51 protein-coding genes (1 of these 51 running past the window's edge) are annotated in these 57,671 nt (G+C 62.4%); 20 read left to right on the top strand and 31 right to left on the bottom strand.

Annotated features, from left to right (window positions below):
• On the top strand, positions 1-357 hold the final stretch of the coding sequence (dgcA, locus tag EOA16_RS28465) for an N-acetyl-D-Glu racemase DgcA (RefSeq protein ID WP_127261115.1). 627 nt of this gene lie to the left of the window's left edge; the window shows 357 of its 984 coding nt (coding positions 628-984); its start codon lies off the left edge, out of view; the stop codon is at positions 355-357.
• On the opposite strand, the gene EOA16_RS28460 is transcribed toward dgcA, so the two are convergent.
• Complete coding sequence (locus tag EOA16_RS28460; protein ID WP_127261114.1) at positions 328-1,542, bottom strand: MFS transporter; 1,215 nt, start codon at positions 1,540-1,542, stop codon at positions 328-330. The genes dgcA and EOA16_RS28460 overlap by 30 nt on opposite strands.
• Before the next feature lie 124 nt (positions 1,543-1,666).
• A complete protein-coding gene (locus tag EOA16_RS28455; protein WP_127261113.1) occupies positions 1,667-2,482 on the bottom strand; it encodes a UDP-2,3-diacylglucosamine diphosphatase in 816 nt (271 codons plus the stop codon).
• Between the two features lie 119 nt (positions 2,483-2,601).
• Between EOA16_RS28455 and EOA16_RS28450 the strand changes: the two genes are divergently transcribed.
• The 3 genes from EOA16_RS28450 to EOA16_RS28440 all read left to right on the top strand — a co-directional run bounded on the left by EOA16_RS28450 (position 2,602) and on the right by EOA16_RS28440 (position 7,188).
• A complete protein-coding gene (locus EOA16_RS28450; RefSeq protein WP_127261112.1) occupies positions 2,602-3,381 on the top strand; it encodes an SDR family oxidoreductase in 780 nt (259 codons plus the stop codon).
• A gap of 177 nt (positions 3,382-3,558) precedes the next feature.
• Complete coding sequence (locus EOA16_RS28445; protein ID WP_127261111.1) at positions 3,559-5,883, top strand: NADP-dependent malic enzyme; 2,325 nt, start codon at positions 3,559-3,561, stop codon at positions 5,881-5,883.
• A gap of 90 nt (positions 5,884-5,973) precedes the next feature.
• Positions 5,974-7,188: a DUF2865 domain-containing protein gene (locus tag EOA16_RS28440; RefSeq protein WP_127261110.1), complete on the top strand. Its 1,215-nt coding sequence runs from the start codon at positions 5,974-5,976 to the stop codon at positions 7,186-7,188.
• On the opposite strand, the gene gltX is transcribed toward EOA16_RS28440, so the two are convergent.
• The 6 genes from gltX to EOA16_RS28410 all read right to left on the bottom strand — a co-directional run bounded on the left by gltX (position 7,106) and on the right by EOA16_RS28410 (position 15,213).
• Positions 7,106-8,479: a glutamate--tRNA ligase gene (gene gltX / locus EOA16_RS28435; RefSeq protein ID WP_127261109.1), complete on the bottom strand. Its 1,374-nt coding sequence runs from the start codon at positions 8,477-8,479 to the stop codon at positions 7,106-7,108. The genes EOA16_RS28440 and gltX overlap by 83 nt on opposite strands.
• 185 nt (positions 8,480-8,664) lie before the next feature.
• Positions 8,665-9,831 carry a hypothetical protein gene (locus EOA16_RS28430; RefSeq protein WP_127261108.1) on the bottom strand — a complete coding sequence of 389 codons (1,167 nt, stop codon included), beginning with the start codon at positions 9,829-9,831 and terminating at the stop codon, positions 8,665-8,667.
• A gap of 261 nt (positions 9,832-10,092) precedes the next feature.
• Positions 10,093-11,898: an ABC transporter ATP-binding protein gene (locus EOA16_RS28425; protein WP_127261107.1), complete on the bottom strand. Its 1,806-nt coding sequence runs from the start codon at positions 11,896-11,898 to the stop codon at positions 10,093-10,095.
• Positions 11,899-12,277: 379 nt separating this feature from the next.
• Positions 12,278-12,688, bottom strand: coding sequence for a GNAT family N-acetyltransferase (locus tag EOA16_RS28420; protein WP_127261106.1), 411 nt, complete (start codon positions 12,686-12,688; stop codon positions 12,278-12,280).
• A 37-nt stretch (positions 12,689-12,725) separates the two neighbouring features.
• On the bottom strand, positions 12,726-14,432 hold the full coding sequence (locus EOA16_RS28415; protein WP_127261105.1) for an NAD+ synthase: 1,707 nt from the start codon (positions 14,430-14,432) through the stop codon (positions 12,726-12,728).
• A gap of 64 nt (positions 14,433-14,496) precedes the next feature.
• The gene (locus EOA16_RS28410; protein WP_127261104.1) at positions 14,497-15,213 is read right to left on the bottom strand and encodes a DNA-3-methyladenine glycosylase I; all 717 of its coding nucleotides are present in this window, start codon (positions 15,211-15,213) and stop codon (positions 14,497-14,499) included.
• A 93-nt stretch (positions 15,214-15,306) separates the two neighbouring features.
• On the opposite strand from EOA16_RS28410, the gene EOA16_RS28405 reads away from it, so the two are divergent.
• Both EOA16_RS28405 and EOA16_RS28400 read left to right on the top strand, forming a co-directional pair.
• Complete coding sequence (locus EOA16_RS28405; protein ID WP_127261103.1) at positions 15,307-15,870, top strand: DUF1003 domain-containing protein; 564 nt, start codon at positions 15,307-15,309, stop codon at positions 15,868-15,870.
• On the top strand, positions 15,867-16,454 hold the full coding sequence (locus tag EOA16_RS28400; protein WP_127261102.1) for a DedA family protein: 588 nt from the start codon (positions 15,867-15,869) through the stop codon (positions 16,452-16,454). Before EOA16_RS28405 ends, EOA16_RS28400 begins: the two co-directional genes overlap by 4 nt.
• A 3-nt stretch (positions 16,455-16,457) precedes the next feature.
• Here EOA16_RS28400 and EOA16_RS28395 read toward each other — a convergent pair whose 3' ends face one another.
• From EOA16_RS28395 to EOA16_RS28385, 3 genes are all read right to left on the bottom strand, one after another.
• On the bottom strand, positions 16,458-17,045 hold the full coding sequence (locus EOA16_RS28395; protein WP_127261101.1) for a hemerythrin domain-containing protein: 588 nt from the start codon (positions 17,043-17,045) through the stop codon (positions 16,458-16,460).
• A gap of 40 nt (positions 17,046-17,085) precedes the next feature.
• Entirely contained in the window at positions 17,086-17,445 is a 360-nt protein-coding gene (locus EOA16_RS28390; protein WP_127261100.1) for a diacylglycerol kinase, read from the bottom strand.
• Positions 17,446-17,526: 81 nt separating this feature from the next.
• A complete protein-coding gene (locus EOA16_RS28385) occupies positions 17,527-17,943 on the bottom strand; it encodes a GFA family protein (protein WP_127261135.1) in 417 nt (138 codons plus the stop codon).
• 409 nt (positions 17,944-18,352) lie between these two features.
• Here EOA16_RS28385 and EOA16_RS28380 point away from each other — a divergent pair, with 409 nt between their 5' ends.
• Complete coding sequence (locus EOA16_RS28380; protein WP_127261099.1) at positions 18,353-19,423, top strand: GGDEF domain-containing protein; 1,071 nt, start codon at positions 18,353-18,355, stop codon at positions 19,421-19,423.
• 120 nt (positions 19,424-19,543) lie between these two features.
• On the opposite strand, the gene EOA16_RS28375 is transcribed toward EOA16_RS28380, so the two are convergent.
• The 3 genes from EOA16_RS28375 to EOA16_RS28365 form a co-directional block, all read right to left on the bottom strand.
• Positions 19,544-20,917, bottom strand: coding sequence for a 3-deoxy-7-phosphoheptulonate synthase class II (locus tag EOA16_RS28375; protein WP_127261134.1), 1,374 nt, complete (start codon positions 20,915-20,917; stop codon positions 19,544-19,546).
• 134 nt (positions 20,918-21,051) lie between these two features.
• On the bottom strand, positions 21,052-24,549 hold the full coding sequence (gene mfd / locus EOA16_RS28370) for a transcription-repair coupling factor (protein ID WP_127261098.1): 3,498 nt from the start codon (positions 24,547-24,549) through the stop codon (positions 21,052-21,054).
• A gap of 27 nt (positions 24,550-24,576) precedes the next feature.
• Positions 24,577-24,864, bottom strand: a complete 288-nt coding sequence (locus tag EOA16_RS28365) for a succinate dehydrogenase assembly factor 2 (RefSeq protein ID WP_127261097.1) — start codon at positions 24,862-24,864, stop codon at positions 24,577-24,579.
• Positions 24,865-24,956: 92 nt separating this feature from the next.
• Between EOA16_RS28365 and recG the strand changes: the two genes are divergently transcribed.
• Positions 24,957-27,065, top strand: coding sequence for an ATP-dependent DNA helicase RecG (gene recG, locus EOA16_RS28360; protein ID WP_127261096.1), 2,109 nt, complete (start codon positions 24,957-24,959; stop codon positions 27,063-27,065).
• On the opposite strand, the gene EOA16_RS28355 is transcribed toward recG, so the two are convergent.
• Both EOA16_RS28355 and EOA16_RS28350 read right to left on the bottom strand, forming a co-directional pair.
• Complete coding sequence (locus tag EOA16_RS28355; protein ID WP_127261095.1) at positions 27,017-27,772, bottom strand: DUF502 domain-containing protein; 756 nt, start codon at positions 27,770-27,772, stop codon at positions 27,017-27,019. The genes recG and EOA16_RS28355 overlap by 49 nt on opposite strands.
• Positions 27,773-27,847: 75 nt before the next feature.
• Positions 27,848-28,147, bottom strand: coding sequence for a HigA family addiction module antitoxin (locus tag EOA16_RS28350; RefSeq protein ID WP_127261094.1), 300 nt, complete (start codon positions 28,145-28,147; stop codon positions 27,848-27,850).
• Positions 28,148-28,367: 220 nt separating this feature from the next.
• On the opposite strand from EOA16_RS28350, the gene EOA16_RS28345 reads away from it, so the two are divergent.
• Positions 28,368-28,655 carry a GIY-YIG nuclease family protein gene (locus EOA16_RS28345; protein ID WP_127261093.1) on the top strand — a complete coding sequence of 96 codons (288 nt, stop codon included), beginning with the start codon at positions 28,368-28,370 and terminating at the stop codon, positions 28,653-28,655.
• A gap of 127 nt (positions 28,656-28,782) precedes the next feature.
• On the opposite strand, the gene glmS is transcribed toward EOA16_RS28345, so the two are convergent.
• From glmS to EOA16_RS28325, 4 genes are all read right to left on the bottom strand, one after another.
• A complete protein-coding gene (gene glmS / locus EOA16_RS28340; protein WP_127261092.1) occupies positions 28,783-30,606 on the bottom strand; it encodes a glutamine--fructose-6-phosphate transaminase (isomerizing) in 1,824 nt (607 codons plus the stop codon).
• Between the two features lie 174 nt (positions 30,607-30,780).
• Positions 30,781-32,139: a bifunctional UDP-N-acetylglucosamine diphosphorylase/glucosamine-1-phosphate N-acetyltransferase GlmU gene (gene glmU / locus EOA16_RS28335; RefSeq protein ID WP_127261091.1), complete on the bottom strand. Its 1,359-nt coding sequence runs from the start codon at positions 32,137-32,139 to the stop codon at positions 30,781-30,783.
• Positions 32,140-32,271: 132 nt separating this feature from the next.
• Entirely contained in the window at positions 32,272-32,709 is a 438-nt protein-coding gene (locus EOA16_RS28330) for a nuclear transport factor 2 family protein (protein WP_127261090.1), read from the bottom strand.
• Between the two features lie 81 nt (positions 32,710-32,790).
• Positions 32,791-33,537, bottom strand: coding sequence for a cytochrome c biogenesis CcdA family protein (locus EOA16_RS28325; protein ID WP_127261089.1), 747 nt, complete (start codon positions 33,535-33,537; stop codon positions 32,791-32,793).
• A 186-nt stretch (positions 33,538-33,723) separates the two neighbouring features.
• Between EOA16_RS28325 and EOA16_RS28320 the strand changes: the two genes are divergently transcribed.
• From EOA16_RS28320 to EOA16_RS32945, 9 genes are all read left to right on the top strand, one after another.
• Positions 33,724-34,101, top strand: a complete 378-nt coding sequence (locus EOA16_RS28320; protein WP_127261088.1) for a hypothetical protein — start codon at positions 33,724-33,726, stop codon at positions 34,099-34,101.
• 359 nt (positions 34,102-34,460) lie between these two features.
• Positions 34,461-37,097: a type I DNA topoisomerase gene (gene topA / locus EOA16_RS28315; protein ID WP_127261087.1), complete on the top strand. Its 2,637-nt coding sequence runs from the start codon at positions 34,461-34,463 to the stop codon at positions 37,095-37,097.
• A gap of 6 nt (positions 37,098-37,103) precedes the next feature.
• On the top strand, positions 37,104-39,410 hold the full coding sequence (gene rnr, locus EOA16_RS28310; RefSeq protein ID WP_127261086.1) for a ribonuclease R: 2,307 nt from the start codon (positions 37,104-37,106) through the stop codon (positions 39,408-39,410).
• A complete protein-coding gene (locus EOA16_RS28305; RefSeq protein ID WP_127261085.1) occupies positions 39,410-39,856 on the top strand; it encodes a DUF983 domain-containing protein in 447 nt (148 codons plus the stop codon). Before rnr ends, EOA16_RS28305 begins: the two co-directional genes overlap by 1 nt.
• Positions 39,857-39,942: 86 nt before the next feature.
• Entirely contained in the window at positions 39,943-40,683 is a 741-nt protein-coding gene (locus EOA16_RS28300) for an NUDIX hydrolase (protein ID WP_127261084.1), read from the top strand.
• 75 nt (positions 40,684-40,758) lie between these two features.
• Positions 40,759-41,937 (top strand): MFS transporter, encoded by a 1,179-nt coding sequence (locus EOA16_RS28295; RefSeq protein WP_127261083.1) that lies wholly within the window; start codon positions 40,759-40,761, stop codon positions 41,935-41,937.
• A gap of 111 nt (positions 41,938-42,048) precedes the next feature.
• The gene (locus EOA16_RS28290; protein WP_024503577.1) at positions 42,049-42,507 is read left to right on the top strand and encodes a hypothetical protein; all 459 of its coding nucleotides are present in this window, start codon (positions 42,049-42,051) and stop codon (positions 42,505-42,507) included.
• Positions 42,508-42,660: 153 nt separating this feature from the next.
• Positions 42,661-42,828: a 50S ribosomal protein L33 gene (rpmG, locus tag EOA16_RS28285; RefSeq protein WP_006201775.1), complete on the top strand. Its 168-nt coding sequence runs from the start codon at positions 42,661-42,663 to the stop codon at positions 42,826-42,828.
• Positions 42,829-43,421: 593 nt separating this feature from the next.
• Positions 43,422-43,631 carry a hypothetical protein gene (locus tag EOA16_RS32945; protein WP_127261081.1) on the top strand — a complete coding sequence of 70 codons (210 nt, stop codon included), beginning with the start codon at positions 43,422-43,424 and terminating at the stop codon, positions 43,629-43,631.
• A gap of 316 nt (positions 43,632-43,947) precedes the next feature.
• On the opposite strand, the gene ugpC is transcribed toward EOA16_RS32945, so the two are convergent.
• From ugpC to EOA16_RS28225, 9 genes are all read right to left on the bottom strand, one after another.
• Positions 43,948-45,015, bottom strand: a complete 1,068-nt coding sequence (gene ugpC, locus EOA16_RS28270) for a sn-glycerol-3-phosphate ABC transporter ATP-binding protein UgpC (protein WP_127261080.1) — start codon at positions 45,013-45,015, stop codon at positions 43,948-43,950.
• A 4-nt stretch (positions 45,016-45,019) separates the two neighbouring features.
• Complete coding sequence (locus tag EOA16_RS28265) at positions 45,020-45,868, bottom strand: carbohydrate ABC transporter permease (protein ID WP_027036797.1); 849 nt, start codon at positions 45,866-45,868, stop codon at positions 45,020-45,022.
• Entirely contained in the window at positions 45,868-46,791 is a 924-nt protein-coding gene (locus EOA16_RS28260; RefSeq protein ID WP_127261079.1) for a sugar ABC transporter permease, read from the bottom strand. Before EOA16_RS28260 ends, EOA16_RS28265 begins: the two co-directional genes overlap by 1 nt.
• A 180-nt stretch (positions 46,792-46,971) precedes the next feature.
• Positions 46,972-48,249, bottom strand: coding sequence for a sugar ABC transporter substrate-binding protein (locus EOA16_RS28255; protein WP_127261078.1), 1,278 nt, complete (start codon positions 48,247-48,249; stop codon positions 46,972-46,974).
• A 29-nt stretch (positions 48,250-48,278) separates the two neighbouring features.
• A complete protein-coding gene (locus EOA16_RS28250; protein ID WP_127261077.1) occupies positions 48,279-49,466 on the bottom strand; it encodes a PLP-dependent transferase in 1,188 nt (395 codons plus the stop codon).
• Complete coding sequence (locus tag EOA16_RS28245) at positions 49,463-50,197, bottom strand: FadR/GntR family transcriptional regulator (protein ID WP_127261076.1); 735 nt, start codon at positions 50,195-50,197, stop codon at positions 49,463-49,465. Before EOA16_RS28245 ends, EOA16_RS28250 begins: the two co-directional genes overlap by 4 nt.
• 137 nt (positions 50,198-50,334) lie before the next feature.
• A complete protein-coding gene (locus tag EOA16_RS28240) occupies positions 50,335-51,807 on the bottom strand; it encodes an FAD-dependent monooxygenase (protein WP_127261075.1) in 1,473 nt (490 codons plus the stop codon).
• A gap of 543 nt (positions 51,808-52,350) precedes the next feature.
• On the bottom strand, positions 52,351-53,724 hold the full coding sequence (locus tag EOA16_RS28230; protein ID WP_023810534.1) for a PleD family two-component system response regulator: 1,374 nt from the start codon (positions 53,722-53,724) through the stop codon (positions 52,351-52,353).
• Positions 53,725-53,757: 33 nt separating this feature from the next.
• Positions 53,758-54,114 (bottom strand): response regulator, encoded by a 357-nt coding sequence (locus EOA16_RS28225; RefSeq protein ID WP_281035958.1) that lies wholly within the window; start codon positions 54,112-54,114, stop codon positions 53,758-53,760.
• Between the two features lie 261 nt (positions 54,115-54,375).
• On the opposite strand from EOA16_RS28225, the gene EOA16_RS28220 reads away from it, so the two are divergent.
• Positions 54,376-54,675, top strand: coding sequence for a DUF3572 domain-containing protein (locus EOA16_RS28220; protein WP_127261073.1), 300 nt, complete (start codon positions 54,376-54,378; stop codon positions 54,673-54,675).
• Complete coding sequence (locus tag EOA16_RS28215) at positions 54,672-55,325, top strand: hypothetical protein (RefSeq protein ID WP_127261072.1); 654 nt, start codon at positions 54,672-54,674, stop codon at positions 55,323-55,325. The genes EOA16_RS28220 and EOA16_RS28215 overlap by 4 nt, the downstream gene beginning before the upstream one ends.
• A gap of 18 nt (positions 55,326-55,343) precedes the next feature.
• Here the strand turns inward: EOA16_RS28215 and EOA16_RS28210 are convergent, their stop codons facing one another.
• Positions 55,344-56,867: a hypothetical protein gene (locus EOA16_RS28210; RefSeq protein WP_127261071.1), complete on the bottom strand. Its 1,524-nt coding sequence runs from the start codon at positions 56,865-56,867 to the stop codon at positions 55,344-55,346.
• A 107-nt stretch (positions 56,868-56,974) separates the two neighbouring features.
• Positions 56,975-57,550 carry a GNAT family N-acetyltransferase gene (locus EOA16_RS28205; RefSeq protein WP_127261070.1) on the bottom strand — a complete coding sequence of 192 codons (576 nt, stop codon included), beginning with the start codon at positions 57,548-57,550 and terminating at the stop codon, positions 56,975-56,977.
• Positions 57,551-57,671 lie beyond the last annotated feature (121 nt).

Genomic DNA, 57,671 nt, shown 5'->3' with positions numbered 1-57,671 from the left:
GAGATCTTGCGCCATATCGCGCATCCCGTGCCGATCTGCGCCGATGAAAGCGTGCACGAGGCGAAAAATCTCGAAGTACTTGTCGGCCTCTACGATGCTGTCAACATCAAGCTCGACAAGTCGGGCGGCCTGACGGCGGCCTTGGTGCTGCGCGATCGCGCCCGCGAACTCGGTTTCGGCGTGATGGTCGGCTGCATGGTCGGTACGTCGTTGGCGATGGCGCCAGCGGTGCTGCTTGCTCAGGATGCCGATTTCGTCGACCTCGACGGTCCGCTGCTGCTCGCCCGCGACCGTGTGCCTGGTCTCGTCTACCGGGGATCGCTGGTATCACCGCCCGATGTGGCGCTGTGGGGCTGAGCGCGCTGCAAGGCCGATCAGCACGAGGCCGACGATAGCGATCGGAATCATCACAAGGAACCCATCGACGCCGAGACGGTCATAGAGCGGGCCGGAAGCAAGCGTAACGGCGGCCATGAAGAAGCCGTTGAAGAAATAGGCGATGCCTTGCGCAGCACCGGTGCGCTCTTCGGAGACGGTCTCGGCGATCATTTTCTGCAGGCCGATCAGCACCAGTGCGACAGACACCGAATGCAGCGACTGCACGGCGAAGAAGCCCGGAATGCCAAGACCGAGCGGCCATACCAGTGGAAAGATGATCCAGCGAACTATCGAACCGATGCCAGCGATCACCATCACTTTGACGACGGACACGGAGGCGAAAATGCGATTGAAAAACAAAAACATGCCGACTTCGCACACCACGCCCCAGGCCCACAGCAGGCCGACGACGGAATCGCTGATGCCGATCGATTTCCAGTAGATGGAGACGAAGCCGTAGAGAAAGGCGTGGCTGGCGGTAATGATGCCGACGCCTAAGGTGAAGTAGAGGAAATAGGCATTGAACAGGCTAGGCGCGGCGTGCTGGATTTCTGCGGCCGACAGCGGCGAGGCCTTGCGCGGCCGCCCCATTCGCGGCGCAAACAGGGCTGCGACAAGCGCTGCGGCAAGCGCCACGAATATGATTATCGGCACAGCTTTGGCTCCGGCCGCCGCCAGGATGAAGCCGCCCACAACATTGGCGCAGAAATAAGAGATCGAGCCCCATTTGCGCATAGCGGTGTAATTCGAGCCGAAGCGGCGCACCCCGGACAACGCTAGCGAATCGGCCATTGGCGAATGCGGTGTCCAGACGATCGTCAAAAGCAGAGATACGGCCAGCACGATCGCGTAAGTCGCTGGCAGGAAATAGCCGGCCGAAATGGCCATCGTTGCCGCGACCAGCGCGATATAGACGTTGGCGCGATCCTTCGCCCGGTCGGCATATGCCGTTAGCATAGGCGTCGACACGACGCGCAAGAACATCGGTGCGGCAAGGATCACGGCGATCTGTTCGGCGCCGAAGCCCTTCGCCTGCAGCCAGAGCGGAAAATAGGGCAGATGCGTGCCTTGCGACACGAATAGCGTCGCGAAGATCAGGCTCATGCGCAGTTCGAAATGGCGCGGCTTGACGAGTTGTTCGGGCGACAGCGGCGGCAGGGACATGAATCGATCCAATCACGTTGCGCTCGGCCGGACGGCAACGCGTATCGATCCCTTAACATGGACGAAAACCGGACGAAACCGGTTGGACTAATTGATTGATTCCGAAGCGCGAAAAGACTTCGGACTATGCCGCGTGCCCTACCCGGTCCTCTATGAGCAGCGGGATAAAGGGCTCGTCCGGCGCTTCGGGCAGCACCTGCGCCCAGGTCAGGATTTCCATGCGGCCGTCAAAGTGCTCGACCACAGCCGTGCAGCTTTCCACCCAGTCGCCGGTGTTGATGTATTGGACATCGCCGAAATTCTCGATGACGGCATGATGGATGTGACCGCAGATGACGCCATCGACATGCGAGCGGCGCGCCTCGTCCGCAAGCATGGTCTGGAACGAGCCGATGAAGTTCACCGCCTTCTTGACGTTGTGCTTGGCCCAGGACGAAAACGACCAATACGGCAGGCCGAGCAACTGGCGCAGCCGCGTCACCACGCGGTTGACCAGCATGGCCGCGTCATAGGCGTGGTCGCCGAGATAGGCGAGCCAGCGCGCATTGTGGACGACGGTATCGAACTGGTCGCCATGGATGACGAGCAGCCGCTTGCCGTCGGCAGTCTCGTGGATGGCGCGATCGGCAACGACGATGCCGCCGAAATGCACGCCCTGGAACTGGCGGGCGAATTCATCATGGTTGCCGGCGATGTAGGTGATGTTGGCGCCCTTGCGCGCCTTGCGCAGCAACTTCTGCACGACGTCATTGTGGCTTTGCGGCCAGTGCCAGCTCCGCCGCAGCCGCCAGCCGTCGACGATGTCACCCACCAGATAGATGATATCGGCATCGTGATGTCGAAGGAAGTCGATCAGGAATTCGGCCTTGGCCGCCTTCGAGCCCAGATGGACGTCGGAGATGAACATGCTGCGGAAAGTGCGGGGCTCTTGGCCGGACATCGCGATTTCACCCTTGCTTTCGCGCAGGCTATGCCCCGATTCATGCAACAACCGTATGACGGTTGCGATTGGTCCAGCCGAAGGACTAGCTTGCCGGCCAAATCACAGGAGAAATCGTCATGGATCTCGGTATCCGCGGAAAGAAGGCCATCGTCTGCGCTTCGAGCAAGGGACTTGGGCGCGGTTGCGCCATGGCGCTGGCGGAAGCCGGCTGCGATATCGTCGTCAACGGCCGCAACGCGGAGCTGGTGGCGAAAACCGCTGCGGAGTTGCGCGAGCGATATGGCGTCACGGTGACGGAAGTCGTCGGCGACGTCTCGAAGCCGGAGGTGCAGAAGGCGCTGCTCGCGGCTTGCCCCGAGCCGGACATCCTCGTCAACAACAATGGCGGCCCGCCGCTTCGCGATTTCCGCACGCTTGACCGCGAAAAGATCCTCGAAGGCGTTACCCAGAACATGGTGACGCCGATCGAGCTGGTCCAGGCTGTCCTCGACGGCATGGCGGCACGCGGCTTCGGCCGTATCGTCAACATCACCTCGCTGTCGGTCTATGTGCCCATTCCCGGCCTCGACCTGTCGTCCGGCGCGCGCGCCGGCCTGACCTCGTTCCTTGCCGGCGTGGCGCGCACGGTGATCGACCGCAACGTCACCATCAACAGTCTTTTGCCGGGCAAGCTCGACACCGACCGTCTGCGCGGCCCGCATGAAGCCGGCACCGTCGAAAGCCCTGAGGCCGCAGCCGCGCGCAAGACACGCATCAGTGCCGATGTTCCGGCCAAGCGGCTCGGCACGCCGGAGGAATTCGGCCAGATCTGCGCCTTCCTGTGCTCGGTCCATGCCGGATATCTGACCGGGCAGAACATACCGGTCGACGGTGGTCTCTACGTCAGCGCTTTTTGATCGACGCACCCGCCAAACGGCAGGAGCCATCTGCTATAAAATCGGCGTAAGCTTTTGATAAATCATGACTTTCGACGCGCCGCCGGGTAACGCTGCCGGCGCGTCAATTAGCGTCGCGAAAAACCACGGCTGCATGCTAAAAGGGAATCTCCAGCCAGATTTCGAGGGAGCGGCCGCATGGAAGGCGAGAGCAAAAAGACGGCACGTTCGGACCTCGACGAAGCCGCCCTCTACTTCCACAAGCACCCAAGGCCGGGAAAACTCGAGATCCAGGCGACCAAGCCGCTCGGCAATCAGCGCGACCTTGCGCTCGCCTATTCGCCGGGTGTCGCCGCCCCTTGCCTGGAAATCCGCGACGATCCGGCGACCGCCGCCGACTACACCGCGCGCGCCAATCTGGTCGGTGTCGTCACCAACGGATCGGCCGTGCTCGGCCTCGGCAATATCGGCCCGCTGGCCTCCAAACCGGTCATGGAAGGCAAGGCCGTCCTGTTCAAGAAGTTCGCCGGTATCGACGTCTTCGACATCGAGATCGACGCGCCCGGCATCGAGCGCATGGTCGAGACGATCTCGGCGCTGGAGCCGACCTTCGGCGGCATCAACCTCGAGGACATCAAGGCGCCGGAGTGCTTCGAGGTCGAGGAGCAGTTGAAGGCCCGCATGGGCATACCGGTGTTCCACGACGATCAGCACGGCACCGCCATCATCGTCGCCGCCGCCGTGCTCAATGGGTTGGAATTCGCCGGCAAGACCATATCGGACATAAAGATCGTCACTTCCGGCGCCGGCGCTGCCGCCCTTGCCTGCCTCAACCTGCTGGTCTCGCTCGGCGCGCGGGTCGAAAACATCTGGGTCACCGACCGTTTCGGCGTCGCCTACAAGGGCCGCACCGACGAGATGGATCGCTGGAAAGACCCTTATGTGAAGGACACCGAGGCGCGCACGCTGGCCGACGTCATCTCAGGCGCCGACGTCTTCCTCGGCCTCTCGGCGGCAGGCGTGCTGAAGCCGGAACTGCTCCAGCACATGGCGCCAAAACCGCTGATCCTGGCACTGGCCAACCCCAACCCGGAAATCATGCCGGAAATAGCGCGTGCGGCGCGTCCCGATGCGATGATCTGCACCGGCCGTTCCGATTTTCCCAATCAGGTCAACAATGTACTGTGTTTTCCTTACATCTTTCGCGGTGCGCTCGACTGCGGCGCCAGCGCCATCAATGAGGAGATGAAGATGGCGGCGGTGCGGGCAATCGCAGCGCTGGCACGCGAAGAGCCATCCGATGTCGCGGCTCGCGCCTATTCCGGCGAGACGCCGATCTTCGGACCGGAGTTCCTGATCCCCTCGCCCTTCGATCCGCGCCTCATCCTGCGAATCGCACCGGCGGTCGCCAAGGCAGCCTGCGACACCGGGGTCGCGACGCGGCCGATCACCGACTTCGCCGCCTATATCGACAAGCTCAACCGCTTTGTCTTCCGCTCCGGCCTGGTGATGAAGCCGGTGTTCTCATCCGCCAAGGCATCGAGCGCCAAGCGCGTTATCTATGCCGATGGCGAGGACGAACGCGTGCTGCGCGCCGCACAGGTCGTGCTCGAGGAAGGCATTGCCGAGCCGATCCTGATCGGCCGCCCGCACGTCATCGAAGTGCGCTTGAAGCGCTACGGGCTGCGTATCAAGCCCGGGGTCGATTTCAGGCTGATCAACCCGGAAGACGATCCGCGCTACCGCCACTATGTCGACCTTTTGATCGAACTCGCCGGCCGGCGTGGCGTGACGACGGAGGCCGCGCGCACCATGGTGCGCACCGACAACACGGTGATCGCGGCCCTGGCGCTCAAGCGCGGCGATGCGGATGCCATGGTCTGCGGCCTCGAAGGCCGCTTCGAGCGGCATCTGCGCAACGTCACCTTGATCATCGGCCCGCGCTCCGGCGTCAAGGACCACGACCTGTCAACGCTCTCGATGCTGATCTCGCAGCGCGGCATCATCTTCCTGACCGACACGCACGTCTCCGTCGACCCGACGGCCGAGGAGATCGCCGAGATGACGGTGCTGGCGGCGGAAGAAATCCAGCGCTTCGGCATAGAGCCGAAGGCAGCACTGCTGTCGCACTCGGATTTCGGCTCGCGCGATTCGCCGAGTGCGCTGAAGATGCGGCAAGCAGCGGCGATCCTGGCGCGCATCGCGCCTGACCTTGAATGCGATGGCGAGATGCATGCGGACTCGGCGTTATCAGAGCATCTGCGTCAGCGCGTCTATCCGCATTCGCGGCTGAAGGGCGAGGCCAATCTGCTGGTGTTCCCCAACCTCGATTCGGCCAACATCACGCTGACCGCGCTCAGGACCATGATGGACGCGCTGCATGTTGGGCCGATCCTGCTCGGCACCGACATGCCGGCGCATATATTGACGCCGTCGGTGACCTCGCGCGGCGTCGTCAACATGACGGCGCTTGCCGTGGTCGAAGCCGCCCACAAGGCACAAGCGGTCGTCAATCTGGGCTGAACACGGATTTCGCGGTAAACTGCGATTAACCGCGAACACGGTAGCCTTGCGGGCCAACGGGCGGGATTTGGGCAGGCGGAGTTTGGGCGGATGGCAAGCGGAGGGTGGAAGCAGGCGCATGCTGCCGTGCTGCTCGGCCTCCTGTTGTCCGCAACCTGGGGAGTAGCCGAACCACAGGCTGCTTCGCGCGTCTGCCGCCAGTTGGAAGCCGATCTTGCCGCGTCCTCGCGCGGCGGCGGTGGCGGTCCGACGCTCGTCCGGAAGTACGATTCCGCAATTGCCAGGCAACATGAGCAGATTTCGAAAGCGCGCAGTCAGGCGAGCCGGGCCGGGTGCGGTTTTTCGCTGTTTGGCCGCAACCTCAATCAATGCGCCGGGCTCAACGCCACGATCGACCGCATGAATGCCAATCTCGACGCCTTGCAAAACAAGCGCGAGCGGCTGGCTGGCGGTGGCTCTCGCCGCGATCGCGGACGCATCCTGGCGGCGCTCGACGCCAATGGCTGCCGCGACGACACCGTTGCGCCTCGGCGTGCGCCTTTGCAGGAAGCGAACCGCGACGGCGGCAGCGCAAACCTGTTCGATCAGCTTTTTGGCGGCAACAGCCAGCAACTCGATATGCTTGATGAGCCCAACCAGCCCGGCGATCCCGGCGAGGAGCGCAATGTCCGTCGTGTGCTCAACCAGCCCGGCCTACCGGATTTTCCGAGCGTCGGCGGCGAATTCCACACGTCTTGTGTGCGCACCTGCGACGGCTACTTCTTCCCGATGTCGAACTCAGCCTCGGCAGGCGATTTCGAACGCGACCAGAAGAATTGCGAATCGAGCTGCCCCGGCACCGAGATGCAGGTTTTCTATTCGCGCGGCATGGGCGACGATACGGCCTCAATGACGTCATCTGTCACCGGCCGGCCCTACAGCGAATTGCCGACCGCCTATCTCTACAAGCAGCCCGACATGTCGCGGCCACCGGCCTGCGGCTGCAATGCCGCTGCGCAGGGCTTCCAGATCATTGCGGGCAACCCGCCGAATCCGGAGCAATCGCAGCCCGAGACAGACGCGTCACCATTCATTCCAGTCCCGGTTGCAAAACCTGATCCGGGCGCCGATCCCGAAACGCTGGCCAATCTGGAAGGTGGGCTCGACCGTGAGGCGATCAAGCGGCTTTCCGCCAAGCCGGTGACGTCGCCGATATCAGCCTTGCCGCCGGAACAGCGCAAGGTCAGGGTCGTCGGGCCAACGTTCCTTCCCGACCCATCAGCGGCAATAGATCTGCAAGCTCCGGCCCCGAAGGCAGTCCGGTAAGGGCTGTCCTGAGCGGCATGAACAACGCCTTGCCCTTGCGGCCGGTCGCTTCCCTGATCTTGCCCGTCCAGTCCTTCCAGATCGTCGCGCTCCAGGGTTCCTCCGGCAGCAGGTCGAAGGCCTGCTGAAGGAAATCGCGGTCGTCATCGGAAAATTCCGGCCTCTCCTGCGGTCCTTCGCGCAGGATGCGCCACCAGTCGACCGCATCGGCCAGCCTGTCGAGATTGCCGCGCACCGCCAGCCAGAACGGTTCGGCCTGCTCGCCGGAGACGCCGAGCACGATCAGACGGTCTTGTGCCTCGGTGAACGGCATGTGGTGTAGCAGCGACCGGTTGAGCACGAACAGCTCGTCGGGATCGAACTTGGCCGCGGATTTCGATGTCGCCGCCGGATCGAAGCGTTCGGCGAGTTCGCCCATCGTCGGCATCGCCGCGACATTCTCCGAAGTGCCGACCAGCACGGCCAGCGAGGCCACTGCCATAGGCTCGATGCCGTCCTCGCGCAGGCTTTCGATGGAGAGCGCGCCGGTGCGCTTCGACAAGCCTTCGCCCGATGCGGTGGTCAGGAGATTATGGTGGCCGAACACCGGCGGCTCGGCAGCCAGCGCCTGGAACAAGGCGATCTGCACGCCGGTGTTGGTGACATGGTCGTCGCCGCGGATGACATGGCTGACGCCCATCTCGATGTCGTCGACCACGGAAGGCAGCGTATAGAGATAGGTGCCGTCCTCGCGCACCAGGACCGGGTCGGAAAGCGAGGCCAGATCGACGGTTTCCTCACCGCGCACCAGGTCGTTCCAGTGGATTTCGGTGCGTTCCGGCTGTTGTGGATCGCCTGAGAAATTGGGGAGGAGAAAACGCCAGTGCGGCCGGCGGCCATCGGCCTGGTGTTCGGCGATCTGCTCGTGCGTCAGGGTCAATGCCTCCCGGCCATAGACCGGCGGCAGGCCGCGCGTGCGCCGCACCTTGCGCCTGAGATCGAGTTCTTCCGGCGTTTCGTAGCAGGCATAGAGAACGCCTGCCGCCTTCAGCCTCTCGACCGCCGCATCATAGATTTCGAAGCGCCGCGACTGGTACTCGGTGGCGTCGGGAAAAATGCCCAACCAATGCAGGTCGTACAGGATGGCGTCGGAAAACTCCTGCTTCGAGCGCGCAATATCGGTGTCGTCGAAGCGCTGGATGAAGCGGCCCTTGTTGTTCATGGCGAACAGCCAGTTGAACAGAGCAGTGCGCGCATTGCCGATATGGATGCGGCCGGTCGGCGAAGGGGCGAAACGAACGGTAACTGTCATGAGCGGGGCGTACCGGATGCTTTTACGATTGACAAGACGCGCCCCCGCGCTGCCCGGCAGACATAGAACATGGCGGCTGGAATGAAAAGACCGGGCGGTGGACGCCTCAGGAAGCGCGCAGTCCGCAGGTGGCCTTTGTAACCGAGCGCAGCCAGCCGCTGCGGCCGACGATCGTTTGAAGGCAATCAGCGACCGAAATCATCGGAACTGAGGCGGGTCCAGCGGTCGCCCACCAATCCACCGATAAAGATGTCGCCGGAGCGGACCGCTTCCGTGACCTCGGCGATCCGCGAGCGGAGCCCGGCATAGCGGAAGAAGACATTCTTGTAGCCAAAGAGTTGAGATATGAATCTGGTCTGCGTCTGTCCGGTGATGCCCACGCAGCCCATCTCCCATGCGGCGGCGACAAGCGCATCCAGCGTCGCGCCCCAGTGCGATCCGAATGCCTGGATTTGCAACAGGTTCGCCATGTCGCCGGCTTGACCATAGAAGGCATAACAACCGAGCATTTTGCCCGTTTCGTCGTAGGTCCCGCCGAAATGAAGGGGACCGTCGGCCCGCTTCTCGGCCGCCAGCGCAAGCAGCCGTGGCAGTTCCCCATCCTTCCAACTCGGCCGAAGAGCGTAACCCGACAGGAGGGTCGGCAGCTTCTCGGCAAATTGCACGGCATCGATCGGCTCACGGTGGGTGCGATGCGACGATGAATGCTGGATGGGGAGCTCGAACCTTCTTTTCGCAAGACCATCGAATGCTCGCGCAAAGGGGTCGAGTACAAGGTGAGGCAGGCCGGGCCATTTACGGTGCAGTGAGGCGGCGGCCATTCCCGCCGGCCGGAAAACATATGTCCATCCCAGACACTGCACCGGCAGGAGTTGATACTTCATCGGGCGCGCGAAGGCCAAGGATGTCCGGTTGGCCGAATCGGTCAGTTGCAGATCGAATTCGCCTTGATGCAAGGCACGCAGCAATTGCGGTCCGGCCGAGCCGTCATCGGTGCCGGGGTCGGCCATGAGCGGCCCGATGATCGCCGCATTCAATGGCGCTCCATTGAGCTCGTAGCGGGCTTTCAAAACGCCTAGGAACCCGCCCAGACGGCCCTGCCGGTTGATCTGGACAAGAGCGTTGCTTTCACCGGACTGGCCGGCAGGGTCGAGATAAATCTCTCTCATATACGCGGCCGTCTCGGCGATCGCTCGGTCGAGGAGGTGACGGCGCCGCCGGCGAAACTTCGTCAGGAAGAGTGCGGCGACGCGCTCAAGATCTTCGGCAGCGAGCGGCCGAACCGAGCCATGCTGAGATTCCAGCACTGCCGGCGCAGCCAACTTTTCCTCGGCATTTGCAGAAAGATGCATCGTGAAGAACGTCCGTAGGTTGCTCCCATCGGATATATATCAACCAATGGTAGAAACAACGTATCTCGGTCAGTATGATGAACAGAGGTCCCAAGACTTACTATCCGGAACAGGACTTCACAGGCAAATTTAGTCGGCCAGCATCACGGCGCTGATGGGCAGGTCGGCTGCCGCCCTGCGATGGCATGCCCTGCTCCAGACCGCTGGACTGACAGTGCCGGACAGAGGCGGCCTCCGGCCGAAGCTGGAGGCCGCCTCAGGTCAGCTGACGAGTCCCTTGGTCAGTTCTAGCGCCTGGCGTTCGAACAGGCGACGGTAGATGCCGCCTTTTAGCCGGATCAGTTCGTCATGCGAGCCTTCCTCGACGATGTTGCCGCGATCGAAGACCAGCAGGCGGTCCAGCGCCCTCACCGTCGAAAGCCGGTGCGCGATGACCAGCGTGGTGCGGCCGACCATCAGCCGCTCCATCGCCTGCTGGATCAGCACCTCCGATTCTGAATCGAGGCTCGATGTCGCTTCGTCGAGGATCAGGATGCGCGCATCGGCAAGGAAGGCGCGCGCGATCGCCACGCGCTGACGTTCGCCGCCCGACAGTTTCACGCCGCGTTCGCCGACCAGCGTGCCGTAACTCTTCGGCAGGTTGGTGATGAAATCGTGCGCGCTCGCCAGCTTTGCGGCATGCTCGATCTCCTCCTGCGTTGCACTCGGCCTGGCATAGGCGATGTTTTCGGCCAGCGACCGGTGGAACAGGATCGGTTCCTGCTGGACGATGGCGATCTGCCCGCGCAGCGACGCTTGCGCCACCTGCGAGATGTCCTGGCCGTCGACGAGGATCTTTCCCGCATTGACGTCATAGAGCCGCTGGATCAGCTTGACGAAGGTCGTCTTGCCCGATCCCGAATGGCCGACCAGCCCGACGCGCTCACCCGGCGCGATATCGACCGAAAAGTCGCGGTAAAGCGCCGATCGGTGATGGCCATAGTGAAAGGTGACGTTGTCAAAGCTGATCCGTCCTTCGGTGATCCGGATCGGCTTGGCACCTGGCCGGTCCTCGATGCCGAGCGGTTCGGACTGGAAATCGACCAGCTCTTCCATATCGTTGATGGAGCGCTGCAGATTGCGGATATGCGTGCCGATATCCCTGAGATAGCCCTGCAGCACGAAGAGCGAGGTCAGCACGAAGGCAACGTCGCCGGCGCTCGCCTGCCCCCACGACCACAGCATCAGCGCCAGGCCGATCACCGCGGCGCGCATGACCAGCAGCAGCACCCCTTGCGTGGTGCCGTTGATGGTGCCCCGCACCCAGGTGCGCCGTGTACGCGCACGCCATTTGGCGACGACCTTGGCCAGGCGGCGCTCCTCGCGCTCCTCGGCGCCAAAGCCCTTGACGACGGCGTTGCAGCTGACCGCGTCGGCCAGCGAGCCGCCGAGGCGGGTATCCCAGGTGTTGGCGAGCCTTGCCGCCGGCGCGACATAACCAAGTGACAACAGCGCCGTCACCGTGATGAACAGCACCGAACCGGCAGCAACGACCGCACCCATCAACGGCCAGAACCAGCCAAGCAGCAACGTCGAGCCGACCAGCATGACGATCGACGGCAGCAGCGCGATGAGGATGGTGTCGTTGAGCAGGTCGAGCGCCCACATGCCGCGCGTCACCTTGCGCACGGTCGAGCCGGCAAAGCTGTTGGCATGCCAGTCGGTGGAAAAGCGCTGGACGCGATGGAAAGCATCGGCGGCGATGTCGGCCATCATCTTCAGCGTAAGCTCGACGATCCCCATGAACGCCAGGTTGCGCAACACAACGGCGGCCAGCGCCAGCGCCATCAGCATCGAGAACGCCATCAGCGCGGCATTCCAGGCAATCGCGTCGGCGCCGGCGCTGCTGGCGACGGCGTCGACCAGCCGGCCGGAATAGAGCGGCGTCAGCACATCGGCCAGCGTCGACAGCAGGAAGCTGCCCATGATGAGCGAGAGCCGCCACGGCTGGCGCCGCCAATGGGTAAGCGTGAAGCCAAGAACGCTGCGAAAGGCGCTCGCGCGCAAATCGATCTTAAAACGAGCCATGATGTCATTCGGGCACAAACGAGCCGATCCCAGTAAAGTCGAAAATTGAAAACCGCGCTGGGGCAATGCGCCCAGGCATGCGAAGGTTCGGCATAGGTGGCAGCGCCCGATTTATCGGGTGGCGACCGGCATCGGCATAAGCCCGTACTCGACCCGGCATCGGCGCGAAGGGGAAACCTTCGCTGGACGCCAGGTGAGACCTAAGCTTCGCGGCCTCGCATTACCATTTGGAATACTGCCATTCGGACCTCCCGCAAGACAATTGCGGAGCGGCCCTTATAGAGACGCTCGGGCAGATCGCCAAGACGGGCTCTCGTCGAAAGCGTATCTGGTCCAACCACTGCGATTATTTTGCAACAACGGCGGCAAGCCGCGCGCCTCATTCAGGAATGCGATCCAAGCGCATGTAGCGACCGTCGGTCGATGGCTTGAACCCAAGCTTTTCATACAAACCATGGGCGTCGCTGGTCGACAGGCTCCAGTGGAAAACCGTCCTGACTTCAGGATGATCGATCAGGGCCTGGACGAGGCGGCTGCCGATGCCCTGCCCGCGATGCTCGGGCCAGATGATGATATCGGCGAGATAGGCGAACACCGTACGGTCCGTGATCGCCCGCCCGAAGCCGGTTTGCTTGCCATCGATGTAGGCGCTGACGCAAAGCGAATTGGCAAAGGCGCGGCGATGGACTTCGTCGGTGCGTCCGGCGCCCCAATAGCTTGCCATCAACAGGTCCGATGTCGCACGGAAATCGATCCGTGACATGTCGAAGCTGATTTCACAATCGGGCATGGCTGTCTCCGGCCGCGCTGCCGCGCGCCTTCGGCACTTAGCTGCGATCCCTGAAACGATTGGTGATGGGATAGCGGCGGTCGCGGCCAAAATTCTTTTTGGTGATCTTCACGCCCGGCGCCGCCTGCCTTCGCTTGTATTCTGCGATGTAGAGCAGGTGCTCGATGCGCGTCACCGTTGCCCGCTCATGGCCGCGCGCGACGATGTCGTCGACACCCATCTCGTTCTCGACCAGGCATTCGAGGATGTCGTCCAACACCGGATAGGGCGGCAGCGAATCCTGGTCGGTCTGGTTCTCGCGCAATTCCGCCGACGGCGCCTTGTCGATGATGTTTTTCGGGATCACCTCGCCCGAGGGGCCAAGTGCACCCGGTGGCACGTGGCTGTTGCGCCAACGCGACAGCGCGTAGACCTGCATCTTGTAGAGGTCCTTGATCGGATTGAAGCCGCCATTCATGTCGCCATAGAGCGTGGCATAGCCGACCGACATCTCGCTCTTGTTGCCGGTGGTGACGACCATCGAGCCGAACTTGTTGGAGATCGCCATCAGGATGGTACCGCGCGCGCGGCTCTGCAAATTCTCCTCGGTGATGCCTTCCTTGGTGCCTTCGAACATCTGCGTCAGCGCGTGCAGAAAGCCTTCGACCGGCTCGAAGATCGGCACGATGTCGTAGCGGCAGCCGAGCGCCCGAGCGCAATCCTCGGCATCCTTCAGCGAGTCCTTCGAGGTGTAGCGGTAGGGCATCATCACCGCGCGCAGGCGTTCCTCGCCGAGCGCATCGACGGCCAGCGCCGCGCAGATTGCCGAATCGATGCCGCCGGACAGACCAAGCACGACATTCTTGAAGCCGTTCTTGTTGACGTAGTCCCGCAGACCCAGCATGCAGGCGCGATAGTCGGCCTCCTCCCGGTCCGGAATTTTCGACATTGGCCCTTCGGAACAGACCCAGCCTTCGGAATTTCCATTTTGCGCGCCTGCGGCGTCGCTGGTCCGCTTCCAGGTGGTGACGTCGACCGCTTCCTCGAACTGGCTCATCTGGAAGGCAAGCGTCTTGTCGGCGCCAATGGCAAACGACGCGCCGTCGAAGATCAGTTCGTCCTGGCCGCCAAGCTGGTTGGCATAGATGATCGGCAGCCCGCATTCGATGACCTGGCGGATGACGACCTGGTGACGGACATCGATCTTGGCGCGGTAGTAGGGCGAGCCATTCGGCACCAGCAGGATTTCCGCCCCGCTTTCGGCCAGCGATTCGCAGATATCGACATCGCCCCAGATGTCCTCGCAGATCGGAATTCCGATGCGCACGCCGCGGAAATTGACCGGCCCCTGGATCTCGGGTCCGGCCTGGAAGACGCGCTTCTCATCGAACTCGCCGTAATTCGGCAGATCGAGCTTGTAGCGCTCGGCAATGATCTTGCCGCCGTCGGCGAAGACGATCGAATTGTGCGTGCCGCTCTTGCGCTTCAACGGCGTGCCGATGATAACGCCGGGACCGCCATCCGCGGTGTCGGCGGCAAAGTCCTGTGCTGCCTTTTCGCAGGCTTTCAAAAAGGCCGGCTTCAGCACCAGATCCTCCGGCGGGTAGCCGGCGAGGAAAAGCTCGGTAAAGAGCACGAGATCGGCGCCCTGACGTGCGGCATCCGCCCTCGCCTCGCGGGCCTTGGCGAGATTGCCTGATATGTCGCCGACGGTCGGATTGAGCTGGGCGACGGCGATGCGCAGGATGTCGAGCTTCTTGGTCATGCCTGCTGACTTAGCGCGGCAAATTTGCCCGGGCAATGGCGTTCGTTTGGACCAATTTCAGAGATTAGTCGTCGCCCATATATTCGCGCAGCGCTTGCGGCGAATGGTTCTCGCCGATCGACATCGCCAGTATGCGTGAAATATGCCGGCGCGGCAGATGCGTCTCCGCTGCCCATTGGTTGATTTGTCTCTGGATCTGGCCCAGGTCCTTCTTCGAAGTCGGGCTTTCGGCGATGTCGAGGCCGGCGTCGCGCAACGCCGCGGCCATATCGCCCGAAATGACGAACGCATCCCAACCCAGCCAGCGCAGGAAATACTGGCCCGTATTGCCGCCCAGCCGGCTGCCATGCTTGCCGAGCCAGGCCATCAGCCCGACCTGGTCGTCAGCAGGCCAGCTGGCGAGGAATTGGCCGAAGCCGCCATATTCCTTCGACACGCGCTCGACGAAGGCAGCGTTGTCGCGCACGGATCTGATCTTCTGCGGGTTGCGCACGATGCGCTGGTCGGCCGTCAGATCGTGCCAGAAATCATCGGGCTGGAACAACAGCCGCTTCGGCTCGAAGCGCAGAAACGCCTCCTCGAAGCCAGGCCATTTCTGCTCGATGACGCGCCAGACGAAACCGGCGGCAAAGACGCGCTCGGCCATAACAGACAGAATGCGATCGTCCGCAATGTCGGCCACGGCGGCATTGTCAGGCGCTGGACCCAACAGTGACGTCAGTTCCTCCTCGCCACCCTTGCGTTTTGCGGCACGTGCACGGATTTTTGCGAAATCGGGCATTCTGCTTGCATCCCCACGTCGTGCTTTTGACGAAGCGGCATCTTCCTATATGGAAACCAGGCTGCCAAGCCGATGCTTTGTATGGAGACATCCATGAACAAGACCGTGCCCGAACTGGCCAATCGCTGGCTGAGGCGAAACCCGGAGAATTTGAGCGAACTTGAGAGGCGGGTGCTTCAGAGTACCGTCGACCGCAAGCCCATATCGCAGGACATCAATGACAATCTCGCCGGGCTTCAGGGCGCGGGCGACCGTATCGCCGATGCCATTGCGCGCGTCGGCGGTTCGTGGACCTTCATCCTGTCCTTCATCGCCTTCCTCATCCTCTGGATCGGCGCCAATTGGTGGCTGCTGGGGCGAGATTCGTTCGACCCCTACCCTTTCATCTTCCTCAACCTCGTGCTCTCGATGATCGCCGCCTTGCAGGCGCCGGTGATCATGATGTCGCAGAACCGCCAGGCGGCGCGCGACCGCATCGATGCCGCCCACGACTACGAGGTCAATTTGAAGGCCGAGATCGAGATCATGGCGCTGCACGAAAAGCTGGACGAGCTGCGCCACAGCCAGATCATCGGCATGCGCGACGAGATCGCGCAGATAGCCGAACAGCTGAAGCGGATCGACGAACGGCTCACCCCCCAGACCCAACCCTCATGACGCAGGCTATCCATCATTTCATCGAACAGTATGGACTGCTAGCCCTCTTTGTCGGTTGCCTCGCGGAAGGCGAAAGTGCTGCCATTCTTGGCGGTTTCTTTGCCCACCAGCAGGTCTTTGTGCTGTGGCACGCCGTCCTGGCGGCCGCGCTCGGCGCCTTCGTCGGCGATACTTTCTTCTTCATCCTCGGACGAAGCTTTGCCGACCATCCCTATGTCGTCAGATTGCGCAAACGGCCCGGCTTTCGCCGCGCCTTTCGCCTGCTCAATACCCATCCCGACATTTTCGTGCTGTCCAACCGCTATATCTACGGCATGCGTCTCGTCGGCGGCATTGCGGCCGGGCTTTCCAATATCCCTGCGCCGCGCTTCGTCATCCTCAACGCGCTTTCATCGGCGGTCTGGGCGGTGCTGTTCGGTACGATCGGTTATGTCTTTGGACTTGGCGCAGAGCATTTCATCGGCCAGGCTTTGATGCATCACGAACGGTTGCTGATCGGGCTTGGCATCGGCCTGACCGTGGCCGTTCTGGCATGGCTCGTCGCCCGTCACATCGCCAGGAAGGAACGCGCCAGGGAAGGCTGATCGTCAATCCACGCCGAGCGCCTGATCCCCCCGATCGAGGATAAGCGGGATGATCAGGTCTTCCTCGTCGGCAAGATGCCTTGTCAGCATGAGGATCAGCCGGCTGTTTTCGTCGGCATAGGCGTCGGCGGCAAAGCGCTGCCTGTCTTCGCTCTCCTGAAGCGTCTTGATGAACGCATTGGCCGCCTCGGCATTGCGCTCCAGCCCTTCATGAATGGTGTGATGGTCGGTATCGAGAATCTCGAAGCCGCGCTTCAAACGGGGCTCGGCCTTGGCGAAGACCGGAAAATAGTGATAATCCTCGACATTGTGGTGACCGTCGAGATTGCCTAGAAAATGATTGAGGCGCGGCGCGAACCAGCGCGCGAAATCAGGCGCCGTCAGCCGTCCCTCACGGTAGTCGCCAATGCCGTTGGCCAGCATGCCGCCAAGTTCGCGGAACATGTCATGCCGCTGCAGCCATATATTTGCGATGCCGTGGACATTGGCATGGTCCTGCCAGTTTTCACGCGGGTATCTTTCGACGAGCCAGCGCAGATCGTCCGGCAGGCTCTTGCGATCGAGAAGCAGAAAATTGGCGGCCTCGGCCATGACAGTCTCCTTTGGTGACTGGCATGTAGGGATCGAAAGGCTAGATCGGTAGTCCCGTAATCCGCTCGATAATGGCGATGCCCCAGACGCCGGCAACGATGAGCACCGAAATCAGCACCGCCAGCGAACCGCAGTCCTTGGCCAGCTGGATATCGACATTGAACTCGCGGCTGAAAGCGTCGCATGCCGCCTCGATGCCGGTGTTAAGCACCTCGACCATGATCAAGAGCAGCACCGCGCCGATCAGCAAGGCATAACCGCGCCACGAGATCGAAACGAACCAGCCGAGCGGCAGTGCCAGCGCAAGCAGCGTCAGTTCCTGCTGGAAAGCCTTCTCGCTGGCGGCAAGCTTGCGAAACGCCCGCACCGAATTGAAAAAAGCGTCGATCAGCCGCTGCATGCCAAACCCCTTTGCGAATCACCGGCACGGGATAATGCAATGGCTGGCCAGATCAATGGAATAAGGTGACTTGTCCAAGATTCATTCAGCAACCGGTATGGACGGTGTCGACTTTTCAAACTGTGGCAGCCCGTCGTCGATCGAATAATAGTCGCCCTTGTCACCGACAAAGATATGGCATTCCCCCTCGAGGCTTGTCGGCTTGTCGAACGATCCCGCCATGACTGAAACGTAGTCCTGGTCTCGCGGCTTCCAGAACAGCACCGACCCGCATGCCTTGCAGAACCCACGCCTGGCGAAGGTGGAGGCTTCGTACCAGGTGATACTTTCCACGCCTTCGATCACGATGTCGGCGTTGGCAACATTGGTCGCGGCATAGAAATGTCCGCTCTGCTTGCGGCATTGCGAGCAATGACAATAGACGACGCCACGCAGCGCTCCGTTCGTTCTGAAGCGGACCGCTCCGCACAGACACGATCCCTGGTGACCATCACTCACGTCGATCCTCCTTGAAGAAAAGTGCCTGGTATCGCCTTCAGGATTCCAGCTTTGCGGCGCACGCACGCAAGCAAATGCGACATGTACTGGCGTGGAGAATCCGAAATTCGGTTTCATTTTCAAGAGCGCGATGCGCGAATCGCGAATTCAAGCCTCCGCACCGGCGTTATTTCCAACTGTTGGACGCGCGGATTAGAGCTCCTACAGCCCGCAGACAGAGAAAACCCGCCGAACCTCTGTCAGTTAAGGAAACTTTAGCGACAGCGCATTTATGGTCATCTGCAAGCGAAGGCCGTGGGTGGGGACGCATCCCTTCGCAAGTTATTCCGAGGTGTCGGTCGCATTCCCCAGGGCTCGGCGACAAAGGGAATTCGCGAATTCCGCGGAGGATCCGAGGGGAAGAACCAAGATGCAGCCGGCAGCTGTCCCGACCGAACGAAGCACCGACATTGCAGCCACTGTTGTCGCGACAATGCGCCAGTTGGGCGTGCTCGGGCTGCCGCGCAATTACGAGATCTTCTATGAGGCCCTGAGCGGCACCAATCGCGAACTCAGCCTGGCCGTCGTCTCGCTGAGCAGCCGGCCGACACAGGATGAACTGGATCAGATCGGGCGCACTTTCTTTGCCCACAACCACGGTCCTGGAATCGTCGAGCATGCCCGAGACGTCATTGCCAGGGAGCTCGAGGAGGTTGCTTCGCTGCTGCGGAGCGAGCGCAGCCACATCGAGAAATACGGCAGGGTCCTCGATGAGACATCGAGCGGCCTCAGCGGCCGCAGCCTTCTCTCTCAGGATCTCTTGCACAAGATCGCCAACGCCATGGCGGCTGCCACCAATTCGACGATCGATCACGGCCGGCAGGTGGCCTCGACGCTCAGCGACAAGACGGCCGAACTCGAGAGCGTCAAATCGAAGCTCGAGGAGTACAAGCGGCTGGCCGACACCGATCCCTTGACCCATATCTGGAATCGCCGCGCCTTCGACAAGGAAATCACCAGGATCTACAACAGCAACAGGGGTATCCTGTTCAACGCCCTGGTCCTTGCCGACATCGACCGTTTCAAGGACATCAACGACCGCTATGGCCACCCGGTCGGCGACAAGATCATCCAGAGCATCGCCGATATCTTCCAGACCAGCATTCGCGGCGACATGTTCGTCGCTCGCACCGGCGGCGAGGAGTTCGCGCTGATCATCGAGGGCGCCAGCGAGGACGCCACCTATGACGTTGCGGAGCGCATTCGCGCCCTGATCGAGCAGACGCCGTTCACCAGCAGCCAGACCGGCACGAATTACGGCACCGTCACCGTCTCGATGGGTATCTGCATGGCGTCCGAAGCCGAAGGACCCGAAGATCTCTACACCAAGGCCGACCGGGCGCTCTATCGCTCAAAGGTCAGTGGCCGCAACCGGGTCACCAAGCACTCGACGATGGCAGGCCGGGCCGGCAAGAGCTGGTTGCTCTACAAGAAGGACTGACAGTTTCGGCTCTTGCCTCCCCGCCTGCTGGCTCGTGCAGGGAACACCAGACTAGCGCAGACATAAAAGGCGCCCGATTTCTCGGACGCCCTTTCATGGATCTTATTCGGACTGCGAAAATCAGCCGTTGACCGCCTGCTTGTGCTGTACCGGGTGGCTCTTCTTCAACAGATCCGAGACCAGGAAGGCCAATTCGATCGCCTGGTCGGCATTGAGGCGCGGGTCGCAATGCGTGTGGTAGCGGTCCTGCAACTCCTCGGCGGTGATGGCGCGCGCGCCACCGGTGCATTCGGTGACGTTCTTGCCGGTCATCTCGACATGGATGCCGCCCGGATGGGTGCCTTCGGCGCGGTGCACCTCGAAGAAGGTTTGCACCTCCTTGAGGATGCGGTCGAACGGCCGCGTCTTGTAACCGGCGGCCTCGATCGTGTTGCCGTGCATCGGGTCCGACGACCACACCACGCTGCGGCCTTCCTTCTGCACCGCGCGCACCAGCTTCGGCAGATGGTCGGCGACCTTGTCGGAACCGAAACGTGCAATCAGCGTCAGCCGGCCCGGCTCGTTTTCGGGGTTGAGCAGGTCGATCAGCTCCAGCAACCCGTCAGGCGTCAGCGACGGACCGCATTTCAGCCCCAGCGGGTTCTTGATCCCACGGCAATATTCGACATGCGCATGGTCGGGCTGGCGGGTCCGGTCGCCGATCCAGATCATGTGGCCCGAGGTGGCGTACCAGTCGCCGGAGGTCGAATCGACGCGGGTCAGCGCCTCCTCGTAGCCGAGCAGCAGCGCCTCGTGGCTGGTGTAGAAATCGGTCTCGCGCAGCGCGTAGTTGGTTTCCGAGGTAATGCCGACGGCCTTCATGAAGTCCATCGTCTCGGTGATGCGGTTGGCAAGAGACTCGTATTTCTCGCCCTGTGGGCTGTCGGACACGAAGCCGAGCATCCAGCGGTGCACATTCTCCAGGCTGGCATAACCGCCTTGCGCGAAGGCGCGCAGAAGGTTGAGCGTCGCCGCCGACTGGCGGTACGCCATTTCCTGGCGGGCAGGATCCGGAATGCGCGACTTCGGGTCGAATTCGATGCCGTTGATGATGTCGCCGCGGTAGCTGGGCAGCGTCACCTCGCCCTTGGTCTCGTTGTCGGATGAGCGCGGCTTGGCAAACTGGCCGGCAACGCGGCCGACCTTCACCACCGGCTGCGCGCCGGCGAAGGTGAGCACCACCGACATCTGCAGGAAGACGCGGAAGAAGTCGCGGATGTTGTCCGCGCCATGCTCGGCAAAGCTCTCGGCGCAATCGCCGCCCTGGAGGAGGAATGCATCACCGGCAGCGACAGAAGCGAGCTGCTTCTTCAGCTTGCGCGCCTCGCCGGCAAAAACCAGCGGCGGAAAGGTGGCGAGCTGGGCTTCCGTGTTCTTCAGCGCGGCAAGGTCCGGATAGGCAGGAACCTGCTTGATCGGCATTGCTCTCCACGAATTCGGCGACCATTTCGTCATCGCTGCACCCAACGCTCTTTCCAGCGGCCTACACTCCGCCATTCCCACCCCCTAATGGGGATCGCGGCTCCATACACGAAGCCGATTTCCTATTCTAGACCGGAATTCAAGCGCTGGCGAATGTGCCGGCTGCTCTAAGCCGCCTTCTCCACCAGCCGCGCCAGCTGGGTCATGACGACCGCGGAGCCCGCCAGCCGCTTCTCGGCTGTGGGCCAGTCGCGCACGAACACGACGCTGTGGTCCGGCCGGATCTTGGCCAGCGAGCCCTGCTCGCCGATGAACCGGACCAGCCCGACCGGGTTGGAGAATTCGCGCTTGCGGAAATGAATGACGACACCCTTCGGCCCGGCGTCGAGTTTTTCGACATTGGCCTTGCGGCAGAGCGCCTTGATGAAGACGATCTTGAGCAGATGCTTGACCTCCTCCGGCAGCGGGCCGAAGCGGTCGATCAGCTCGGCGCCGAAAGCATCGATTTCCTCGGTGTTTTCGAGATCGCCGAGACGGCGGTAGAGCGCCAGCCTGAGCTGCAAGTCGGGCACATAGCTTTCCGGGATCATCACCGCCGTGCCGACGGCGATCTGCGGCGACCAGCCGCCATCCTGCACTTCGCCGGAATCCTTCACCTCGGCGACGGCTTCCTCCAGCATCTGCTGATAAAGCTCGAAGCCGACCTCCTTGATGTGGCCGGACTGTTCTTCACCGAGAAGATTGCCGGCGCCTCTGATATCGAGGTCGTGGCTGGCCAATTGGAAGCCGGCGCCCAGAGTATCGAGCGATTGCAGCACCTTCAGCCGGCGCTCGGCGGTGTCGGTGAGCTTGCGGTTGGCCGGCAGCGTGAACAGCGCATAGGCGCGCACCTTCGAACGGCCGACGCGGCCGCGCAACTGGTAAAGCTGCGACAGGCCGAACATGTCGGCGCGATGGATGATCAGCGTGTTGGCGGTCGGGATATCGAGACCCGATTCCACAATGGTCGTCGACAAAAGCACATCGTACTGGCCGTCGTAGAAGGCATTCATGATGTCGTCGAGTTCGCCCGGCGGCATCTGGCCATGGGCCACCGCCACCTTCAGTTCAGGCACGGATTCTCTTAGGAAATCATAGATTTCCGCCAGATCGCTGATGCGCGGAACGACGTAGAAAGAGTGCCCGCCGCGATAGCGCTCGCGCAGCAGCGTCTCGCGAATGACCAGCGGATCGAATGGCGAGATGAAGGTGCGCACCGCCATGCGGTCGACCGGCGGCGTGGCGATCAGCGACAGCTCGCGCACCCCGGTCAACGCCAGTTGCAGCGTGCGCGGGATCGGCGTCGCCGACAGCGTCAGCACGTGCACGTCGGTCTTCAGATCCTTCAGCCGCTCCTTGTGCTTGACGCCAAAGTGCTGCTCCTCATCGATGATCAGCAGGCCAAGGTTCTTGAACGAGATCGCGGAACCGAGCAGCGCATGGGTGCCGATGACGATGTCGACCTGGCCCTCGGCGATGCCTTTCTTGGTTTCGGCCAGTTCCTTGGCGCCGACCAGCCGCGACGCCTGGGCGACACGGATCGGCAGGCCGGAAAAGCGCTGCGAAAACGTCTTGAAATGCTGGCGCGACAACAATGTCGTCGGCACCACAACCGCCACCTGAAAACCCTCCATCGCCGCGATGAAGGCGGCGCGGAGTGCTACTTCCGTCTTGCCGAAGCCGACATCACCGCAAATCAGCCGGTCCATCGGCTTGCCGGCAGCAAGATCGTCGCGCACCGAATCGATGGCCGTCTGCTGGTCGTCGGTCTCTTCATAAGGGAAGCGGGCGGCGAACTCGCCATAGAGGCCTTCTGCCGGCACCAGTGGCGGTGCGGAGCGCATCTGCCGCTCGGCGGCGATGCGGATCAACTGCCCGGCCATGTCGAGCAGGCGCTTCTTCAGCCGCGCCTTGCGCGACTGCCAGGCACCACCGCCAAGCTTGTCCAGCGTCGCCTCGGCTGTGTCAGAGCCGTAGCGTGACAGAAGCTCGATATTCTCGACCGGCAGGAACAGCCTGTCGTCACCGGCATAGTGGATTTCCAGGCAATCATGCGGCGCGCCGACCGCTTCGATGGTGCGCAGGCCAATGAAACGGCCAATGCCGTGGTCGGCATGGACAACAATGTCGCCGGCCGACAGCGCCGAGGCCTCGGCAATGAAATCCGAGGGACGCTTCTTGCGCTTCGAGCGCCGGATCAGCCGATCGCCGAGAATGTCCTGTTCGGCGACGACGACCAGTTTTTCGGTCTCGAAGCCGGATTCGAGCGGCAGGACGGCCAGGGCCGCCTGCCCCGGTTCGAGCTTTTCGGCTTCCGCCAGCGTCGCCACTTGCTTGAGGTTGCCGAGATGGTGTTCGGCAAGGATCTGGCCAAGCCGGTCGAGCGAGCCGTCGGTCCAGCCGGCGATGACGACGCGGCGGCGCGCCGCGCGCTCGTCGGCGATGTGCTTGACGACGACATCGAACACGTTGGCGTTCGGATCGGCGCGCTCCTCGACGAAGCTGCGGCCGTGGCGCGAGCCGGCGTGATAGACCTTCTTGGCGCCAACGTCGGGCGCGTCGAACGGCGTGAAATCGATCGCTTCGCGCGGTCCAAGCGAGGCGATCAGGTTTTCCGGTGAGAGATAGAGCAGGTCCGGCGGCACCGGCTTGTAGGGCACCGCATCCTTCAGCGCGCCGTCGGCCTGCTTCCTGCGCGCCTCGTAGTGGTCGAGGATCAGCGTGTGGCGCTCGGCCAGCGCTTCATGCGCCAGATGGTCAAAGATGACAGGCGTGTCAGGCAGATAGTCGAACACCGTCTCCAGCCGTTCGTAAAAGAACGGCAGCCAGTGCTCCATGCCGGCGAAGCGACGCCCTTCGCTGACCGCCGCATAGAGTCCGTCATCGCGCTGCGGTGCGCCAAAGGCTTCGATATAGGAGCGGCGGAAGCGGCTGATGGTTTCCGGCGTCAGCGCCACTTCGCTCATCGCCTGCAGCGCCATCGACTTGCGTTGGCCGGTGGTGCGCTGGGTGGCGGCATCGAAGACACGAATCGATTCCAGCGTGTCGCCAAAGAAATCGAGCCTGAGCGCCTCGGTCCATCCGGGCGCAAACAGGTCGAGAATGCCGCCGCGCACCGCGAATTCACCGATACCACGCACGGTCGGCACGCGCTCGAAGCCGGACGTTTCCAGCCGCGACACCAGCACGTTCATGTCGATCTGGTTGCCGGGCCTGGCATGAAAAGTCTGTGCCTCGACCAGCTCGGACGGCGGAATGCGCTGCAACAATGCATTGGCGGTGGTGAGGATGACGGCGCGGTGCGGCTTCTTCGCCAGCGCGATCATGGCGGTCAGCGCATCGAGGCGCTTGGCGGCGGCATCCGAGCCGGGCGAGACGCGGTCGTAGGGCAAGCAATCCCAGGCCGGCAGTTCCAGCACCGGCAGGCCGGGCGCCGCGAAGGACAATGCCTCGATGATCGCCGGCAGCCGCTGACCGTCGCGCGCCACGAACAGAACCGGCTTGTCGGGCGCGATCTCGAGTGCCGCCTGCACCAACGCAAAGGCTTCGTAGCCGTCGGCGACGCCGTCGACGATGAACTGGCCGGCACGGCCTTTCGGCAGGCCGATGGTGGGAATGAGGCTCATGAAATCACGCGTTCAGAATGTCGTTGTTCAAAATGTCAGGGAGTGGCGGAAAGCCAGGATCTTTTGCAGGACGGCACAATCGATTTCAGCCGGAACCGGGTGTTCGCCGGTGACCATGGGCAGGAATTCGGTATCGGGAATGTCGAGGAGCCTCTCATATTGGTCGATTTCGTCGTCGGTCAAGGCACCGATCTCAGCGTCGGCGAAAGTGCCGAGGATCAGGTCCATCTCGCGCATGCCGCGATGCCAGGAGCGAAACAGAAGCTTGCGGCGGCGGGCGTCGAGCCCCTCGCTTGATCTCGTCGTTCCGGTCATCGTGCCGCATCCTTGCTTGCTGCGGCGCATATAGCGTGGATAGAAGGGGCTGTCAGCCTTGCGCTGCCGCCGTCGCAACATAAGCTGACATCATGCGCCCGACCATCCTCGATCCCTTGTTTGTCCCGATCACGTCGCTTGCAGGCGTCGGACCGAAAGTCGGCGCGCTGATCGAGAAGGTTGTCCCGGCCGATCTCGGCGATCGCGCGGCGCGTGCCGGCGATCTTCTGTTCGTACTGCCGCATACCGTCATCGACCGGCGCAGCCGCCCGGGCATCGCAGGATCCGCGGAGGGCCAGATCGTGACGCTGGAGGTGCGCATCGACCGCCACCAGCCGCCGCCGCGCGGCAACAGGTCGGTGCCCTACCGGGTCTTCGCCCATGACGACACCGGCGAGATCGCGCTGACCTTCTTCCATGCTCACGCCTCCTATCTCGAAAAGGCGATGCCCGAGGGCGAGCATGTCGTGGTCTCGGGCCGCATGGAATGGTTCAACGGCCGCCCGAGCATGGTCCACCCCGACCATATTGCGCTGGCCAGCGAGGCGGAAAACCTGCCGCTGGTAGAACCGGTCTACCCCCTGACAGCCGGGCTCTCGGGCAAGGTGCTGCGCCGGGCGATCGGCCAGGCGCTGGCGCGGGTGCCCGAATTCCCCGAATGGCAGGACGGCGCCTTCATGCGCCGGCACAGCTTTGCTGCCTTTGGCGATGCGCTCGCCCGCATCCACAATCCGGCAGACCCGATCGACGTCTCCATCGATGGCGCCGCGTGGCGGCGGCTCGCCTATGACGAGTTGCTGGCGGGCCAGGTCTCGCTGGCGCTGGTGCGGGCGAAAGTCCGCCGCCTGTCCGGGCGCCCCTTGGTCGGCGACGGCCGCATCGTCGAAAAACTGCGGGCCGCACTGCCCTATTCGCTGACATCAAGCCAGGAGTTTGCGCTGGCCGAAATCAATGCCGACCTCGCCGACCCAGAGCGCATGCTGCGGCTTCTGCAGGGCGATGTCGGTTCCGGCAAGACCATCGTCGCGCTGCTGGCCATGGCGCGGGCTGTCGAGGCCGGCGGCCAGGCAGCTTTGATGGCGCCGACCGAAATCCTGGCGCGCCAGCATCTGGCGACCATCACGCCCCTTGCCGCCGAGGTTGGGCTGCGCATCGCCATTCTCACCGGCCGCGAGAAGGGCCGCGAACGCGCTGATACGCTGGCCGGTCTGGCAAGCGGCGAGATCGACATCGTCGTCGGCACCCATGCGCTGTTCCAGGAGACTGTCACCTTCCACGACCTGGTCTTTGCCGTGATCGACGAGCAGCACCGTTTCGGCGTCCATCAACGGCTTGCCATCACCGCCAAGGGCGATGCACCAGACATGCTGGTGATGACCGCCACTCCGATCCCGCGCACGCTGGTGCTGACCGCTTTCGGCGACATGGACGTGTCGAAGCTGACGGAAAAGCCGGCCGGCCGCCAGCCGATCCGCACCGTCACGCTGCCGCTCGAGCGGCTCGACGAACTGGTCGACCGCATGGTGGACGCCGTCGCCACCGGCCAGAAGATCTACTGGATCTGTCCGCTGGTCGAGGAATCCGAAGAAATCAAGCTGATGTCGGCCGAAGACCGTTTCGCCTCGCTGAAACCATTGTTCGGTGATCGCATCGGTCTCGTTCACGGCCGCATGAAGGGTGGCGAGAAGGACGAGGCGATGCGCGCCTTCAAGCAGGGCGAGACACGCATCCTGATCGCCACCACCGTCATCGAGGTCGGCGTTGACGTGCCGGACGCCACCGTCATGGTCATCGAGCATGCAGAGCGCTTTGGCCTGGCCCAGTTGCACCAGCTGCGCGGCCGGGTCGGGCGCGGCGACAAGCCCTCCTCCTGCGTGCTGCTCTACAAGGACCCGCTCGGCGAGACCGCAAAAAGCCGGCTGTCGGTGATGCGCGAGACCGAGGACGGGTTCCTGATCGCCGAGGAGGATTTGAAGCTGCGCGGCGAAGGCGAATTGCTGGGCACCCGCCAGTCGGGCACGCCGGGTTTCCAGGTGGCGCGCATCGAAGCGCATGCCGATCTTCTGGAGGCCGCCCGCGACGATGCCAGATTGGTCCTGTCACGCGATCCGGAGCTGCAATCAGACCGAGGCGAGGCGTTGCGCCTGTTGCTCTATTTGTTCGGCCGCGACGAGGCCGTGCGGCTCTTGCGCGCCGGCTGAGCCAGGGCGGCAACCGACGGGTTGGCCAGCACTCCCTCGATCGGCTCGCCGTTCACGACAACCATCTGCTTGACCTCGGGCGCCACCAGCCCGGCCGAGACGATCAGCTTGGCGCCGTCCTCGATCGTCATGTCGAGCAGCACGATGTCGGACTTCGGCACATACATCAGGAACCCTGTCGTCGGGTTCGGCGTGCACGGCATGAACACTGCAATCAGCGGATCGCCTTCCTGGTCGAGCTTCTGGTTGATCTCGGTTTCCTTTTCACTGGCGACGAACACCAGCGACCACACGCCCTTGCGCGGATATTCGACCAGCCCGACCTGGCGGAACATGTCGCCCTTGTTCGATAGCACGGTCTCGAAAATCTGTTTCAGCGAGCCGTAGATGCCGCGCACCAGCGGCATGCGGCCAAGCAGCCGCTCGCCGAAATTGACGATCGCGCGGCCAACGATGTTTGCCGTCAGGAAGCCAATCAGCGTGATCAGGATGAGCGCCACGATCAGTCCGAACCCCGGCACCGGAAACGACAAGTAGGTGTCCGGGCTGTAGCGGGCCGGAATATAGGGTTTCACCCAGGAATCGACCCAGCCGATGAACGACCAGGCGATGTAGGCGGTGATCGCCAGCGGCGCGCAGACGATGAAGCCTGTGAGGAAATAGTTCCTCAGCCGGGTCATGCCGGAGGTCTTGGGAGCATCGGACATGGTTCACCGGGGGTTGCACCGCAACATAGTGAACAGGACGCCGCTTTGGAACCACGAAATTTTTAAAGGCACCTATTATGCAGCCGCTTCCAACGGCTCGATCTTCTCGAGTTCCGGGACGAGCTTCCTGGCTTCAGTTTCAAGCTCATAGGCCTGCTGAAAATTCATCCAGAATTCGGGCGTGGTGTTGAAAAATCTGGCGAGGCGAAGAGCCGTATCGGGGGTCAGGCCGATCTCCTCCTTGGCAATACGCTCGATCCGGGTGCGCGGAAGATTGAGCTTTTTCGCGAGCGCGCCGGCGCTCATGCCCAGAGGGACAAGATATTCCTCACGCAGGAATTCTCCGGGATGAATTGGACATACGAACTTGAGCATCAAGATCCTCAAAGGGTTAGGGCAAGCGCCCACTCAATGGTAGTCGATGATCTCCACGTCTTCGGCGCCTGCGCTGAAACATCCTTTCCCTTCGTCATCCACGGGCGGAGCAAGGAGCGAAGCGACGCGGCGCAGACCCGAGGATCCATTCCGTGACGTCCGCCGAGGAATGCGACGTGTCAGGATAGTCGCGTGGTCGTCCGGCCGCTATCCTTCTTTCATGACGGGCTATGCCTATATGACTGCGAGCCGGAAGCGCGGCACCATCTATATCGGTGTCACAAACGATCTCGGTCGCCGAGTGCCAGAGCACAAATCCGGCGAGGGCTCGCGCTTTACTGGACGGTACGGCGTGGAACGCTTGGTTTGGTACGAAGAGCATTTCGACATCCGCGATGCGATCCAGCGCGAGAAGTCGCTGAAACGCTGGCCGCGCCAATGGAAGATCGAACTGATCGAGAAGGCAAATCCAGAGTGGTTCGAGCTTTTCCGCGGGACTGGGTGGTAGCGCCTAATCCTGCACTGCTTTGATCCGCCACAAACCTCACGGAATGGATCCTCGGGTCTGCGCAGTCGCTTCGCTCCTGCTCCGCCCGTGGATGACGAAGGAAGGGGCCTGGCACAGCGGCGAAAACTTACTCCACGGTCACCGATTTCGCCAGATTGCGCGGCTGGTCGACGTCGGTGCCCATGAACACGGCGGTGAAATAGGCCAGCATCTGGATCGGCAGCGCGTAGATGATCGGCGAGATGATTTCCGGGACGTCCGGCAACACGATCGTCTCCATCGTCTTGACGCTCGTCAGTGCCGCACCCTTGCTGTCGGTGATCAGGATGATCTTGCCGCCGCGCGCCGCGACTTCCTGCATGTTCGACACGGTTTTTTCGAAAATGCGGTCGTGCGGCGCGATGACGATGACCGGCATGTTCTCGTCGATCAGTGCGATCGGGCCGTGCTTCAGCTCGCCCGCCGCATAGCCTTCGGCATGGATGTAGGAGATTTCCTTGAGTTTCAGCGCGCCTTCCATGGCCAATGGGAAATTGGTGTCGCGGCCGAGGTAGAGCACGTCCTTGTAGCGCGAGAGTTCGCGCGCGATCCGCTCGATCTGCTCTTCGAGCTTGAGCACCTGGTTGGCATAGCGCGGCGCTTCCGAGAGCGCGCGCACCAGGGCCTTCTCTTGTTCTTTCGAGATCGTACCCCGCGCCACACCAGCCCGCACGGCCAGCGAAGCCAGGACGGATAGCTGGCAGGTGAACGCCTTGGTGGAGGCGACGCCGATTTCCGGCCCGGCGAGCGTCGGCAGCACGACATCGGATTCCCGCGCCATGGTCGATTCGCGCACATTGACGATCGCGCCGATCTTCATCCCCGCCTTGCGGCAGTAGCGCAGCGAGGCCAGCGTGTCGGCGGTTTCGCCCGACTGCGAAATGAAGAAGGCGGCGTCATCAGCCGACAGCGGCATCTCGCGATAACGGAATTCAGAGGCGACATCGATATCGACCGGCAACCGTGCATAGCGCTCGAACCAGTACTTGCCGATCAGGCCGGCCAGATACGCGGTGCCGCAGGCCGAAATCGCCAGCCGGCCAATCTTGGCGAAATCGAAGGGCAGATCGAGCGGCTTCGAAACTCCGGAGACGAAATCGACATAATGCGCCAGCGTATGCGAGATCACCTCGGGCTGCTCATGGATTTCCTTCTCCATGAAATGGCGCCGGTTGCCCTTGTCGACCATAAAGCTGGTCGACAGCGACTGCTGGCGCTTGCGGTCGACCTTTTTGCCGTCGATATCGAAGATCTCAACACCGTTGCGGCGCACCACCGCCCAGTCGCCGTCTTCAAGATAGGTAATCGAATTGGTAAAGGGGGCGAGCGCGATGGCGTCGGAGCCCAGGAACATCTCGCCATCACCATGGCCGACGGCCAAAGGCGGGCCGTTGCGGGCACCGACGATCAGGTCTTCATCGCCTTTGAACATGATCGCCAGCGCAAAGGCGCCTTCCAGCCGCTTCAGCGCCTGATGCGCGGCCTCGACCGGCTTCAGCCCCCTGGCAAGTTCCCGCGCCACCAGATGCGCCACGACCTCGGTGTCGGTCTGTGACGAGAAGGAATAGCCGTCGCGGACCAGTTCCTCGCGCAGTTCGGCGAAATTCTCGATGATGCCGTTGTGGACGATGGCGACGCCGTCGGAAAAATGCGGATGCGCATTGGTTTCGTTGGGCACGCCATGCGTCGCCCAGCGTGTGTGGCCGATGCCGATCGTGCCGTCGAGCGGCTCGTTTTTCAGCAAGCGTTCGAGGTTGACCAGCTTGCCTTCAGCGCGGCGGCGGCCAAGCTCACCATGCTCGATGGTGGCGACGCCGGCCGAGTCATAGCCGCGATATTCAAGCCGCTTCAGCGCATCGACGATGAGCGGCGCAACCTGCGAGTGGCCAACGATTCCAACGATACCGCACATGCAGAAAGCCCCCGATTCCCCGGAAAACCAGCGCTATTTAGGGATGGCCGGCTGCCGTGGAAAATCACATTGCATTTCGTCCCGTATAACGGAACGCTCATTCTGTCGATGCACCATGACAGGCAGCGCTTGCAATCCGGTTACTGCAATTGTTCGGTTTTTTGCGGACCGGTTTTACTTCTTCTTCGCAGCCGCCGCCGAGGCAAAGCGCTCGCGCAATTCCTTCCCCTTGCCAGGGATCGTCTTCTGGCGGGCGCGGCCGAAGGCCAGCGCATCTTCAGGCACGTCTTCGGTGATCACGCTGCCAGAGGCGATGTAGCCGCCCTTGCCGATGCTGACAGGCGCCACCAGCGACGAATTCGAGCCGATGAAGGCGCCCTCGCCGATGTCGGTGAAGAATTTCGAGTAGCCGTCATAGTTACAGGTGATGGTGCCGGCGCCGATATTGGCCCCCGCGCCGACACGGGCGTCGCCAATGTAGGTCAAATGGTTGACCTTGGCGCCCTCCTCGATGACAGCCTGCTTGACCTCGCAGAAATTGCCGACCTTGGCCTTCTGCCTAAGATCGGCGCCCGGCCGCAGCCGCGCGTACGGCCCGACATCGCAATTGGATGCAATGGTGGCGCCTTCGATATGGCTGAAGGCATGGATCTTGGCGCCCATGGCGATCTTCACGCCCGGACCGAACCAGACATTGGGCTCGACAATGGTGTCGGCGCCGATCTCGGTGTCGTGCGAGAAGTACACGGTCTCCGGCGCAATCAGCGTCACGCCCGACAGCATCGCCTCGTACCGCCGGCGCGCCTGCCAGATGCTCTCGGCTTGCGCCAGTTCGGCGCGGTTGTTGATGCCGAGCGCGCTTTCGAAGCTGGCTTCGGTGGCGACGACATCGAGGCCTCGCGCGCCGGCGATCTCGACGATGTCGGTGAGGTAATACTCGCCCTTGGCATTTTTGTTGCCGACCGCGTCGAGCAGCTTCAGCGCGTGGGCGCCGGCAACCGCCATCATGCCGGCATTGCAGAAGGTTATTTTCCTCTCCTCCTCGGAGCAGTCCTTTTCCTCGCGGATGGCAACCAGCTTGCCGTCCTTTTCGATCAGCCGGCCATAACCCGTCGGACTGGGCGGACGGAAGCCAATCACGACGACGGCAGCACCCTCCGCCAGTTTCAGCCGCGCCACCGTGAGCGCATCCGCGTCGATCAGCGGCGTGTCGCCGAACATCACCAGGATATCATCATAACCCTTTGATATCGCATCGCGTGCGGCCAATACAGCATGCGCGGTGCCGAGGCGCTTGTCCTGCACGAAGGTCTCGGCCTTCGGAGCGAATTTCGCCGCCGCCTTGCGCATCTCTTCGGCGCCATGGCCGATCACCAGCGCCTGGCTGCCGGCTCCGGCAGCTTCGGCCGCCTTGACCACATGGGCGACCATCGGCAGCCCGGCAATCTGGTGCAGCACCTTCGGCAGCACGCTCTTCATGCGCGTGCCTTCGCCGGCGGCGAGAATGACGGACAGGCAGGATCTCTGGCTCATGGAAGGAACAACCATATGAAAAGGGATCGGGAATCGGAGATAGGTAGCATCTGGCGCCATGCTGCACCAATGCGGTTAAATTCCAGTGAGGCGACGGGCTGAAGAGTTCCGATCTCAGGAGATCGGCGGCACTCACATCAGGCCGTGTTTTCTGAATTCAGCCTGTTCATCGCCAGCGATCCAGCCAAACACTTTCAGCTTGCCATCGCGCTTTTCGACGAGATAGTTGACCGCAAAGTCGATGGTCACGGCACTCCCATCCTTGCGTTCATAGTCACCGGACCAGTTTACCTCAGCCACGCAATGGTCCTGGTCGACAGGTGTCACAGAGACGTCCTTGCAGGTCATCCTTTTGCTGCCGAGGGCACGATAGGCGTCAAAACCCTTTGTCATGATGGCCTTTAACTGCTCGCCATTCTCGCCAACCATGACAGATGCCGGCGTCACCGAGACAAAACCGGCCGAATACATGTCCGCGACGTCGTTGAGATCGACGGTGTCGGCGATCGCGTCATTGGAGATTTTCTCATAGGCCTTGAAGAATTTTCGCACATCGGCCTTGGCTACCATTCTCGACCTCCCGGCTCGAAAAAGTGTTGGTCAACGGCACTGCAAATGCGGGCTGCCGTGCATCGTTCCCGCCGAGGCAACCTACCCCAACCGCCCCAACACCGGGAAATTCTCCAGCAGCCAGTACGAAACAGTCTGCACGCCGCCGGTGAGGAAAAACACGCCGGCGACGACCAGCAGCGCGCCGATGGCCTTTTCGACGCGGCCGAGATGGACGCGGAATTTGCCGAGGAAGCGCATGAAGGCGCCGGAAAACAGCGCGGCGATCAGGAACGGTATGCCCAGCCCTAGCGAATAGGCGGCAAGCAGCAGTGCGCCCTCGCCGACCGTTTCGCGGCCGCCGGCCAGCGTCAGGATCGGCCCCAGCACCGGGCCGATGCAGGGCGTCCAGCCAAAGGCGAAGGCCAACCCCATGACATAGGCGGCCACGGCGCTTGCCGGCTTGCCCTGCGACTGGAAGCGTGCCTCGCGCGACAGCAGCGGAATGCGCAGGATGCCGAGGAAGTTCAGGCCCATCAGGATGATCAGCACACCGGCGCCCATCGCCAGCGGCTCCTGCCAGACACGCAGCAGACGGCCAATGGTCGAGGCGCCGGCACCGAGCGCGACAAAGACGGTGGAGAAGCCGAGCACGAAGGCGATCGAGGAATAGAGCAGCGCGCCGCGTGCGCCTTCACGCGCTGTCGCACCCGCATTGCCGCGGAAATCGTCGACCGAGACGCCGGCCATATAGCAGAGATAGGGCGGCACCAGCGGCAGCACGCAAGGCGACAGGAACGAGATAGCTCCCGCCCCGATCGCGCTGACATAGCCGATGTCCAATGCCATTTCCAAGAACTCCAATGCCGTGACGCCGATATAGCGACGCGCAGCCTTGTCCACCAATCACCATTGTGTTGGCAAGATCATCCGTTGCCCGACGCACTTGCCAGGAAGAAACGACAGCCCGCAGGCGTTGACGCTGTGAGGCCGCGATTTCCCGCGCGTCTCCAGACATCAGTCAGGGAGATTTCCATGAAAACCATAACCGCAGGACTGGCAGCGCTTCTGCTCAGCACCGCCGCATCCTTCGCCGCCGACGCGTGGAAGGAAGCCGAGGTCAATGGCACCAAGATCTACACCGACGCCTACGGCATGACGCTTTACACCTATGACAAGGACGAGAAGGGCAAGACCAATTGCTACGACAAATGCGCCACCAACTGGCCGCCGCTGAAGGCCGAAGCCGGCGCCAAGGCGGATGACGAATGGACCGTTGTCGACCGCACCGACGGCAGCAAGATGTGGGCCTATGACGGCAAGCCGGTTTACACCTTCATAAAGGACAAGAAGCCCGGCGACGTGACCGGCGACGGCGTCGGCGAGGTCTGGCATATCGTCAAGGCCGACTAAGCACGCCAATCCCGCCTGCTGGCGGGACAAGGGCTGGTCGCCGGGCATCTCCATGCACCCGGCGGCCGGCATCGAACAGCCCGTTATAATGTGGCCCGTCCCGGTTTGGGCAGCATTTCAACGACTCGGCGGAAAAATGAATCGGGTCGTTTCCGCTGACTCGGGGCCACGGTCTCCCTTTCCCAAATTCTGTGATTTTCTCCATACACTCTAAGAGTGTATTGCTTCGGGCCGGCCCGCAATTTGGGCGCTTCCCCTTGACCGGATGCAAAAGCGCGGCCATGTGAGCGACAAATAGAACGAGATTTCGTCGCGCGCAGCGGAATTCTTCTGCCGCACCACAGCTGATATGAGACCTCATGGACGTCGTCGTCGTCGAATCGCCGGCCAAGGCGAAGACAATCAACAAATACCTCGGCAAGAACTACAAGGTTCTGGCCTCGTTCGGCCATGTCAGGGATTTGCCGGCCAAGGATGGCTCGGTGCGTCCGGATGAGGATTTCGCCATGTCCTGGGCGGTCGACACCGCCTCTGGCAAACGCCTCGCCGACATCGCCAAGGCGGTCAAAGACGCTGACGGCCTGATCCTCGCCACCGATCCGGATCGCGAAGGCGAAGCGATTTCCTGGCATGTGCTGGAAGTGCTGAAGCAGAAGCGCGCGCTGAAGGACAAGCCGGTCAGCCGCGTCGTCTTCAACGCCATCACCAAATCGTCGGTGCTGGAGGCGATGGCCAATCCGCGCCAGATCGATGCGCCACTGGTCGATGCCTATCTGGCTCGCCGGGCGCTGGATTATCTCGTCGGCTTCACGCTGTCGCCGGTGCTGTGGCGCAAGCTGCCGGGCGCCCGCTCGGCCGGCCGCGTCCAGTCGGTAGCGCTGCGCCTGGTCTGCGACCGCGAATCCGAGATCGAGCGCTTCATCCGCGAGGAATACTGGCAGATCGCTGCTCTGCTGGGCACGCCGCGCAACGAGAATTTCGAAGCACGGCTGACCGCCTTCGATCGCAAGAAGCTGCAAAAGCTCGACATTTCCAACAAGGCGCAGGCCGACGACATCAAGTCGATGCTTGAAGGCGCTACCTTCAAGGCGGTGTCGGTGGAAGCCAAGCCGACCAAGCGCAATCCCGGCCCGCCCTTCACCACCTCGACATTGCAGCAGGCCGCCTCGTCAGGTCTCGGCTTCTCGGCCAGCCGCACCATGCAGGTGGCGCAACGCCTCTATGAAGGCATGGAGATCGGCGGCGAGACCACCGGTCTGATCACCTATATGCGAACCGACGGCGTGCAGATGGCACTCGAGGCGATCGATGCCGCACGCGATGCCATTGCCAAGGAATTCGGTCCGAAATACCTGCCGGAAAAGCCGCGCCAATATACAGCCAAGGCCAAGAACGCCCAGGAAGCGCACGAAGCGATCCGCCCGACGAATTTCATGCGCACCCCGGCATCGGTCAGGCAATATCTCGATTCCGACCAGATGCGGCTTTATGAGTTGATCTGGAAGCGCGCCATCGCCAGCCAGATGCAGTCCGCCGAGATCGAGCGCACCACCGCCGAGATCGAGGCGGTCAATGGATCGCGCACCGCCGAGCTGCGTGCCATCGGTTCGGTCGTTCGGTTCGACGGCTTCATCGCCGCATACACCGACCAGAAGGACGACGATGCGGAAGACGAGGAAAATCGTCGCCTGCCCGAGATCCGCGCCGGCGAACAGCTGGCGCGCCAGGCGATCAACGCCACCCAGCACACCACTGAGCCGCCGCCGCGTTACTCCGAAGCGTCGCTGATCAAGAAGCTGGAAGAGCTCGGCATCGGCCGGCCTTCCACCTACACAGCGATCCTGAAGACGCTCGAGGACCGCGACTATGTCACGATCGACAAGCGCCGGCTGGTGCCGCAGGCCAAGGGCCGGCTGCTGTCCGCCTTCCTCGAAAGCTTCTTCAAGCGCTATATCGAGTACGACTTCACCGCGTCCCTCGAGGAAAAGCTCGACGAGATCTCGGACGGCAAGCTCGCCTGGAAGGACGTGCTGCGCGATTTCTGGAAGGATTTTTCCGGTGCCGTCGCCGACATCAAGGAACTGCGCGTCACCGACGTGCTCGACGCGCTGAATGAAGAACTGGCGCCGCTGGTGTTCCCGACGCGGGAGGACGGATCCAATCCGCGCATCTGCCCGAAATGCGGCACCGGCAATCTGTCGCTGAAGCTCGGCAAGTTCGGCGCTTTCGTCGGCTGCTCGAACTATCCCGAATGCTCCTTCACCCGCCAACTCGGCGACGCCGCCAACCCCAATGGCGAGAATGGCGGCGGCGAAGACGGCACCAAGGTGATCGGCAAGGACCCCTACACGTCAGAGGAAATCACGCTGCGCAGCGGCCGCTTCGGACCCTATCTGCAGCGTGGCGACGGCAAGGAAGCCAAGCGCTCCAGCCTGCCCAAAGGCTGGACGGCAGAGTCGATCGACCACGAGAAGGCGCTGGCGCTGCTGTCATTGCCGCGCGATGTCGGCCAGCACCCGGAAACGGCCAAGATGATCTCGGCCGGGCTCGGCCGCTACGGTCCGTTCGTGCTGCATGACGGCACCTATGCCAATCTCGAGAGCATCGAGGACGTGTTCTCGATCGGCCTCAACCGCGCCGTCTCGGTGATCGCCGAGAAGCAGCTGAAGGGCAAGGGCGGCCGCAATGGCGGCACGGCCGCTGCGCTCAAGGAGCTTGGCGACCATCCCGATGGCGGTGGCAAGATCGTCGTGCGCGACGGCAAATACGGGCCCTATGTGAATTTCGGCAAGGTCAATGCCACCCTGCCCAAGGGCAGGGATCCGCAGTCGGTGACCATCGAGGACGCGCTGGCGCTGATTGCCGAGAAAGAAGCCAAGGGCGGCGGCGGCAAGAAGCCGTTCCGCAAGGCGGCCGCGGCCAAGGCCCCGGCAACCAAGAAAGTGGCGGCCAAGAAAACGGCAGCCAAGAAGCCGGCAGCGAAGAAAAAAGGGTAGGACGGCGTGGCGCGCAAGATCACCGGCAGAACCCACGGCGATCCGCGCACCGCCGACACCAGGGCCAAGGTCAAGGACGACTATCGGCCGTCGCGTGACGAAATCCTGCGCTACATCGCCGAAAATCCCGATCGCGCGGGAAAACGTGACATTGCCAAGGCGTTCGCGCTGCGCGGCGACGACCGCATCTGGCTGAAGGACATTTTGCGCGACCTGCAGGACGAAGGCGTCCTGACCAAGGAGCGCAAGCAACTGGCCCGCGTCGGCGCCCTGCCCCATGTCGCCGTGCTCGACATCTTCGGCCGTGACGGCGATGGCATTTTGCTGGCGCACCCGGCCGAGGTCGTGGGCACGGGTGAGCCGCCCGTCGTGTCGATCCGCGTATCGCGTGGCGGCAGCGGCCCGGCGCCCGGCATCGGCGACCGCGTGCTGGCCAAGACCTTTCCGACCAACGAAGCGACCGGCCCGGCCTACACCGGGCGGGTGATGAAGATCTTCGAGAAGCGTACCGATGCCGTGCTCGGTGTCTTTCGCATCCTGCAGGACGGCACCTTCCGCATCGAACCGGTGGAACGGCGTCAGCCCGAACTGATCGTCGACAAGGAATTCCAGAACGGCGCCAGGAACGGCGACCTGGTCGAGGTCGAGCCCGCACGGGCCTCCCGCTATGGGCTGCCGAGAGCCAAGGTGCTCAACGTACTGGGTTCGCTGACCAGCGAAAAGGCGATCTCGATGATCGCCATCCACGCGCATGACATTCCGCATATCTTCCCGGCCGACGTCATCGCCGAATCCGAAGCCGTCAAACCGGCGACGCTTGACCATCGCGAGGACTGGCGCGACCTGCCGCTGGTCACCATCGATCCGGCCGACGCCAAGGACCATGACGATGCCGTCTTCGCCACGCCGGATCTCGACGAAAAGAATCCGGGCGGCGTCGTCGCCACCGTGGCCATCGCCGATGTCGCCGCCTATGTGCGCTATGGCACGGCGCTCGATCGCGAAGCGCTGAAGCGCGGCAATTCGGTCTATTTCCCCGATCGCGTGGTACCGATGCTGCCCGAGCGCATCTCCAACGATCTCTGCTCGCTGCGTGAGGGCCAGGACCGGCCGGCGCTCGCCGTGCGCATGGTTTTTTCGGCAGAGGGCCGCAAGCTCAGGCACTCCTTCCATCGCGTCATGATGAAGTCGGCGGCAAAGCTCGCCTACAGCCAGGCTCAGGCGGCGATCGACGGCGTGCCGGACGACAAGACCGGTCCGATCCTCGATACGGTGCTGAAGCCGCTGTGGGACGCCCATGCGATCCTCAAGCGTGGCCGCGATGGCCGCCAGCCGCTCGAACTCGATCTGCCGGAGCGCAAGATCGTACTCAAGCCGGACGGCACCGTCGATCGCGTTATCGTGCCGGAGCGGCTCGATGCCCACAAGCTCATCGAAGAGTTTATGATCCAGGCCAATGTCGCGGCGGCCGAGACGCTCGAAGCGAAGAAACAGGAACTGGTCTATCGCATCCATGACGCGCCATCGCTGGCCAAGCAGGAATCGCTGCGCGAGTTCCTGCAGACATTGGGCCTGTCACTTGCGCGCGGCGCGCAGATGCAGCCAAGCCAGTTCAACGGCATTTTGGAGCGCGTGCGCGGCGCCGACAATGAAGGCCTGGTAAACGAAGTGGTTCTGCGCTCGCAGAGCCAAGCCGAATACTCGCCAAAGAACATCGGCCATTTCGGTCTCAACCTCCGCCGCTACGCCCATTTCACCTCGCCGATCCGCCGCTATGCCGATTTGATCGTGCATCGCGGACTTATTGCCGCACTCGGACTGGGTCCGGGCGGGCTGACGCAGGACGAAGCGGCACGGCTCGAAGATGTCGCCGTGCTGATCTCCGGCACGGAACGCCGCGCAATGGCGGCCGAGCGGGACACGGTCGACCGTCTGATCGCCGCCTATCTCGCCGAACGCGTCGATGACCGGTTCGATGCCCGCATCTCCGGCGTCACCAAATCAGGACTATTTGTCCAATTGCCGCAGTACGGCGCGGATGGTTTCATCCCGGTGTCAACTCTGGGCGGCGATTACTATATATACGACGAAACGGCCCGCTCCCTGTTCGGAGAACGCTCGGGCAAAGGCTATCAGCTCGCGGATCGCGTCGAGGTCCGGCTCGTCGAGGTGGCGCCGATGGCCGGCGCGATGCGCTTCGAGATGTTGACCGACCCGAAGCCTTTGCCGGGCTCCAAGCGGTCGTTTCACAAGGCCAAGGGCCGCGCCCGCGCGTCGCAAACGCGATCGGGTCCGCGCGGCAGGAGACGATGATGAGAACAGTCACGGAAGAACAGGTTTTCGGCGGAGAACATCACTCGGGCCGGGCTGCCCGCCCGCTGTGGACGGCGATGAAGCGCGGCCTGCTCGGCCGTTGCCCGAATTGCGGCGAAGGCAAGCTGTTTCGCGCCTTCACCAAGACCGTCGACACATGCAGTGTCTGCGGTGAGGAACTGCATCACCACCGCGCCGACGACCTGCCTGCCTATCTCGTCATCGTCATCGTCGGTCACATCGTGCTCGGCGCCTTCATGGGCGTCGAGGCGACCTCCACTCTGTCCACATGGCAGCACATCGCCATCTGGGTGCCGCTGACCATCCTTCTGTCGGTCGCGCTATTGCAGCCGGTCAAGGGCGCCGTCATAGGACTGCAATGGGCCTTCTATATGCACGGCTTCGGCGGCGAACACGACGTGATCGAACCGCATCCAGGAGCCTGAGCTGCAGCCAAGAATGTGGCCTGGCGCAACATACCGACCGTGAAAGGCCACTTTCGCTTGCCAGAAGTTTCCGCTAGGTCCTGCGCATGGACGGTATGACCAAGGCGGAAGTCGACAAGATCGAGCGGAGCATGATCGCTCATAGCGACCGGCCAATTCGCCCGCGCGATGCGGCAACCCTGATCCTGCTCGACCGCAAGGGCGATGACGTGCTGGTTCTGATGGGCCGCCGCCATGCCGGCCACGCCTTCATGCCGGGCAAGTTCGTCTTTCCCGGCGGCCGCACCGATCCGGCCGACAGCCGCATCCCGGTCGCCGCCGCATTGCACCCGGAGCAGGAGGCCCGGCTGATCGCCGGGCCGGGCCGCACAAGCGCCGCACGGGCCCGCGCCATCGCCCTGTCCGCCATCCGCGAGACCTATGAGGAAGCCGGATTGCTGATCGGCCGCAAAGGCGCCTTCGCCACACCCAGGCCCGATTGGCAGGGCTTTGCCGAACACGGCGTGCAACCCTCGCTGGACATGCTGCGCTTCATCGCGCGCGCCATCACGCCGCCCAACCGGGTGCGCCGCTTCGACACCCGCTTCTTCAGCGCCTGGCGTGACGACGTCGCGGTCGAACTGCCCGGTGGCGGTCCGACCAACGAACTGGAAGAGCTGGTCTGGTTGCCGCTTGCCAAGGCCAGGGAGGCCGACATACCCGACATCACCCGAATGATCCTGGACGAGCTGGAAAAGCGCCTCGCCCATGATCCACTGTTGCGTCCAGGCGGCCCGGTGCCCTTCTACCGGCTTATCAGCAACCGCTTCACCCGCGAACTTCTGTAGAGCAATTCTAGGAAAGTGTGACGGATTTCCGTCCTGAATTGCGTAAGATCAAAAAGACAGAGTATTCAGCATCCCATGACGGTCGATACCCAACCACAGGGCGACGAACGCGTACACTGGCTGCCGATGGTGGCGGCGATCTCGTCGATCAGCGTCGTCGGCATCGCCATCGGCCTCGGCATGCCGCTGCTCAGCGTCATCCTCGAAACGCGCGGCCATTCGGCTTCGATGATCGGCCTCAACACCGCCGTCGCCGGCCTCGCCTCGATCGCCGGCGCGCCGCTCGCCACGCCGCTCGCCATGCGCTTCGGCGTCGCCTGGACGATGATTGCCATGATCGCCGCCGGCGCGCTGGCCTTTGTCGGCTTCCATTTCGCACCCGACTTCTGGATGTGGTTTCCACTGCGCATCGTCCTGCACATCGCGCTGACGGTGCTGTTCATCCTGTCCGAATTCTGGATCAGCACCTCGGCGCCACCACACCGGCGCGGCCTTGTGCTGGGCATTTACGCCACTGTCCTGTCGCTCGGCTTTGCCGCCGGACCGTGGCTATTCGCCCATCTCGGCAGTTCCGGCTTCAGGCCGTTCGGCGTCATCATCGCTCTGGTGACGCTGGCCGCCATACCGGTGCTGGCGGCGCGCAACGAGAGCCCGACGATCGCCTCCGACGGCGAGACCAGCAATTTCCTGCGCTACATCTGGCTGGTGCCGTCGGCGACCGCTGCCGTGCTGGTGTTCGGCGCGGTGGAAACCGGCGGCTTTGCGCTGTTCCCGATCTATGGCAGCCGCATCGGCTATTCCGAAGCCGACGCAGCCCTTCTCCTGACCATGATCGGTCTTGGCAACGTGCTGCTGCAGATCCCGATCGGCATGATCAGCGACCGCGTCAGCGACCGCCGCTACCTGCTGATTGCCTGCGCGACGGTCGGTCTTATGGGCACCGTCTTCATGCCCTTCTTCGCCCAGAACTGGCATTTGATGGCCGCGCTTCTGTTCGTCTGGGGCGGCGTCGTCGCTGCCATGTACACGATCGGCCTTGCCCATCTCGGCTCGCAGCTTTCCGGCCATGAACTGGCGTCGGCCAACGCCGCCTTCGTGCTGTGCTACGGCGTCGGCATGGTGCTCGGCCCGCAGGCGATCGGCATCGGCATGGATGCGTTCGGCCCGTCCGGCTTCGGCTGGTCGCTCGGCCTGTTCTTCGCCGCCTATATCGCTTTGGTCGCCGTCAGGTTGGTTCGCAAGATCCTGCTGTAGCGCGACCGCGACCAGCCATGCATTTGGCACGGCACGGTGACAGGCTGCTGACAGAACCGTGTCAGGAGCACAGGGCTAAAAAGGTGTCCCAAAACACTTGAGGACACTTCCATGATCGACAGCGGCTTTGAAACCACATCGCTACGAATGACACTGCTTCTGCTCGTGACCTTCCAGGCTCCGGCCGCCGACGTCGACCGCATCATGGATGCTGTGGTGGCGATTGCGCCGCTGGCCATGGGCAAATATGACCGCAATGCCTATCAGTCGGCGCACGGCATCGAACGCTACAGGCCGCTTGACGGTGCGGCCGCCGGCGCCGAAACCGAATTGAGGCGGCGGCCCGGCACGGTCGAGGTTTCCTTCGAACTGCCGGACGATCAGGCGCTGGCCGCCCGTGTCGTCGAGGCGATTTTCCAGGCACATTCCTACCAGGAACCGGTGATCCGCATTCAACCGATTCTCGCCAGCCGTTCCAAGGGGCTGGACGACCGCGCCAATCCGAATCGCTGGTGGAACACGACCGGAGACTGGAAGAAGGTTGCGGCATCGGCGACGGAGACCGCATGATTTCCCGTCACCAGCCGGCTCAGGCGGGTCGCACAAGGCCTACCGGGCTTGACTTTCCGGGCGCGTTCTTTATGTGTCGCGCCAAGTTTCCCGCGTCCGGGTGTTTCCCCGTGCTCCAGCGGCCAAAACCCCACGAACAAACGGACTGATATCATGGCCAAAGCCGCAAACATCAAGATCAAGCTTCTGTCGACCGCCGACACCGGTTTCTTCTACGTGACCAGCAAGAACAGCCGCACCAAGACCGACAAGCTGTCGTTCCGCAAGTACGACCCGGTCGCCAAGAAGCACGTCGAATTCAAGGAAACCAAGATCAAGTAATCTGGGTTTTCCGCTGCAATGCCGAAACGCCGCCCAATGGGCGGCGTTTTTCGTTTGTAGCCGATTGGTTTCGTTGCATCCCAGCAGAGACTCCAGCCAAAGGATTGACCCTTCGCCATGGTTGCGGCACCCTTGGCCGTGGGTTGGGTGTCATGAACAAGGCGCCTATGGATGTCGAAGAAGTTGAAAGCTGCAATCATTGCAGCCCTTGTCGCTCTGGCTGCCGGATTCGCCGTCAGCAACGGGCTGATAAGCCAGCAGACGGCCGATGAAATCAAGGCCAGGACTGACCAGGTTCTGACTGAGGAAGAGGCCGCACAGCCTTCACCTCAGCCTGACACCTCCGCCCCGCCTTCCACGGAACCCGCACCGCAGGCTCCGGCCCCTCCCGCCGCGGCACCCTCGCAAGGGTCACAACCGGGTCAATGAAGAAGCCCTGCCAGAATGGGCTCCTCTCGTGCGATCGCCATCACCATACCTGCTGAGTGTATCGTTTTAATACAATCGCCGATTGGTAGACTTGCACCACGGATAGGCAGTTAGTTTCAGCGTCAGGCAAAAAGGGGGGAAATGCCTCGCACTGGGAGAAAACGATGTCCGTACAAAAAGGCGACTTTCGAACCAACAGAGCCGACTACGTGATTGCCGCGATGCATGGCGGAGTGACCGCCGAAGACAGCGTTCGAGACGAGAACCTGGCAAGGAGAAAGAAGTCCCTGTGGCTGAAGGAGCGGCGATCGGCCAAGTCGGCTGAGAACCCGTTGGATAGCTCGCCGCTGTCTAGAAGAAGCCCTCGCGGTTAGCGATCTACAATCACCTTCCGCGATCACACCATATCCGCACACAACCCACTCACCCATATTGCAGGTGCCGTCGTCGGTGTTGACTAGCTCCGACGGCGGCCTAGTTCGTGGCGAAATAACCTCCGTTCTTTTGAGAAGACGGCGGGACTAAAGTCTTGTGTTTTACACGCAGAGGTCCGAGTGGTCCTGTTAGGTTCCGGAAATGTCTCTTGGACGTTCCGCTATTTTATCCAATTGAAATGTAGCGTTACCGTGTATTCCCGCCCGATAGCGGCGCCTGATCCTGGCTGCCCGCATCCGCCCTGGCTCGGTCCCCTCAGCCGATGCGCTCACCGCTCTTCGGATCGAACAGATGCAGCTGGTGTGGTTCGGCCGCCAACCGTACCTCGTCGCCGGGCTTCACGCCGGCACGGCCCATGGCAAAGACACACAACTGCTGGCTGGCCAGCTTGACGTAGAACTGCGTCGAAAGCCCGAGCGGCTCCACCACACCCACCTCGGCCTTCAACGCGCCGTCATCCGCCAACTCGATATGCTCGGGCCGCAAACCGACAGCGATGGCGTCACCATCCTTGAGCGGCAGGCCTTCCGGCAGCCTCAGCGCCTGGCCATCAGTCAGTACGACCTCCGGGGTACCGCCCTTGCGAACCGTCGCCGGAAGGAAATTCATGCCGGGTGAACCGATGAAACCGGCGACGAACATGTTGGCCGGCCGATCATAGAGATCGAGCGGTGCGCCGACCTGCTGGATCAGCCCGTCATGCATGACGACGATCCGGTCGGCCATGGTCATCGCCTCGATCTGGTCGTGCGTGACATAAACCGACGTCGTCTTCAGCTGCTGGTGCAGCGCCTTGATCTCGGCGCGCATATGGACGCGCAGCTTGGCGTCGAGGTTCGACAGCGGCTCGTCGAACAGGAAGACCTTGGGATCGCGCACGATCGCCCGGCCCATGGCGACGCGCTGACGCTGGCCGCCGGACAGTTGCCGCGGCAGGCGTTGCAGGAACGTGTCGAGCCCGAGCCGCTTGGCCGCACCGTCCACCCTCGCGTCGATCGTCGTCTTCTCCGCCTTCTTCAGGAGCAGGCTGAAGCCCATGTTCTTCGACACGTCCATATGCGGATAGAGCGCGTAGGACTGGAACACCATGGCAATGTCGCGGTCCTTGGGTGCTACGTCGTTGACCAGCCGCTCGCCGATACGGATCTCGCCGCCGGAAGCCTCCTCCAGCCCGGCGATCATGCGCAAAAGCGTGGACTTGCCGCAGCCTGACGGCCCAACCAGGACGACGAACTCGCCATCGGCGATTTCAAGGTCGACCGCGTGCAGGACGCGGACGGCACCATAGTCCTTGCGGACCTTTTCGAGCGTAACAGAGGCCATCGATCTATCCTTTGACGGCGCCGGCGGTCAGGCCGGTGACGAGATAGCGTTGCAGGAAGGCGAAAAAGATGCAGACCGGGATCAGCGCCAGGATGGATGCCGCCATCATCTGTCCCCAGTCGACGGCGAACTTGCCGATGAAGGTGAGCAAGCCAACGGCGAAGGTCTTCTGGTCGTCGCTGGAAATCAGCATCAGCGCGAACAGAAGCTCGCTCCAGGCGGCGGTGAAGACGAAGCCGAGCGTCGCGCCCATGCCTGGCAGCGTCAGCGGCACGATCACCTTGCGCATCGCCTGCGCGCGGGTGCAGCCGTCGATCATCGCGGCCTCCTCCAAATCCTTGGGGATCCCGTCGAAGAACGACTGCATCAGGAAGGTGGCAAAGGCCGTGTTGAATGCGGTGTAGATGATGATCAGCCCGGTCAGGCTGTTGATCAGGCCGATCTGACCCATCACGCGGTAGATCGGCGGAATGACCATCACCAGCGGAAAGGTCTGGGTCAAAAGCAACATCAGCGCCAGTGCTGCCTTGCCGCGAAAGGTGAAGCGCGACATGGCATAGCCGGCGAGCGTGGCGATGATTGTCACCAGTGCCGCCGTCGATACCGAGACGATGACGCTGTTGAGGAAATAGCGAGGGAAATCGGTGGCCTCGAGCACGGTGACGAAGTTCTGCAGCGTCATGTGCGACGGCCAGAAGGTGATGCCTTCGGAATAGAGCAACCGCTCCGGCGTGACCGAGATCTTCAGCGTCCAGTAGATCGGAAACAGGGCAAAGAGCACGTAAGCCGCGATTGCCGCGTAGAGGCCGATGCCGCCGAAGAAGCGCTGCGAGGTTGAGCGTCCTGCGATCATCAGACGTGCCTCACCAGCGTGCGGCGGATGCCGATCAGCGCAATCGCATAGGCAATGAGCAGGACCAGCAGCAGCACGGCCACCGCCGAGGCATAGCCCTTGTCCAGCGATTTGAAGGCGCTGACATAGATGTAGACCGGCACAGTGTTGGTCGAGCCGGCTGGCCCGCCCTCCGTCATCACGAAGATCAGGTCGGCGAAGGTGGCGATCCAGATGGTGCGCAACATGACGGTGATGGCGATGGTCGGCGCCAGGAACGGCAGCGTCACCTTGGTGAAGCGCTGCCAGGGCGAAGCGCCGTCGATGGCCGCCGCCTCATGCAATTCCGATGGAATGGATTTCAGTGCCGCCAGAAGCGTGATGGCGAAGAACGGAATGCCGAACCAGATGTTGGCGACGATCGGCCCCCACATGGCGGTTGACGGATCGGACAGCACATTGGTCGGCTCGGCTTTCAGCCCCAAGGCGAACAGCCAGTGCGGCAGCGGACCGATGATCGGATTGAACAGCCAGGCCCATGTGAGGCCGGACAGGAAGGACGGCACCGCCCAGGGCAGGAAGACCAGCGCCTGCACCGCCTTGCGACCCCGGAACGGCTTGTCGAGCAGCAGCGCCAGGCCAAGGCCGAGGAAGAACTGGAAAAACAGGCTGGCGACCGTCCACCACAGTGTATTGACCAGCGCCTGCCCCAGCACCTGATCCGACAGCATCGCCTGATACTGCCCAAGCCCGACATATTCGGACTTGAAGGCGGAGAACTTGCGGAAGGAGTAGCTGATGCCGACGACCAGCGGCACCAGGAGCACCACGATCAGCAGGATGATCGCCGGACTGAGATAGAGCCATGGCTCGATTGCGGCGTGGGATAGCCGCTTGCGACGCGGCTTGCCGACGGAACGTATTTCGGACACGGCGTAGGTCATTGGCTGCGGATCGTCTCCTGGAAGTATCGGGATGGGCAATCAGCACCCTTCTCCCCGTTCACGGGGAGAAGATGCCGGCAGGCAGATGAGGGGCAGCACGAACCTTGGCGTGCTGGCGCCGCCCCTCATCCGTCACTTCGTGACACCTTCTCCCCGTGAACGGGGGAGAAGGGAAGAAAACTACTTCTTGTTCTTCGCCAGCCAATCCTGCTGTTCCTTGGTCAGGAAGGCAGCCCATTGGTCGGCGACGTCCTTGGCCGTCTTTTGGCCAAGCAGCACTTCCTGAAAATTCTTGATCGCCACCTGGTCGACGAAATTGCCGAGGTTCTCCAGATGCGTCGGCGGGGTGACCATTTCATATTTGGAGCTGTCGCTGAGCTCCGTGAACCAGCCCTTGAACTGCTCCGTCTTGAAATGGGGATCCTGGTCGGCACCGTTATGGATCGGGACGACGCCGACTTCCTTGGCCCATTCCAGATTGTCCTTCGGCGACAAAAGCGTGGCCATCAGCTTCCACGCATCGTCCTTGTGCTGCGAATTGGCGAACATCGCCCACCCGGCATAGCCCAGTGTCGGATAGGATTTGCCGCTCGGCCCGACCGGCAATGGCGCTACCGCGAAATCATCGGCGCTCATCTTGTCGGCGATGCCGAGCAGCGCGTCCGGATCCTGGTTGAGCATGGCACAGGTGCCGGAATAGAAACCGGTGACCGTTTCGTTGAAGCCCCAGCTCACCGCATCCTTTGGCGCCAGGCCGTCCTTGTACATGTCGGCCAGCATCTGCAGGCCCTTGACCGAGCCTTCTTCGTTGATCGTCGAAGTGCCGTCCTCGTTGAAGTAGCCACCCTTGCCGGCGGCGATGTTCATGAACATGTGCATGCCGTTGAAGGCGCCCGGCCCGCCGCGCAGGCAGTAGCCGTACTTCCCTGGGAGTGCGGAAATCTTCTTGGAATCGGCGATGAAATCATCGAGCGTCGCCGGCGGGCCATCGAGGCCGGCCTCCTTGAACAGTTTCTTGTTCCAGAACAGCGCGTTCACATAGTAGCCGTAGGGGATCATGAACTGGGTGTTGTTGACGGTCGAGCCGAACTGCTTGGCGCGGTCGCCGAGCGTCTTGGCGTCATCCCATTTGGCCATGTAGGGGCCGAGATCCTCGAGCTGGGCATTGTTGGCATAGAGGCCCATCCAGCGTTCCGGCATCTCGACCACGTCGGGCGTATCGCCGGCCTGCACCATGGTCAGGAATTTCTCGAAGGCCTGGCCCCAGGGCAGCGAGATCAGCTCGACCTTGACGCCCGGATTGGCCGTTTCGAACTCGGCGATCTGCTTCTTCAGGAATTCGGTGCGTGGCGGGCTGGTGATGACTTCGACCATTTTCAGGGTCGAATCGGCCACAGCACTTCCGGCGGAAATCGCCAGTCCCGCAACGGTGGCAAGCATGATGGTCAGTTTTTTCATGTTCAAGACTCCCATTTTGAACCCGCTTGTTATTTTCTGGCTTTTTCGAAGGCCTGGGCGACATCCGCCCAGAGGTCTTCGACACTCTCCAATCCGACATTGAAGCGGATGGTTCGGGGGCTGACGCCGAAGCGCGCCATCGAATTCAGGCCCGGCGTCTGCTCCAGCGACGCCTTGGCCGGTACGACCAGGCTTTCATGCCCGCCCCAGCTGACGCCGATGCGGAAATATTTCAGCGCGTCGACGAAGACGGGGATGTCGATATCGTCCGTCACCTCGAAGGAGAACAGACCGGCATAGCCGGCCAGAGTCGCCTTGCCTGGGTGGTTCGAATAGACGGGGTGGTTGACCCGCTCGACATCGGCATGCGCCTTCAGCCGTTCGGCGATGGTCAAGCCGCTCTTCATGTGGTGCGGCAGGCGCAGCGGCAGCGTGCGCAGACCGCGCAGCAAAAGCCACGCCTCGAACGGTGACAGCTTGCCCCCGAGATACGAATAGGTCTGCTCGTTGATGTGCTTGATGTGGGCGGCCGACCCCGCCACGACGCCAGCGACTGTATCGCTGTGGCCGCCAAGGTATTTCGAGGCCGAATGCAGCACCAGGTCGACGCCATGCGTGATCGGCTTCTGGAATACGGGCGTCGCCCAGGAATTGTCGATCGTGGTGACGATGCCCTGTTCCTTGGCCAGCCGTGTCAGATGCGCGATGTCCTGCAGCTCGAACATCATCGAGGTCGGGCTTTCCAGATAGAGCAGCTTGGCGCCGGGAAGTACCGCCGCGACCGCATCCGGGTCGGAGCCGTCGACATAGTCGACCTTGATGTTGAGCCGCGGCAACAACCGCTCGAACAGCCGGTAGGCATCACCGTAGCAGTTGCGCACGGCGACGATGCGCTCGCCGGCGCCGACGAACGCAAGCACCGTGGCGCTGATTGCCGCCATGCCACTGGAAAAGCCGCGCGCGGCTTCAGCGCCCTCAAGCGCTGCCACGCGCGCCTCGAACTCCATCACCGTGGGATTGTCGCCACGCGAATAGATCGGCTGCTTTCGTTTGCCGGCAAAGGTATCGGCCATCTCGGCATAGCTGGCGAAGGTGAACAGCGAGGTCTGGTAGATCGGCGGCACCACCGCACCGCCGGGGAACGGCTCGTCATGCGCCAAGAGTGTCGCCGCCTCGGCAAGATAGTCGTGATCGAAACCGGATGGATGCTCGTTCATGTCTGGCTCGAAAGTTTGAGTTTGGCCGCACCGCGCTTCAGGTCATCCTCGACGGTAGCGATCAGTTTGAGCGCCTCGGCACGGGCGCCCTGCGGATCGCGGGCGGCGATGTATTCGTAGATGGTGCGATGGTAAGGAAAGCTGGCATGGCCGAAATCGCGCACGCCGAGCGGATGTTCCCAGAAGCGATGAAACAGCTCATGCATGGCGGCGATGATCTGCTCGAACAGCGGATTGCCTGAGACCCGGTAAATCGCCTGGTGGAACTCCCAGTCCTCTTCCGAGGACATGCCGTCGCGGGTGTGGAACGCCTGCTCCATGATGTCGAGCTTGCACGCGATCTCGGCGATGTCGGCCTGGCTGGCGCGTTCGGCGCAAAGGGCTGCGGCCTCCGCCTCCAGCGCGCGGCGGATCTCCAGCGTCTGCATCAGGCTGGTGAAATCATGGCCGCCAGCCAGCGTCAGCGGCATGTGCAGCATATCGTGTGAGACAGCCGCCTTGAGATACGTGCCGCTGCCCTGCCGACGCTCGACGAGGCCGAGCCCCTCCCAACGTGTCAGCGCCTCGCGCACGGTGTTGCGGCTGACCTTCAGCCGCTCGGCCAGAATGCGTTCGGTTGGAAGTCTCTCACCCGGCTGCAGGGCTTCGGCGCGAACAAATCCCACCAACGCCTTCAACACGGCGTCGTCGCGCGCCGTGGTTTGAATGGGTGGCAGGCTGTTCTGGTCCACGCCTCCTCCAAGTGGTCCAATGGTCCAACCAATTTCTGCACAGAAGGAAACTCCTGTCAACCAGCTGTCAGGAGCACTGTCGGAGGGAGCGACGGAATACTTTCGAGGGGGTCGCGCGATCGCGCTTCGATTGTCTGCTAACCTGCGGCAGCAGGCGGCCCGAACCAAGTGGTCAGCGCGTCCACCAGGCCCTGTTGGGTTCCCGCCCCGGCCCAAGCCACATAGCCATCGGGCCGGATCAAGACCGCGTCGGGCGCAACGACCCTCCCGAGCATCGGGAGGTCCCAGGCACCGGCATAACCGGCGTCGATCTGCCGGACCCTTTCAGCCCAGGGCGCGATGTCCAGCCTGCCGGTCTCACCGAGGTTGAGCAGCACGGGCCGCGCGTCGTGCAACAAGGTGAAGACCCGCAACGGTCCGCCGGCGGCGGTCAGATCGAGATCGGGCATTCGCCGCCCAAGCAGTGGATGCCCCTGGCCAACGTCGTAATGGACACCCAAGCCAGACATCTCCGCGGCGATTCTTTTGCGGGGTTCATCCATGCCGAGCAACTCGGCAACGGTGTCGGCCAAGGCCTTGCTGCGGTCGTCCGTGCGGCGAAGCGCGACCTGTGCCATCGTGTTGCGCAACACGCGGGCGGCAACCGGATGACGCTCGGCGTAATAGCTGTCGAGCAGGCTGTGCGGCGATATCCCGTTGATGACCTGGGCCAGCTTCCATCCAAGGTTCACCGCATCCTGCACGCCGATGTTGAGGCCCTGTCCGCCCATCGGAGGATGGATGTGCGCGGCGTCACCCGCCAGCAGCACACGCTTGTCGCGGTATGCGGCAGCCTGGCGCGTCATGTCGGTGAAGCGCGATAGCCAGGTCGGGCTGTGGACCCCGAAGTCGGTGCCGTAGATGGCAGTCAGCGCCTCGCTGAGCTCGCGCAGCGTCGGTTCGCCGCGCGCCTCCAGGCGTTGCTCCGTCAGCACGACGCCAACCTTCTTGCCGTCCTCGATCTTACCCAGGGCATGAATTCCGAAGGCGTTGCTGCGGAAACCCCATGCCGGTTCTTCCGACATTTCGACCTCGGCAATCATCCAGCTCATCGTCGGATCCCACCCGGCGAACTCGATACCGGCTGCCTTGCGAATGGTGCTGCGGCCCCCGTCGCAGCCGACCAGATATGCGCCCCTCAGGCGGTGGCCGGTGGACAGTTCGACATCGACGCCGCTGTCGTCCTGGGTAAACCCCGCAACCTCGTGTCCCTGATAGATCGGTACCTTCAACTCGCCGACCCAGTCGGCCAGGATGCGCTCGATGTGGTTTTGCCGCAGCGCCAACAGATAATTGTGCCGGGTTGGGAAGTCGCTGATGTCCAGGCGGATCATGTGAAAACCCACGGCCGGGCTCACTTGGCCCTGTGAGAGGAAACGATCGGCGATTCCGCGCTGGTCCAGCACCTCGATCGTGCGTGCGTGCAGGCCGCCCGCGCGCAGGCCGGCAAGCTTCTGATCCGGCCGCCTTTCTACAATGGCAACATCGACGCCGGCCAACGCCAGTTCGCCCGCCAGCATCAATCCCGTCGGACCAGCCCCAGCGATCACCACCGCATGATCTGAAATCATTGTCGTCACTCCCGTTTTCCGCACCCTGGTTGGGGTCACGGTTTTACGGGAGGAGCCCGGTCTTGCCGCAAGCCCCCTGGGCGCCCTATGTATGAAATGGAAGGGGCTGGTATTGTTCCCCGCTGTTGGTTGCCGCGGAACAAACTCGACGCACGCGCAGGACAATCTCCTAGGGCGGCTTCATAACGATATCCGGATTTTCAAACACAAAAACGCAGAGTCTTCCGTGCTTTGGCACGGAACTCTGATGCTCATTGGAAAGAAGGGGGCCGGTCGGCGTTTGGCAGCGGTACGAGGAGGCCACTATGTGCCAGCGCCGGCCGGCCGACCCCACGGACCCAGGAGATGCGGCGGACCTGAGCATCATGGGGTATTCTGGGGATCGGAGCCGGCGGTCTGTCCTCGTGCCGGCTTCGTCTTGGCCTGCACAGTTGCGCAAGAGCTTATGAAAATCAACAGTTTCTTAACCAAGGCTCGCGAATCGCTTGGATTAAGGTAAACGGGTAACCCTGTCGGGTTGACAGGATAATCGGGGCTGGATCGCTACGCCGCCTTGGCGACGACGCGATTGCGGCCGCCGCTTTTGGCTTCGTAGAGCGCGAGATCGGCACGCTTCATCAGCGCAGCCACCGTGTCCACGCCCTTCAGCACCGACGACACGCCGACGCTGACCGTGACTTCGATCGCCTTGCCGTCCTGCCCGATGGCGAAAGCCGCCTGGGCGATTTCGGCGCGAATGCGCTCGGCTACCTTCTCGGCCACCGCGCCTTCGGTATCCGGCATCACCACGACGAACTCCTCGCCGCCAAAGCGGCAGGCAAGATCGATACCCCTGACATTCTTGCGCAGCCGTCGTGCGAATTCCCGCAGCACCTCGTCGCCGCCGTCATGGCCATGTGCGTCGTTGATCGCCTTGAAACGGTCGAGGTCGGTGATCATCACCGACAGCGGCCGGCGCCGCGCCACGGCGCGATCGAACAGCGTCTGCAGATGGCTGTCGAGATAACGGCGGTTGTGCAGCCCGGTCAATCCATCGGTCACCGCCATTTCGATGGTTTGGGTGACGCTGGCCCGCAGCTGGTCATTGTAACGCTTGCGGCGCACCTGCGTGCGCAGCCGTGCCGTCAGTTCCTGCTGGTCGATCGGCCGCATCAGATAGTCGTTGATGCCGAGTTCGAGGCCGCGGATGATGCGTTCCTCCTCGCCCTCCTCCGCCAAAAGAATAATCGGCACGAAACGGGTGCGATCGAGTGAGCGCAACTGCGAACAGAGTCTGAGCGGATCGAAATCGGCGAACGCGGTCGAGATCATCACGCATTCATAGGACGTCTCGGCGGCCTGGAAAAAGCCGGCATGCGGATCGTGTGTGACGTCGAGGTCGGCGCGGTCGCGCAGCATCTTCTGGATGCGCTCGACGGACGATTTGCGCTCGTCGATCAAAAGCACTTTCGGTGTCGTGTCCTCGGATGCGAAATTGCGGCTGAGCAACTCCTCGATGCCGATGTTGCGCGTCGTCGAGGCGCGCAGCCGCAACTCGTCGGTCAGCGACTTCAGGCGGACCAGGCTCTTGACACGCGTCATCAGCTGCAAATCGTTGACCGGCTTGGTCAGGAAGTCGTCGGCGCCGGCCTCAAGCCCGCGTACGCGGTCGGAAACCTGGTCGAGCGCGGTGATCATCACCACCGGAATGTGCGATGTCGCTGGATCGCTCTTCAGCCGCCGACAGACCTCGAAGCCGTCCATGTCCGGCATCATCACGTCGAGCAGCACGACATCGACCTTGCCGTTCTCGCAGGTCTCGATCGCATCCGGCCCGTTGGTGGCGGTCAGCACCTCGAAATATTCGGCCAGCAGCCGGACTTCCAGCAGCCGCACATTGGCAGGGATGTCGTCGACGACGAGGATCCGCGCAGTCATTTCACAAGGCTCCGGCTCGGCTGAAAGGGTACATCACGCATCACCCAGATAGGATTTGATGGTTTCGATGAAACGCGGCACCGAAATCGGCTTTGAAATATAGGCCTCGCAGCCACCCTGGCGGATGCGTTCCTCGTCGCCCTTCATCGCGAAGGCGGTCACCGCGATGACCGGGATGACGTGCAGCTCGTCGTCCTCCTTCAGCCATTTTGTCACTTCCAGGCCCGACACTTCAGGCAGCTGGATATCCATCAGGATGAGATCCGGCCGGTGCAGGCGCGCCAGATCGAGCGCTTCCAGACCGTTGCGGGTGCGCACGGTCTCGTAACCGCTTGCCTCGATGAGGTCCCGAAAGAGCTTCATGTTGAGCTCGTTGTCCTCGACGATCATGACCTTCTTCGGCATCGATATCCCGTCCCGGCCGTCCATCCGCTTCGAAGGCGACCGTCATGCGCACATGTCTGAACGCACCAAACCCTGCTTCACTTTACGGCAATATGATTGACGAAACGGAAATCCCCGGCTGGAAAACAGCGCGGATTCCACCTCGTCCCCTGCGCGTCCAAAGGGCGCGCCACGCTCTAATGGCTTGCCGCAAGCAACTCTTCCCATTACTGCGGGAGAGACTCATTCCACACACCGAAGGTAGTGATGGCAAACGCAGCGTCAATGCGCGAAGAAGCGGAATCGATTGCCGTGAAGGCCCTGGGCTTTGTCGCCTCCGATCCGGAACTGTTGCCGCGCTTTCTGGCTATCACCGGCATAGAGGTCCATTCTGTCCGCAAAGCCGCCAGCGAGCCAGGTTTCCTGGCTGGTGTCCTGCAATTCATCCTCGCCCACGAGCCGACGCTGATGCGCTTTGCCGAGGAAACCGGCACCCCGCCGGCTGCTGTCGGCAAGGCCCTGCGGTCGCTGCCACTGGGCGATGACAACCACGAGCATTCCATATGAGCGATGATCCAGAAACCGCGCGCCAGATCGAGGAACTGGCAGCCGACGACCGGCCGTTGCTGGTGCTCGACGTCGACGATGTCGTGCTCGAATTCATCCGACCGTTTCCGAATTTCCTCAAGGCGCGTGGCTACGGCCTGACGCTGGCCTCGTTTCGGCTGACCGGCAACATCGCCGAGACGGCCAGCGGCCGGCTGATCGAGCAGCCCGAAGTCACGGCACTGCTGGGCGACTTCTTCGACGCGCAAGCCGATTGGCAAAACATTACGGACGGCGCGGCAGAGGCCCTGGCAGGGATTGGCGACCGCGCGGAAATCATCTTGCTGACGGCCATGCCGCACAAACACCGTGCCGTGCGTCGCGTCCATCTCGACGCGCTCGGACTGAGCTACCCGCTTCTGACCACTGAAATGGCCAAAGGACCGGCAGTGGCCAAGCTTCGCGGCAAGGCCGGCCGACCGGTGGTTTTCGTCGACGATCAGCCGCACAATCTGGCGTCGGTGCGGGGATCGGTCGCCGACGCCGAACTGTTCCACCTGATGGCCGACAATTCGCTGCGCGCATTCTTGCCGCCGGTGACGGACGATGTGGTCGTCGTCCAGGACTGGCACGAAGCCGCGCCCAGGATTGCAAGCGCGCTGGGGCTCTAAACTCCAACCTTCAGGGGTTCAGTTCGCACCTGCGCCGCCGCTGTCGTCTCCGCTGTCATCGTCGCCGTCACCATCATCCATGCTGTCGTCCACGGCCGCGTCGGCGGGCTTCAGCATGACGCCATTGACGGTGACCGAACCGTCGGCCTTGGCGTTGACGATCCATTCCAGCCGACCATCGGACAGCGTCTTGCCAAAGCCTTTCGCCATGAGAGCGACTGGCACGTATTGGGCCACCTCCGGTTCCGACTTTGCCGCTTCCTGCAGGCCTTCGACAAGCTTGTCGAAGCCGGCGACATCGACGGTCACGCTACCTTCGGGCTTTTCGCCTGGGAATGTCATCTCGCCTTCCAGCGCGATCTCCGTGTCCTTGTTCTTCACGGTGCTGTGGCCGAGCACGACCTTCGGCATCTTGGCCATAAAGTCGACTTTAAGCTGCTCGCCGAATTCTGCCGACAGCGGTGGATTCTTATTGAGATCAAAGGCTTCGATCGCCTTCTTCGCCATGCTGTCGAGATCGATATTGGCGCCGCCGAAGTTCAAATCGACATCGGTGGGCAACAACCCCACGCTCCAGCTCGGCAGAAGCTGCGTCGGCACCGTCAGTCCCGATGCCTTGATGCCATACGTGATCGTGCCGTTCTGGGCCACGCCATCGGTGCCGAACGCGGTGCTTAGCTGGGTGGCGCCGAAATTGCCGACCGGACTTTCCACCGCGAAATCCTTGAAACCATAGGTCCCGTCGATACGCTGCCAAAGCGGCAAGGCGGCGAGCAGAAGCGATTTGAGCTGCGCCTGGTTGGCCTTCAGCGTCGCCTCGTCCTCGTTGGCCACTGCAAATGCCAGGAGATCGAGCAATGGCTTGGTCCGCACGCCTTTGCCGCTGGCTTCGACCGACAGTTCCGGCGACCTGACGGTGACCGGGAATTTCAGCCCGCTCTCAGGGTCATCGAAATTGATCGCTTCGACAAAACTCGACACCTTCTGCGAGGTTGTGAAATCGACGCCCCCGGTCGCCGACTTGGTCGCGGCAACGGTCGCGATGCCAGCACCAGTACTGGCTTCCATGTGCTGCTTGGCATCCTTCGATGCCATCGTCATGCCGGCCATCGAGCTGGTGCCGCTGGTGAAGGCCGCCAGATTTGGATCGTAGACGCCCGAGCCCTTGCCGTCCTTGATCGAAAACTGAGTGCTTTGCAGCCCTTCGGGTCCGTTGAACTCGAAGGAGGCGGTTTGGGAGAAATCCATCGAGACATCCCAGGACCCGTCGCTACGCGGCTTGACCATCAGGGCATAGGGCGCGAAATCGAACTTCAGCAGTTTCTGGTCCGGAAATGATGCGGCGAGTGCCTTGAAATCGAACAGGATCTTGTAGGCGCTACCTTCGAGCGAAACCTTCAAAATGCCCTTGTCGATGGCCTGCCTGCCGACATAGCGGGACAAGTCGTCGGACAATTGCTTCGCACCCTGACTGTCGACGGTCTGGCCGAAAGCAGGGGCACTCAACGCAAGAAGGAACACGAATGGCAGGGCACGGTTCACGCGAATTCTCCGTTTGACCTAGAAGAAAGACTTTGTCCGTCTGGTATGAAATTACCGCTGCAACCGCAAGGTGAGATCGACAACGGCACCCTGGCAGACAATCTCGATCAAAGCACCAGCCGCATCAGCGGGCGACCGGCCTTGCGTTCCACCAACCGCTCGAAACCCGCCTTCTCGAAGACCCGCGACGAGCCGACGAACAGGCCGATCGAGCGCGAATCGCGAGACAGATCTATCGGACAAGCCTCGAGCAGCCGTGCACCGTTCTGACGGGCGAAATCGATGCCGCCTTCGACCAGGCGATGCGTGATCCCCCTGCCGCGCGCCTTGCCGCGGATGAAGAAGCAGGAGATCGCCCAGACGGCCGGATCCGCGGCGTCGGCAGGGTCGACCGGCGCCGACCCCCTGCCCTGATTGTTCCATTCGGGCACGTCGGCGCGCGGTCCGATCTGCATCCAGCCAACCGCCTGACCATCCTCGAATGCCAGCAGGCCCGGCGGCGGGCCGGCTTCGATACGCGCCTTGATGTGGTCCTTGTTGCGTTCCCGGCTGCTCTCGCGGCGCATCGCCGGCGCCAGCCGGAAATGCGTGCACCAGCAGCCGTAGCAGGCGCCTTGCTTGCCGAAGAGGTCCTCGAATTCAGCCCAAAGCTCAGGCGCAAGCGGCGCTATGGTCGTGCTCATCAGGCAACCTCACGATTGCGTTGAATCAGTTTAAGAGCTGATTGGGCGTTGGTCCCGCGCCACCGTGACGACCGCCTGTGGTGCTCGCCCTTCGAGGGCCCGCATGAGACCTGCGGCGTTG

Origin of the sequence: Mesorhizobium sp. M7A.F.Ca.US.008.03.1.1 (genome assembly GCF_003997495.1) — a bacterium.
Taxonomy (GTDB): Bacteria; Pseudomonadota; Alphaproteobacteria; order Rhizobiales; family Rhizobiaceae; genus Mesorhizobium.
This window is presented reverse-complemented; position numbering and strand designations above follow the sequence as displayed.

Excerpts from the sequence above, each read along its gene's own strand:
- EOA16_RS28460 (WP_127261114.1), bottom strand. The coding sequence starts at position 1,542 with ATGTCCCTGCCGCCGCTGTCGCCCGAACAACTCGTCAAGCCGCGCCAT.
- EOA16_RS28455 (WP_127261113.1), bottom strand. The coding sequence starts at position 2,482 with ATGTCCGGCCAAGAGCCCCGCACTTTCCGCAGCATGTTCATCTCCGAC.
- EOA16_RS28450 (WP_127261112.1), top strand. The coding sequence starts at position 2,602 with ATGGATCTCGGTATCCGCGGAAAGAAGGCCATCGTCTGCGCTTCGAGC.
- EOA16_RS28445 (WP_127261111.1), top strand. The coding sequence starts at position 3,559 with ATGGAAGGCGAGAGCAAAAAGACGGCACGTTCGGACCTCGACGAAGCC.
- EOA16_RS28440 (WP_127261110.1), top strand. The coding sequence starts at position 5,974 with ATGGCAAGCGGAGGGTGGAAGCAGGCGCATGCTGCCGTGCTGCTCGGC.
- gltX (WP_127261109.1), bottom strand. The coding sequence starts at position 8,479 with ATGACAGTTACCGTTCGTTTCGCCCCTTCGCCGACCGGCCGCATCCAT.
- EOA16_RS28430 (WP_127261108.1), bottom strand. The coding sequence starts at position 9,831 with ATGCATCTTTCTGCAAATGCCGAGGAAAAGTTGGCTGCGCCGGCAGTG.
- EOA16_RS28425 (WP_127261107.1), bottom strand. The coding sequence starts at position 11,898 with ATGGCTCGTTTTAAGATCGATTTGCGCGCGAGCGCCTTTCGCAGCGTT.
- EOA16_RS28420 (WP_127261106.1), bottom strand. The coding sequence starts at position 12,688 with ATGCCCGATTGTGAAATCAGCTTCGACATGTCACGGATCGATTTCCGT.
- EOA16_RS28415 (WP_127261105.1), bottom strand. The coding sequence starts at position 14,432 with ATGACCAAGAAGCTCGACATCCTGCGCATCGCCGTCGCCCAGCTCAAT.
- EOA16_RS28410 (WP_127261104.1), bottom strand. The coding sequence starts at position 15,213 with ATGCCCGATTTCGCAAAAATCCGTGCACGTGCCGCAAAACGCAAGGGT.
- EOA16_RS28405 (WP_127261103.1), top strand. The coding sequence starts at position 15,307 with ATGAACAAGACCGTGCCCGAACTGGCCAATCGCTGGCTGAGGCGAAAC.
- EOA16_RS28400 (WP_127261102.1), top strand. The coding sequence starts at position 15,867 with ATGACGCAGGCTATCCATCATTTCATCGAACAGTATGGACTGCTAGCC.
- EOA16_RS28395 (WP_127261101.1), bottom strand. The coding sequence starts at position 17,045 with ATGGCCGAGGCCGCCAATTTTCTGCTTCTCGATCGCAAGAGCCTGCCG.
- EOA16_RS28390 (WP_127261100.1), bottom strand. The coding sequence starts at position 17,445 with ATGCAGCGGCTGATCGACGCTTTTTTCAATTCGGTGCGGGCGTTTCGC.
- EOA16_RS28380 (WP_127261099.1), top strand. The coding sequence starts at position 18,353 with ATGCAGCCGGCAGCTGTCCCGACCGAACGAAGCACCGACATTGCAGCC.
- EOA16_RS28375 (WP_127261134.1), bottom strand. The coding sequence starts at position 20,917 with ATGACGAAATGGTCGCCGAATTCGTGGAGAGCAATGCCGATCAAGCAG.
- mfd (WP_127261098.1), bottom strand. The coding sequence starts at position 24,549 with ATGAGCCTCATTCCCACCATCGGCCTGCCGAAAGGCCGTGCCGGCCAG.
- EOA16_RS28365 (WP_127261097.1), bottom strand. The coding sequence starts at position 24,864 with ATGACCGGAACGACGAGATCAAGCGAGGGGCTCGACGCCCGCCGCCGC.
- recG (WP_127261096.1), top strand. The coding sequence starts at position 24,957 with ATGCGCCCGACCATCCTCGATCCCTTGTTTGTCCCGATCACGTCGCTT.
- EOA16_RS28355 (WP_127261095.1), bottom strand. The coding sequence starts at position 27,772 with ATGTCCGATGCTCCCAAGACCTCCGGCATGACCCGGCTGAGGAACTAT.
- EOA16_RS28350 (WP_127261094.1), bottom strand. The coding sequence starts at position 28,147 with ATGCTCAAGTTCGTATGTCCAATTCATCCCGGAGAATTCCTGCGTGAG.
- EOA16_RS28345 (WP_127261093.1), top strand. The coding sequence starts at position 28,368 with ATGACGGGCTATGCCTATATGACTGCGAGCCGGAAGCGCGGCACCATC.
- glmS (WP_127261092.1), bottom strand. The coding sequence starts at position 30,606 with ATGTGCGGTATCGTTGGAATCGTTGGCCACTCGCAGGTTGCGCCGCTC.
- glmU (WP_127261091.1), bottom strand. The coding sequence starts at position 32,139 with ATGAGCCAGAGATCCTGCCTGTCCGTCATTCTCGCCGCCGGCGAAGGC.
- EOA16_RS28330 (WP_127261090.1), bottom strand. The coding sequence starts at position 32,709 with ATGGTAGCCAAGGCCGATGTGCGAAAATTCTTCAAGGCCTATGAGAAA.
- EOA16_RS28325 (WP_127261089.1), bottom strand. The coding sequence starts at position 33,537 with ATGGCATTGGACATCGGCTATGTCAGCGCGATCGGGGCGGGAGCTATC.
- EOA16_RS28320 (WP_127261088.1), top strand. The coding sequence starts at position 33,724 with ATGAAAACCATAACCGCAGGACTGGCAGCGCTTCTGCTCAGCACCGCC.
- topA (WP_127261087.1), top strand. The coding sequence starts at position 34,461 with ATGGACGTCGTCGTCGTCGAATCGCCGGCCAAGGCGAAGACAATCAAC.
- EOA16_RS28305 (WP_127261085.1), top strand. The coding sequence starts at position 39,410 with ATGAGAACAGTCACGGAAGAACAGGTTTTCGGCGGAGAACATCACTCG.
- EOA16_RS28300 (WP_127261084.1), top strand. The coding sequence starts at position 39,943 with ATGGACGGTATGACCAAGGCGGAAGTCGACAAGATCGAGCGGAGCATG.
- EOA16_RS28295 (WP_127261083.1), top strand. The coding sequence starts at position 40,759 with ATGACGGTCGATACCCAACCACAGGGCGACGAACGCGTACACTGGCTG.
- EOA16_RS28290 (WP_024503577.1), top strand. The coding sequence starts at position 42,049 with ATGATCGACAGCGGCTTTGAAACCACATCGCTACGAATGACACTGCTT.
- rpmG (WP_006201775.1), top strand. The coding sequence starts at position 42,661 with ATGGCCAAAGCCGCAAACATCAAGATCAAGCTTCTGTCGACCGCCGAC.
- EOA16_RS32945 (WP_127261081.1), top strand. The coding sequence starts at position 43,422 with ATGTCCGTACAAAAAGGCGACTTTCGAACCAACAGAGCCGACTACGTG.
- ugpC (WP_127261080.1), bottom strand. The coding sequence starts at position 45,015 with ATGGCCTCTGTTACGCTCGAAAAGGTCCGCAAGGACTATGGTGCCGTC.
- EOA16_RS28265 (WP_027036797.1), bottom strand. The coding sequence starts at position 45,868 with ATGATCGCAGGACGCTCAACCTCGCAGCGCTTCTTCGGCGGCATCGGC.
- EOA16_RS28260 (WP_127261079.1), bottom strand. The coding sequence starts at position 46,791 with ATGACCTACGCCGTGTCCGAAATACGTTCCGTCGGCAAGCCGCGTCGC.
- EOA16_RS28255 (WP_127261078.1), bottom strand. The coding sequence starts at position 48,249 with ATGAAAAAACTGACCATCATGCTTGCCACCGTTGCGGGACTGGCGATT.
- EOA16_RS28250 (WP_127261077.1), bottom strand. The coding sequence starts at position 49,466 with ATGAACGAGCATCCATCCGGTTTCGATCACGACTATCTTGCCGAGGCG.
- EOA16_RS28240 (WP_127261075.1), bottom strand. The coding sequence starts at position 51,807 with ATGATTTCAGATCATGCGGTGGTGATCGCTGGGGCTGGTCCGACGGGA.
- EOA16_RS28230 (WP_023810534.1), bottom strand. The coding sequence starts at position 53,724 with ATGACTGCGCGGATCCTCGTCGTCGACGACATCCCTGCCAATGTGCGG.
- EOA16_RS28225 (WP_281035958.1), bottom strand. The coding sequence starts at position 54,114 with ATGATCGTCGAGGACAACGAGCTCAACATGAAGCTCTTTCGGGACCTC.
- EOA16_RS28220 (WP_127261073.1), top strand. The coding sequence starts at position 54,376 with ATGGCAAACGCAGCGTCAATGCGCGAAGAAGCGGAATCGATTGCCGTG.
- EOA16_RS28215 (WP_127261072.1), top strand. The coding sequence starts at position 54,672 with ATGAGCGATGATCCAGAAACCGCGCGCCAGATCGAGGAACTGGCAGCC.
- EOA16_RS28205 (WP_127261070.1), bottom strand. The coding sequence starts at position 57,550 with ATGAGCACGACCATAGCGCCGCTTGCGCCTGAGCTTTGGGCTGAATTC.